Source organism: Mesorhizobium sp. LMG17149 (assembly GCF_024518695.1).
GTDB lineage: Bacteria > Pseudomonadota > Alphaproteobacteria > Rhizobiales > Rhizobiaceae > Mesorhizobium.
Genome location: NZ_JANIFL010000002.1, coordinates 220503 through 276608, shown reverse-complemented (window position 1 = coordinate 276608; position 56106 = coordinate 220503). Strand labels below are relative to the sequence as shown.

56 protein-coding genes and 1 tRNA gene (2 of these 57 running past the window's edge) are annotated in these 56106 nt (G+C 61.8%); 33 read left to right on the top strand and 24 right to left on the bottom strand.

Translation table 11 applies throughout. The features are described from left to right. Positions 1 to 967: the 3' portion of a DMT family transporter gene (locus tag NP945_RS04675; RefSeq protein ID WP_256745692.1), read on the top strand. Its footprint begins 11 nt before the window's first position; 967 of the gene's 978 nt are visible here — the last part of the coding sequence; its start codon lies off the left edge, out of view; its stop codon occupies positions 965 to 967. Here NP945_RS04675 and NP945_RS04670 read toward each other — a convergent pair whose 3' ends face one another. The 3 genes from NP945_RS04670 to NP945_RS04660 form a co-directional block, all read right to left on the bottom strand. Beyond that, positions 968 to 1780 (bottom strand): helix-turn-helix domain-containing protein, encoded by an 813-nt coding sequence (locus tag NP945_RS04670; protein WP_127270977.1) that lies wholly within the window; start codon positions 1778 to 1780, stop codon positions 968 to 970. A gap of 143 nt (positions 1781 to 1923) precedes the next feature. Beyond that, positions 1924 to 2793, bottom strand: coding sequence for a uracil-DNA glycosylase family protein (locus tag NP945_RS04665; RefSeq protein WP_256745691.1), 870 nt, complete (start codon positions 2791 to 2793; stop codon positions 1924 to 1926). 210 nt (positions 2794 to 3003) lie between these two features. After that, complete coding sequence (locus NP945_RS04660) at positions 3004 to 3648, bottom strand: hypothetical protein (protein WP_256745690.1); 645 nt, start codon at positions 3646 to 3648, stop codon at positions 3004 to 3006. 10 nt (positions 3649 to 3658) lie between these two features. Between NP945_RS04660 and NP945_RS04655 the strand changes: the two genes are divergently transcribed. The 3 genes from NP945_RS04655 (at position 3659) to NP945_RS04645 (ending at position 6275) form a co-directional block, all read left to right on the top strand. Next, positions 3659 to 3805, top strand: coding sequence for a hypothetical protein (locus NP945_RS04655; protein ID WP_155930595.1), 147 nt, complete (start codon positions 3659 to 3661; stop codon positions 3803 to 3805). 63 nt (positions 3806 to 3868) lie between these two features. Beyond that, positions 3869 to 5548 carry an electron transfer flavoprotein-ubiquinone oxidoreductase gene (locus tag NP945_RS04650; RefSeq protein WP_256745689.1) on the top strand — a complete coding sequence of 560 codons (1680 nt, stop codon included), beginning with the start codon at positions 3869 to 3871 and terminating at the stop codon, positions 5546 to 5548. A gap of 127 nt (positions 5549 to 5675) precedes the next feature. Next, entirely contained in the window at positions 5676 to 6275 is a 600-nt protein-coding gene (locus tag NP945_RS04645; protein ID WP_256745688.1) for a DUF922 domain-containing protein, read from the top strand. A gap of 4 nt (positions 6276 to 6279) precedes the next feature. On the opposite strand, the gene NP945_RS04640 is transcribed toward NP945_RS04645, so the two are convergent. From NP945_RS04640 to NP945_RS04620, 5 genes are all read right to left on the bottom strand, one after another. Next, positions 6280 to 7326 (bottom strand): endonuclease/exonuclease/phosphatase family protein, encoded by a 1047-nt coding sequence (locus NP945_RS04640; RefSeq protein WP_256745687.1) that lies wholly within the window; start codon positions 7324 to 7326, stop codon positions 6280 to 6282. A gap of 70 nt (positions 7327 to 7396) precedes the next feature. Continuing rightward, positions 7397 to 8860 carry an AMP nucleosidase gene (locus tag NP945_RS04635; RefSeq protein ID WP_245486076.1) on the bottom strand — a complete coding sequence of 488 codons (1464 nt, stop codon included), beginning with the start codon at positions 8858 to 8860 and terminating at the stop codon, positions 7397 to 7399. A gap of 116 nt (positions 8861 to 8976) precedes the next feature. Continuing rightward, positions 8977 to 9171: a hypothetical protein gene (locus NP945_RS04630; protein ID WP_127270986.1), complete on the bottom strand. Its 195-nt coding sequence runs from the start codon at positions 9169 to 9171 to the stop codon at positions 8977 to 8979. Positions 9172 to 9209: 38 nt separating this feature from the next. Then, the gene (locus tag NP945_RS04625) at positions 9210 to 9368 is read right to left on the bottom strand and encodes a hypothetical protein (RefSeq protein ID WP_023812838.1); all 159 of its coding nucleotides are present in this window, start codon (positions 9366 to 9368) and stop codon (positions 9210 to 9212) included. Positions 9369 to 9591: 223 nt separating this feature from the next. Then, positions 9592 to 9933: a DUF2147 domain-containing protein gene (locus NP945_RS04620; RefSeq protein WP_127270988.1), complete on the bottom strand. Its 342-nt coding sequence runs from the start codon at positions 9931 to 9933 to the stop codon at positions 9592 to 9594. A gap of 448 nt (positions 9934 to 10381) precedes the next feature. On the opposite strand from NP945_RS04620, the gene NP945_RS04615 reads away from it, so the two are divergent. From NP945_RS04615 to NP945_RS04605, 3 genes are all read left to right on the top strand, one after another. Then, a complete protein-coding gene (locus tag NP945_RS04615; RefSeq protein ID WP_013532614.1) occupies positions 10382 to 10648 on the top strand; it encodes a sel1 repeat family protein in 267 nt (88 codons plus the stop codon). Continuing rightward, complete coding sequence (locus NP945_RS04610; protein ID WP_256745686.1) at positions 10630 to 10965, top strand: hypothetical protein; 336 nt, start codon at positions 10630 to 10632, stop codon at positions 10963 to 10965. The genes NP945_RS04615 and NP945_RS04610 overlap by 19 nt, the downstream gene beginning before the upstream one ends. 75 nt (positions 10966 to 11040) lie before the next feature. Continuing rightward, entirely contained in the window at positions 11041 to 12162 is a 1122-nt protein-coding gene (locus NP945_RS04605; RefSeq protein WP_127270990.1) for an ABC transporter substrate-binding protein, read from the top strand. An 89-nt stretch (positions 12163 to 12251) separates the two neighbouring features. On the opposite strand, the gene NP945_RS04600 is transcribed toward NP945_RS04605, so the two are convergent. The 7 genes from NP945_RS04600 to NP945_RS04570 form a co-directional block, all read right to left on the bottom strand. After that, positions 12252 to 14234, bottom strand: a complete 1983-nt coding sequence (locus NP945_RS04600; protein ID WP_256745685.1) for an acetyl/propionyl/methylcrotonyl-CoA carboxylase subunit alpha — start codon at positions 14232 to 14234, stop codon at positions 12252 to 12254. A 286-nt stretch (positions 14235 to 14520) separates the two neighbouring features. Then, positions 14521 to 14889, bottom strand: coding sequence for a hypothetical protein (locus NP945_RS04595; protein WP_256745684.1), 369 nt, complete (start codon positions 14887 to 14889; stop codon positions 14521 to 14523). A gap of 195 nt (positions 14890 to 15084) precedes the next feature. After that, positions 15085 to 16692: a carboxyl transferase domain-containing protein gene (locus NP945_RS04590; protein ID WP_256745683.1), complete on the bottom strand. Its 1608-nt coding sequence runs from the start codon at positions 16690 to 16692 to the stop codon at positions 15085 to 15087. 9 nt (positions 16693 to 16701) lie between these two features. Next, on the bottom strand, positions 16702 to 17529 hold the full coding sequence (locus tag NP945_RS04585; RefSeq protein ID WP_256745682.1) for a DUF1444 family protein: 828 nt from the start codon (positions 17527 to 17529) through the stop codon (positions 16702 to 16704). Between the two features lie 160 nt (positions 17530 to 17689). After that, positions 17690 to 18853 (bottom strand): isovaleryl-CoA dehydrogenase, encoded by a 1164-nt coding sequence (locus NP945_RS04580; protein ID WP_256745681.1) that lies wholly within the window; start codon positions 18851 to 18853, stop codon positions 17690 to 17692. A gap of 66 nt (positions 18854 to 18919) precedes the next feature. Then, positions 18920 to 19570, bottom strand: a complete 651-nt coding sequence (locus tag NP945_RS04575; protein ID WP_256745680.1) for a TetR/AcrR family transcriptional regulator — start codon at positions 19568 to 19570, stop codon at positions 18920 to 18922. Positions 19571 to 19628: 58 nt separating this feature from the next. Next, on the bottom strand, positions 19629 to 19913 hold the full coding sequence (locus NP945_RS04570; protein WP_256745679.1) for an acylphosphatase: 285 nt from the start codon (positions 19911 to 19913) through the stop codon (positions 19629 to 19631). Positions 19914 to 20072: 159 nt separating this feature from the next. Here NP945_RS04570 and NP945_RS04565 point away from each other — a divergent pair, with 159 nt between their 5' ends. Next, positions 20073 to 21065, top strand: coding sequence for a helix-turn-helix domain-containing GNAT family N-acetyltransferase (locus NP945_RS04565; protein ID WP_256745678.1), 993 nt, complete (start codon positions 20073 to 20075; stop codon positions 21063 to 21065). A 34-nt stretch (positions 21066 to 21099) separates the two neighbouring features. Here the strand turns inward: NP945_RS04565 and NP945_RS04560 are convergent, their stop codons facing one another. Further along, entirely contained in the window at positions 21100 to 22212 is a 1113-nt protein-coding gene (locus tag NP945_RS04560) for a pyridoxal phosphate-dependent aminotransferase (RefSeq protein ID WP_256745677.1), read from the bottom strand. A 118-nt stretch (positions 22213 to 22330) separates the two neighbouring features. On the opposite strand from NP945_RS04560, the gene NP945_RS04555 reads away from it, so the two are divergent. Beyond that, positions 22331 to 23998 (top strand): tetratricopeptide repeat-containing sulfotransferase family protein, encoded by a 1668-nt coding sequence (locus tag NP945_RS04555; RefSeq protein WP_256745676.1) that lies wholly within the window; start codon positions 22331 to 22333, stop codon positions 23996 to 23998. 383 nt (positions 23999 to 24381) lie between these two features. Here NP945_RS04555 and NP945_RS04550 read toward each other — a convergent pair whose 3' ends face one another. The 3 genes from NP945_RS04550 to NP945_RS04540 form a co-directional block, all read right to left on the bottom strand. Then, positions 24382 to 25527 (bottom strand): porin, encoded by a 1146-nt coding sequence (locus NP945_RS04550; RefSeq protein ID WP_256745675.1) that lies wholly within the window; start codon positions 25525 to 25527, stop codon positions 24382 to 24384. Between the two features lie 245 nt (positions 25528 to 25772). After that, complete coding sequence (locus NP945_RS04545) at positions 25773 to 25874, bottom strand: GIY-YIG nuclease family protein (RefSeq protein ID WP_256745674.1); 102 nt, start codon at positions 25872 to 25874, stop codon at positions 25773 to 25775. Positions 25875 to 25967: 93 nt separating this feature from the next. Then, positions 25968 to 26058, bottom strand: a tRNA-Ser gene (locus NP945_RS04540). Positions 26059 to 26508: 450 nt separating this feature from the next. Between NP945_RS04540 and NP945_RS04535 the strand changes: the two genes are divergently transcribed. Further along, entirely contained in the window at positions 26509 to 27642 is a 1134-nt protein-coding gene (locus tag NP945_RS04535) for a porin (protein WP_128309236.1), read from the top strand. Between the two features lie 238 nt (positions 27643 to 27880). Beyond that, positions 27881 to 28975 carry a site-specific integrase gene (locus NP945_RS04530; RefSeq protein WP_256745673.1) on the top strand — a complete coding sequence of 365 codons (1095 nt, stop codon included), beginning with the start codon at positions 27881 to 27883 and terminating at the stop codon, positions 28973 to 28975. A gap of 60 nt (positions 28976 to 29035) precedes the next feature. Here NP945_RS04530 and NP945_RS04525 read toward each other — a convergent pair whose 3' ends face one another. Beyond that, on the bottom strand, positions 29036 to 29935 hold the full coding sequence (locus NP945_RS04525) for an alpha/beta fold hydrolase (protein ID WP_256745672.1): 900 nt from the start codon (positions 29933 to 29935) through the stop codon (positions 29036 to 29038). A gap of 110 nt (positions 29936 to 30045) precedes the next feature. Beyond that, a complete protein-coding gene (locus NP945_RS04520) occupies positions 30046 to 32097 on the bottom strand; it encodes a lytic transglycosylase domain-containing protein (protein ID WP_256745671.1) in 2052 nt (683 codons plus the stop codon). Between the two features lie 247 nt (positions 32098 to 32344). On the opposite strand from NP945_RS04520, the gene dapA reads away from it, so the two are divergent. The 3 genes from dapA to NP945_RS04505 all read left to right on the top strand — a co-directional run bounded on the left by dapA (position 32345) and on the right by NP945_RS04505 (position 34582). Further along, a complete protein-coding gene (dapA, locus tag NP945_RS04515) occupies positions 32345 to 33226 on the top strand; it encodes a 4-hydroxy-tetrahydrodipicolinate synthase (protein ID WP_127267153.1) in 882 nt (293 codons plus the stop codon). A gap of 151 nt (positions 33227 to 33377) precedes the next feature. Further along, positions 33378 to 33857: an SsrA-binding protein SmpB gene (gene smpB, locus NP945_RS04510; RefSeq protein ID WP_256745670.1), complete on the top strand. Its 480-nt coding sequence runs from the start codon at positions 33378 to 33380 to the stop codon at positions 33855 to 33857. Positions 33858 to 33871: 14 nt separating this feature from the next. Next, positions 33872 to 34582, top strand: coding sequence for a glycoside hydrolase family 25 protein (locus NP945_RS04505; RefSeq protein WP_256745669.1), 711 nt, complete (start codon positions 33872 to 33874; stop codon positions 34580 to 34582). A 42-nt stretch (positions 34583 to 34624) separates the two neighbouring features. On the opposite strand, the gene NP945_RS04500 is transcribed toward NP945_RS04505, so the two are convergent. Next, a complete protein-coding gene (locus NP945_RS04500) occupies positions 34625 to 35281 on the bottom strand; it encodes a uracil-DNA glycosylase (RefSeq protein WP_127267155.1) in 657 nt (218 codons plus the stop codon). Between the two features lie 11 nt (positions 35282 to 35292). Next, on the bottom strand, positions 35293 to 35874 hold the full coding sequence (locus tag NP945_RS04495) for an NYN domain-containing protein (protein ID WP_127267156.1): 582 nt from the start codon (positions 35872 to 35874) through the stop codon (positions 35293 to 35295). Between the two features lie 325 nt (positions 35875 to 36199). Here NP945_RS04495 and rpoZ point away from each other — a divergent pair, with 325 nt between their 5' ends. From rpoZ to NP945_RS04400, 19 genes are all read left to right on the top strand, one after another. Further along, a complete protein-coding gene (rpoZ, locus tag NP945_RS04490) occupies positions 36200 to 36601 on the top strand; it encodes a DNA-directed RNA polymerase subunit omega (RefSeq protein WP_013532591.1) in 402 nt (133 codons plus the stop codon). A gap of 113 nt (positions 36602 to 36714) precedes the next feature. Then, positions 36715 to 38943: a bifunctional (p)ppGpp synthetase/guanosine-3',5'-bis(diphosphate) 3'-pyrophosphohydrolase gene (locus NP945_RS04485; protein ID WP_023812864.1), complete on the top strand. Its 2229-nt coding sequence runs from the start codon at positions 36715 to 36717 to the stop codon at positions 38941 to 38943. Between the two features lie 50 nt (positions 38944 to 38993). Next, positions 38994 to 39572 carry an orotate phosphoribosyltransferase gene (pyrE, locus tag NP945_RS04480; protein WP_127267157.1) on the top strand — a complete coding sequence of 193 codons (579 nt, stop codon included), beginning with the start codon at positions 38994 to 38996 and terminating at the stop codon, positions 39570 to 39572. A gap of 50 nt (positions 39573 to 39622) precedes the next feature. Next, positions 39623 to 40024, top strand: a complete 402-nt coding sequence (locus NP945_RS04475; RefSeq protein WP_127322856.1) for a VOC family protein — start codon at positions 39623 to 39625, stop codon at positions 40022 to 40024. Positions 40025 to 40271: 247 nt separating this feature from the next. Beyond that, a complete protein-coding gene (locus NP945_RS04470) occupies positions 40272 to 40871 on the top strand; it encodes a DUF2062 domain-containing protein (protein ID WP_127322859.1) in 600 nt (199 codons plus the stop codon). Continuing rightward, entirely contained in the window at positions 40868 to 41281 is a 414-nt protein-coding gene (gene acpS / locus NP945_RS04465) for a holo-ACP synthase (RefSeq protein ID WP_127267159.1), read from the top strand. The genes NP945_RS04470 and acpS overlap by 4 nt, the downstream gene beginning before the upstream one ends. Positions 41282 to 41359: 78 nt before the next feature. After that, positions 41360 to 42109, top strand: a complete 750-nt coding sequence (gene lepB, locus NP945_RS04460) for a signal peptidase I (protein WP_127267160.1) — start codon at positions 41360 to 41362, stop codon at positions 42107 to 42109. Further along, entirely contained in the window at positions 42109 to 42864 is a 756-nt protein-coding gene (gene rnc / locus NP945_RS04455) for a ribonuclease III (RefSeq protein WP_128289777.1), read from the top strand. Before lepB ends, rnc begins: the two co-directional genes overlap by 1 nt. Beyond that, positions 42861 to 43787, top strand: a complete 927-nt coding sequence (era, locus tag NP945_RS04450) for a GTPase Era (RefSeq protein WP_256745668.1) — start codon at positions 42861 to 42863, stop codon at positions 43785 to 43787. Before rnc ends, era begins: the two co-directional genes overlap by 4 nt. Before the next feature lie 5 nt (positions 43788 to 43792). Continuing rightward, positions 43793 to 44686: an aminoglycoside phosphotransferase family protein gene (locus NP945_RS04445; protein WP_256745667.1), complete on the top strand. Its 894-nt coding sequence runs from the start codon at positions 43793 to 43795 to the stop codon at positions 44684 to 44686. Positions 44687 to 45423: 737 nt separating this feature from the next. Then, on the top strand, positions 45424 to 46560 hold the full coding sequence (locus NP945_RS04440) for a porin (RefSeq protein WP_127321916.1): 1137 nt from the start codon (positions 45424 to 45426) through the stop codon (positions 46558 to 46560). A 132-nt stretch (positions 46561 to 46692) separates the two neighbouring features. Continuing rightward, positions 46693 to 47469, top strand: coding sequence for a DNA repair protein RecO (gene recO, locus NP945_RS04435; protein ID WP_127321915.1), 777 nt, complete (start codon positions 46693 to 46695; stop codon positions 47467 to 47469). After that, positions 47466 to 47984, top strand: a complete 519-nt coding sequence (locus tag NP945_RS04430; protein ID WP_027162667.1) for a PaaI family thioesterase — start codon at positions 47466 to 47468, stop codon at positions 47982 to 47984. Before recO ends, NP945_RS04430 begins: the two co-directional genes overlap by 4 nt. A 112-nt stretch (positions 47985 to 48096) precedes the next feature. Next, a complete protein-coding gene (locus NP945_RS04425; protein ID WP_256745666.1) occupies positions 48097 to 50847 on the top strand; it encodes a DUF2339 domain-containing protein in 2751 nt (916 codons plus the stop codon). A gap of 174 nt (positions 50848 to 51021) precedes the next feature. Next, a complete protein-coding gene (locus tag NP945_RS04420; protein ID WP_127327234.1) occupies positions 51022 to 51540 on the top strand; it encodes an RNA polymerase sigma factor in 519 nt (172 codons plus the stop codon). Next, complete coding sequence (locus NP945_RS04415; RefSeq protein WP_256745665.1) at positions 51537 to 52328, top strand: anti-sigma factor; 792 nt, start codon at positions 51537 to 51539, stop codon at positions 52326 to 52328. Before NP945_RS04420 ends, NP945_RS04415 begins: the two co-directional genes overlap by 4 nt. Before the next feature lie 311 nt (positions 52329 to 52639). After that, positions 52640 to 53743, top strand: a complete 1104-nt coding sequence (locus NP945_RS04410) for a peptidase C39 family protein (protein WP_128363024.1) — start codon at positions 52640 to 52642, stop codon at positions 53741 to 53743. Beyond that, positions 53743 to 55206 carry a RimK family protein gene (locus NP945_RS04405; protein WP_127327236.1) on the top strand — a complete coding sequence of 488 codons (1464 nt, stop codon included), beginning with the start codon at positions 53743 to 53745 and terminating at the stop codon, positions 55204 to 55206. Before NP945_RS04410 ends, NP945_RS04405 begins: the two co-directional genes overlap by 1 nt. A 30-nt stretch (positions 55207 to 55236) precedes the next feature. Then, positions 55237 to 55497, top strand: a complete 261-nt coding sequence (locus NP945_RS04400; protein WP_236383112.1) for a DUF3303 domain-containing protein — start codon at positions 55237 to 55239, stop codon at positions 55495 to 55497. Between the two features lie 18 nt (positions 55498 to 55515). Here the strand turns inward: NP945_RS04400 and NP945_RS04395 are convergent, their stop codons facing one another. After that, positions 55516 to 56106 carry the 3' portion of a LysR substrate-binding domain-containing protein gene (locus tag NP945_RS04395; protein ID WP_256745664.1) on the bottom strand. It continues 321 nt past the right edge of the window, so only the last 591 of its 912 coding nucleotides appear in the window; its start codon lies off the right edge, out of view — the gene reads right to left on this strand; the stop codon is at positions 55516 to 55518.

Genomic DNA, 56106 nt, shown 5'->3' with positions numbered 1-56106 from the left:
CCCCGGCAGCCCCCCGGCCACAGCCAGCGGTGATGCCGGCGGGCACAACACGCTAACCGGCATCATGTTCAAGATCGTGTCGGTGGCGGTCTTCGTCGGCATGCAGACCTGCATCAAAGCCGCAGGCACGGTTCCGGCCGGCCAGATTGTCTTCTTCCGCTCTTTCTTCGCTATCTTCCCGATCATCGCCTTCCTGGCCTTCAGGAAGGAACTCGGCACTGCCTTCACCACCAACCGTCCGTTCAACCACATCGCCCGCGGCCTGGTCGGCGTCTGCGCCATGGGGCTCGGCTTTTTTGCGTTGACCCGGCTGCCGCTGCCGGAAGCGATCACGCTGAATTACGCGCAGCCGCTGCTGGTGGTGGTGTTCAGCTCCATCTTCCTCGGCGAGGCCATCCGTGTCTATCGCTGGAGTGCGGTCGCGGTCGGCCTGGTCGGCGTGCTGATCATCTCCTGGCCGGAACTGACGCTGCTGAGTTCCGACGAGGCGCTCGACGATCAGGAAGTGCTTGGCGTCATCGCCGCTCTTGTCGCCGCGGCGATCTCGGCCGTCGCCATGCTCCTGGTGCGCAATCTCGTGCAAAGCGAGCGCACAGCGACCATCGTGCTGTGGTTTTCGGTGACGGCGAGCGTCATGTCGCTGCTGTCGCTGCCATTCGGCTGGCAGGCGCTGACGCCGCTCCAGGCGGCTCTTCTTGTTGCCGCCGGCTTCTGCGGCGGCCTCGGCCAGATCCTGATGACGGCAGCCTATCGCCATGCCGAAGCCTCGGTTGTGGCGCCGTTCGAATATACGTCGATGATCCTCGGCGTCGTCGTCGGCTATCTCGTCTTCGGCGACGTCGCCACGCTCCATATGCTTGTCGGCGGCCTGATCGTCGTCGCCGCCGGCATTTTCATCATCTGGCGCGAACGCCAGCTTGGCCTGGAGCGCACCCGCACGCGCAAGGCATCTTTGCCTGAAGGGTGATTACGACAGCTCGGCCCGCTCCTTCGCCAACCGCACCAACACCGTTCTCGTCTGCTCATCGGCTGGAAAAAACGATTCGATCGCCAGTTCCGACAGGGTCACGTCGAGCGGCGTGCCGAAGACGGTGATGGTGCTGATGAACGACAGCACCTGGTCGCCGTGCGCAAGCCTGAGCGGGTGCACGATGGGGTTCGGCTCTACCGACACCGGCCGGCTGCCTTTCAAGCCGGACGGATAAGTCCTCAACTCACGCTCGAGTTCGATCAGCACCGCGTCGCCGCTCGCGTCATTCTGGTGTTTCAGGCGCTCGAGCAGATGCGTCCGCCATTCCTGGAGATTGACGATGCGTGGCGCGATGCCGCCGGGATGCAAGCTGAGGCGAAGCACGTTGACCGGCGGCGTCAGCAGCGAAGCCTCGCTGACATCGGCAAGGAAGGGGGCAATGGCGGCATTGGCCGAAACCAGGTTCCAGTGGCGGTCGACGGCGAGTGCCGGGAAAGGCTCGTGGCCTTTGAGGACGATCTCGACCGCCGCCATCGCCGGCGCCATCGTGGTGTCGGTCAATGAGCGCTCGCCGAAGCTCGGCGCAAAGCCGGCGGCGAGCAGCAACTGGTTGCGCTGCCTCAGCGGTATCGACAATTGCTCGGCCAGATGCAGCACCATGTCGCGTGAGGGCGCGGCGCGGCCGCTTTCGACGAAGCTCAGATGCCGCTGCGAGATTTCGGCCTCCATGGCGAGGTCGAGTTGAGACATGCGGCGGCGGGTGCGCCACTCGCGAATGAGGCTGCCGGCGGAGGTTTGGGCTGTTGTCATGAGGGCATGGTTAGACTGGGAGAGGGGGGCATTTCAATTACGTCTGAGGTCATAGTTCTTGCCGGCGTTCGCCTATCCACATTGGAGATTGGCGAAAGCGGAGATGACAGCCAATCTCCCCCTTCGTGGAGGAGACTGGCCAATCACCCAAGTGCGCGCAGCTTCGCCTTGACTTCGAGAAAATCCCGCCACGCCAGCTTCTTGTGCGACGGGGTTCGCAGGAGATAGGCCGGATGCAGCGTCGGCATGGCCGGGATGGCGATGCCGGACGCCGTCGTGTGGGCGCGCCAGTTGCCGCGCAGCCGCAATATGCCTTCCGAGGTGTTGAGCAAGGTCTTGGCTGACGGGCCGCCAAGGTTGATCAGCACCTTCGGATTGACCAGTTCGATCTGCCGCTCGATGAACGGCCGGCAGATCTCGGTTTCGTGCGGCGTCGGCGTGCGATTGCCCGGCGGCCGCCAGGGAATGACATTGGCGATATAGACTGAAGTACGGTCGAGCCCGATCGCCGCCAGCATGCGGTCGAGCAGCCGGCCCGATCGGCCGACGAAGGGCAGGCCCTCGATGTCCTCGTCGCGGCCGGGTGCCTCGCCGACCAGCATCACGGCGGCGTCCGGGTTGCCGTCGGCGAACACCAGGCTCTTGGCGGTGGCCTTGAGATTGCAGCCCTCGAATGCCGCCATGTGCTGGCGAAGCTCGTCCAGCGTCGTTGCTGTCGTCGCCAATTGGCGAGCCAGTGCCGCCTGCGCTTCGTCGGGAACGGTGGCCGACGTTGGGCGCGCAACCGGCGGCGCACTTGATCTGTCACCTGGTTCGGGGCGAGACATATTCGTCGAACGCTGCGGTGCGGCGATATCACCCGAAGACGCCGCCGCGCGCTCCATGGGCTTTGGCGCAACCTCGGCGAATCGGTTCACGGGCTGGTCTTCAAGCGCCTCGTCGACGCCCACGCTGGCATAAAAGGCCAGCAAGTCGGCGATGTCAGGTCTGTTGTTTGGGGAAGCGGCAGTCATGCCGGCACATTCATCCGCGCGAGCACGATTTGCAAGTTTGTGATTGGCGAAAGCGGTGATGACAGCCAATCTCCCTCCTTGAGGGGGAGATGGCCGGCAGGCCAGAGGGGGTCGTCGCGCGTAGAGCGTCAACCTCCTCTGTCGGCGAAGGGGAGTCGCGTCCGGTCGTGCCGCCCCTCGAGGGGGGAGAGCGCGCCCCGCATCCGCGCCTCATCCCGTCGGTATGCGTGGATCCTGCACGAGGTAAAACGTCCAGCGCGGCGTGTAATCAGTCATCAGGAATTCGAACCTGGCGGTTTTCAGCGGGTCGACCTTGCCATTCCTGAACAGCAGCCGGTCATAGGGTTCGAAATCGCGATCGAAATCGGCGAAATTGCTCGACAAGATATTGTCTGGCGTCTTGTTGCGCTGGTCGAAGGAAAGCCCGTCGCCGAACACGCTCGGTCGATTCAGGATCTCCTGCAATTCGAACTGGAATTCGACCCAGGCCTGGCCGCTGTTGTTGAGCACCTCGATGCGCATATACATCATGCCGTTGGCGAATTCGCCGGCCTTGCCGAATGCCTGGATCGGTTTTGTCGTGCGGATCGTCAGCGTCACCGGCGTTGACGAATTCAGCTCTTCGGTGATGACGAAAGGATCGTCCTTCGTTCCGATGCCCGAGGCGCCGGTGATGTGGAAGCCGCCAAGCTCGTCGGAGAAGGAGTAGGCGCCTGCCGCCCAGACCTTCACTTCGTCGGCGGCAGCGTGATGCGGCGCCAGCATCAGAAGGGCCAAAAGGAGCGCCCGGCGGATCCGGCCGGGCGGGAAAAGAAAGCGCGTGGATGAAAAGCCGGCTGGCCCAGGAATGCGCATGGCGTGAAGTATGGCCGATAAGCAAGCCGTCGAACAATTAAAAACGCGCGCCTCGCAGGCAATGCCGGGCGAAAAGCAGTCTTCCAGCCTCGCAATGCGCGACTTTTTGGCCAAAACGGCATTGTCACGTATGCGCCGGTTTCCTGTCGTCAATTGATGCGCTATGCAGCGCGGGAGCCAGCAAGATACCCGAATGGGATAAGCCAGTGCGGAGGGGTTGATGAGCGACATCGAACGCGAAAGCATGGAATTCGACGTGGTTATCGTCGGTGCCGGACCGGCGGGCCTCGCCGCCGCCATCCGCCTCAAGCAGGTCAATCCCGAGCTTTCGGTCGTCGTCCTGGAGAAGGGCGGTGAGGTCGGCGCCCATATCCTCTCCGGCGCCGTTGTCGATCCGATCGGCATCGACCGGCTCTTGCCGGGCTGGCGCGACGAGGACGGCCATCCCTTCAAGACGCGGGTCACATCGGACCATTTCCTGGTCCTTGGTCCTGCCGGCTCGTTTCGCCTGCCCAACATGCTGATGCCGCCGCTGATGAACAATCATGGCAACTACATCGTCTCGCTCGGCAATGTCTGCCGCTGGCTGGCGACCAAGGCCGAAGCGCTCGGTGTCGAGATCTATCCGGGCTTTGCCGCCGCCGGCCTGCTCTACAATGAGCAAGGCGCCGTCACCGGTGTCGTCACCGGCGACATGGGCGTCGAGAAGGACGGAACGCACGGTCCGGGTTTCGCACCCGGCATGGCGCTGATGGGCAAATATGTGCTGATCGGGGAGGGCGCTCGCGGCTCGCTCGCCAAGCAGTTGATCGCCAGATACAAGCTTTCCGATGGCCGCGAACCGGGCAAATACGGCATCGGCCTGAAGGAACTCTGGCAGGTCAAGCCGGAGAACCACCGTCCGGGCCTGGTCCAGCATTCCTTCGGCTGGCCGCTTGACTTGAAGACCGGCGGCGGCTCGTTCCTCTACCATCTCGAGGACAATCAGGTGGCGGTCGGCTTCGTCCTCCACCTCAATTACAAGAACCCCTGGCTGTCGCCCTTCGAGGAATTCCAGCGCTTCAAGACCCATCCGGCGATCAGCGGGACTTTCGACGGCGCCAAGCGCCTCGGCTATGGCGCGCGCGCCATCACCGAGGGCGGCTGGCAGTCAGTGCCGAAACTCTCCTTCCCCGGTGGTGCGCTGATGGGATGTGCGGCGGGCTTCGTCAACGTGCCGCGCATCAAGGGCTCGCACAATGCCGTGCTGTCCGGCATGCTGGCGGCCGAGCATGTCGCAGAGGCGATCGGTGCCGGGCGCGCCAACGACGAACTCGCTTCCTACGAGGAAGCCTGGCGCGCGACCGACATCGGCAAGGATTTGAAGAAGGTGCGCAACGTCAAGCCGCTGTGGTCGCGCTTCGGCACGATCGTCGGTGTCGGCCTCGGCGGCCTCGACATGTGGCTGAACACGCTGTTCGGTGTCTCGCCCTTCGGCACGCTGAAGCATGGCAAGGCCGACTATGCGACGCTCGAGCCTGCCGCCCGGCACAAGAAGATCGCCTATCCGAAGCCCGATGGCGTGCTGACCTTCGACAGGCTGTCCTCGGTGTTCCTGTCCAACACCAATCACGAGGAAAACGAGCCGGTCCACCTGCTTGTCGGCGACATGGAACTGCAGAAGCGGTCCGAGCACGATGTCTTTGCGGGCCCCTCGACGCGTTACTGTCCGGCCGGGGTTTACGAGTGGGTCGACAAGGACGGCAATGCCGCCGCCGATCCCACGGCCAAGGATGTGCGCTTCGTCATCAACGCGCAGAACTGCGTCCACTGCAAGACATGCGACATCAAGGACTCGAACCAGAACATCAACTGGGTGCCGCCGCAAGGCGGAGAAGGCCCGGTCTACCAGGGCATGTAGGCTCGCGCCGGCCACAGCGTGCAAAGCCCCGACGACGGCTCGGGTCTCCCGTGGCATGTGAAACATTAGGACTGTTGAAACTGCCGCGCGCTTATGGTTCCATTCCTTGACGATAAGGAGATGGCCAATGCGCCTGGCGGTTCTGGCATGCCTTGTGGCGATCGCTGCGCTGTTCGGTTTGGCTTCGGCGGCCTCGGCCGGCACCAGGGTGGTGGTCAAGACGCGGACCTACGACATCACCGGGACCACGGGGCTGGCGCTGATGCAGGCTATGGACCGCAAGGGGCCGAAGCACGGCTTCATGACGCACGCCATCGCGTTGACCGGCTACGCAGTGGATTGGGACCTTGACACCAGCCAGGACAATGGCGTTTGCCGCTTGCGGCGCGCCAACGGCACGCTCAATCTCTTCTATACGTTTCCGCGTGTCGCCTCGGCCACCACGCCGACGCTCCGGAAGCGATGGACGCGGTTCTTCGCCGGCGTCCGCGCCCATGAGGAAACCCATGGCCGCATCGCCAGGGAGATGATGCGGGCCACGGAAAGATCGATCTCCGGCCTCAGGATTGCCGACGACCGGTTCTGCTACAAGACACGTCGCGAGGCACAGCGACGTATCAAGGCCACCAATGCCGTATATGAGGCCAAGCAGCTCGCTTTCGATGCGCGCGAGCATCGCGATGGCGGCCATGTCCAGCATCTCGTCATCGCTTTGGTCAGGCCCTGATCCTTCAGCCTGGCGTCTTGCCGGTCTGGCTTATGGCCGCGGTCGCGGTTTCATGTTCATCGAGCGGCTTTTGCTGGTTCAGCCTGAGCGAGAACTCCACCATGACCGGAAGGTGATCCGAGCCGGTGTCCTCCAGCCGTGTCGCGGAATGGATGGTCACGCCGCCCTTGCTGAAAACCTGGTCGATCGGCAGGCCGGCGAAGCGCCGCAGGAAGTCCGGCAGCTTGATGTGGATCCAGGTCGGGCCGGCGGACGGCATCACGGTCAGCCCGCCAAGCGCCGCGACCCGCCGCACGGCGGCACTCCATGGCGCGGCATTGCAGTCGCCCGCCATGATGGCCGTCTCGCCGAGCGCGGAAAGCGGCTCCGTCAACTCGCCGATCTGCCAGTACTGCTCGCGTGGCCACGGCCAACTGAGGTGGATCGCCGCGACATCGACGTCGATGCCGCCGAAGTCGACGGTCGCTGTCGCCATGGCGCCGCGCCTTTCGCAACGCGCCTCGGTGCCCGCGGCAAAGGGCCTCCGCGAGAGCAGCGCGACGCCGAATATCCCGTTGGGATAGGGACAGAGGATCCGGTATGGATAGGCGCTGCTGATATAGCCAAGCTCGGTCGCCCACATCGCCGATACCTCGTCGAGGGTGATCACGTCGGGATTGGTCCGGCCGATCAGCGACAGCACCTTCTTCGGCGTCGGATTGTCGTAGCGCAGGTTCATCTGCAGCAGCTTGTAGATCGCGCGGTCGTCGTTCTTGGCTTCATAGGCGGCCTGAACCGGCCACAGGCGGGAGAAGGACAGCGACCCGGAAGTGGTGGCGAAGGCCGCCACGGCAAAAAGCAGTGCCACGGCCGCCTGCAGGCGAAATGTCGTGGCCAGCAGCGGCAGCGCACAAAGAGCCATCAGCACGGCAAGGTGGACGCGGAAATGCGAGAAGGAATCGAAGGCGGGATGCAGCGTTCCGAAAAACCCGGCCACCAGAGCGATCGAACAGGCCAGCATTGCCAGGAATGCAACCGAAATCAGCAATGTCCCGAGGCTCGCTCTCTCCATGCCGCCTGCTTATCGGCAGAAATGCGGCCCAATCAAGATGAGAAATGCCGCCGCGATGCGTGGCATCGGCCTACTGGAACGCCGTTTCCGAAAAACTTCTGAGCTTGCGCGAATGCAACCGCTCCATCGGCATTTCCGCGAGCTTCTCCATCGCCCTGATGCCGATGGTCAGGTGCTGCGCCACCTGGCGCTTGTAGAATTCGGTCGCCATGCCGGGCAGCTTCAACTCGCCATGCAGCGGTTTGTCCGAAACGCACAGCAGCGTGCCGTAGGGAACACGGAAGCGGAAGCCATTGGCGGCGATGGTCGCCGATTCCATGTCGAGTGCGATGGCGCGAGATTGCGACAGACGCTGGACCGGGCCACGCTGGTCGCGCAGTTCCCAGTTGCGATTGTCGATGGTGGCGACGGTGCCGGTGCGCATGATGCGCTTCAGGTCATAGCCGGTAAGGCCGGTGACTTCGGCGACGGCTTCCTGCAACGCCACCTGGATCTCGGCAAGCGGCGGGATCGGCACCCAGACCGGAAGATCGTCGTCCAGCACATGGTCCTCGCGCACATAGGCATGCGCCAGCACATAGTCGCCAAGCGCCTGGGTGTTGCGCAGGCCGGCGCAGTGGCCGAGCATCACCCAGGCATGCGGCCTCAGCACCGCAATATGGTCGGTGATGGTCTTGGCGTTGGAAGGCCCGACGCCGATATTCACCATGGTGATGCCGCCATGTCCCGATTTCTTCAGGTGATAGGCCGGCATCTGCGGCAGGCGCGGCGGTGCAACGCCTTCGCTGGGCGCGCTTTGCCCGCTCTTGGTGATGACATTGCCCGGCTCGACGAACTCCGTGTATCCGCCGCCGCCATTGGCCATCAGGTCGCGGGCACGGGCGACGAACTCGTCGATGTAGAACTGATAATTGGTGAACAGCACGAAGTTCTGGAACTGCTGCGGCGTGGTTGCCGTATAGTGCGACAGCCGGTGCAGCGAATAATCGATGCGCTGCGCCGTGAAGGGCGCCAGAGGCCTCGGCTCGCCAAAGGCGACTTCGAAGGTGCCGTTGGCGATCTGGTCGTCGGTGCCATCGAGATCCGGCACGTCGAACAGGTCGCGGATCGGCCGCTTGATGCGCTCTGCCGTCGCGCCGTCGACATGGGTGCCTTCAAGGAAGGCGAAATGCAGCGGGATGGGTGTGGTCGATTCCGACACCGTGACCGCAACCCCATGATTGCGCATGATCAGGCGCAACTGCTCGACGAGGTAGCTTTCGAACAGGCCCGGCTGGGTGATGGTGGTGGAAAAATGCCCGGGCGTCGGCATATGGCCATAGGCCTGGCGCGAGTCGATCTGGGTGAACGAGTTGGTGGTGACACCGATCTCCGGATAAAAGGCCCGGTAGCGCTTGCCATTGTCGCCGCCTGCTGCCGCCAGCTCTGCAAAGGAGTCGCGCAGGAATTTGGTGTTGCGGTCGTAAAGCGCCTGCAGTGCCTTGACTGCTTTTTCGGCGCTATCAAAGCTTTGCCGGCCAAAAGGCTCCGGCATGACGACAGATTCGATGGCTTGTGGGTAGATTCGCTTTTCCATGGCTCAATATAGAGACTTGGATCGGCACTTGGGAGGGGTGTCGCGACCGAAGGCGGCCAAAGCGCCGTTTTTCTTCAACCGCGCTGCAGGCTGACCAGGAGCACAAAGCCGACGCCGGACTTCTTCAGGGCTGGTGCGTCGATCGTCGAGCCGGCGTCAGTGCGCATCATCGGCACGGCCAGAACCGGAGCGGCCAGCACCGTCAGGATAAGCGCCGCCCGCGGCAGAAGCCGAAGGGTCTTGAGAGTGTTGGCGGCGATGCGGTTCATGGCGTTCAGCTTTTCTTTCGAGGTCTTGGTTTCTTTGGTCAGTTGCGAAGATGGGTGGGGCAGGCGAGGCGGCAGGTTCTGGAACTGGCTTCGTCCCAGGCGCGGGCCGGACGGCCCGCTTCGGCGACGAGGATGGCGAAGAACATTCCAAACAGGCTCACCAGCAGGCAGACGATGGTGAAGCGGCGAGCAAGCATTGGGTCGGTCTCCTTCAACACGCCGGAGAATGCCCTGATGCAACTGAACCGGCTCTGATGCCGGCGTTCATCTGCCGTTCAAGATGATTGACGGGTTTCGACGGCGCCGGCGTCGGTTTGGATAGCCGCCGGTGGGTATCGAGCATCATCGGCGCAGGATGTGTCGACAAACGAAAACGGGGCCCGTCGAGGCCCCGTCATCATGTCGCAAGGATGCGCTCGATCAGAGCTTGTGCCAGGTCTGGCTCTTGCAGATCAGTCCGCCGAGCACGCAGCCGCTCATCTTGAGAGAGCTGCCCGACAATGTCGCCTTGCCCGAATAGGTCTTGTCGTTTGCCGGATCGGTGATGTTGCCGGCATATTTGTTGTCGCCTGTCGCCTTGAGCGAGCCGATGGTCTTGCCGGCATATTTCCCGGACTTGAGCGTGATGGAAAACGAGCCGCCGCCGGCGATGGCCGCGGTTTCGCCGGCCTGCGTCTTCCAATTGCCTTCGATCGGATCGGCCCATGCCGCACTCGCCACGATCAATGTGGCCGCAAGGGCCAGGCTCAGTTTTCGAAACATGTCTTCCTCCCTGTGGATGTCCGGCCGGATGCTCCGCCTCGCCGGTCTGCCGCTTACGCAAACGTAAGCTAATCCAGCTCCCGGCAAAACAAAAGCGGTGCCGTAGCGGAAGACTTTGGGATTTTGCAGCCGCCTGAAAGCGCCTCCTCGACGATGAAATGAAACGATCGGCGCATCGCCTTTGTTCGCCGTGGTTAGCGAAGTCTTGCCCCCGCGCGAGAAAACTTTCGTCAAATTTGAGGCAAGCAGGCTGAATTGCTGGGTTTGTATCCTTAACGAATTTCGGCGTTTACCTCTTGTTTTAGCTTTGTTTTCCTCAAATTAAGCACGCCATTTAACGACGGATTCAAGCCTGCACGGCATTCTCGAAAGCATCGGAAGAGCAGCCGGCAAGACGAAAGAAGGCAGCTCTCGGGAGCCTGACAGGGCCGGAAAACAGGGGATTGAAATGGCACGTTTTGAAATGCTTGAAGCAGGTTTCGGCGCCATGGGAGCAACTGCCCAGGCCGACATCCTTTTCGAACTGGGCATGATGTATGCGACCGGCCGCGATTGCGAGACCGACGTCGTTGCCGCCCACAAATGGTTCAACATCGCCGCTATCAAGGGCTCGGCCCGCGCCGCCGAGCTGCGCTCGGAACTGTCGGCCGCCATGTCGAAGGTCGAGATCGCCACGGCGCTGCGCGAAGCCCGCGAATGGATGACCATGCACTGAAATCTGCCAATCGCAAACAGATCCATCGAAGACAGGGAAGCTCCGGGATCAAAGCCGCACAGACGGCCAGACCCGGCGAAATTGAAGGCCGCGCAAGACGGTCACGAAGGCAAGGGAAAGAACGCGGCAGGCTGCAAGGCCCAGTCGTGCGCGACACAGGGAAGCTGAGCGGATTTTTAGGCGCGGGGGCGCCTGGAGATTGCTCGACGGGCAAAAAAGCCGCGACCAGCCGGAACAAGGCTGGCGTGGCTTTTTGCGTGGATGACGTCTTGCAGGCCCAATCGAGCGGCGCCAATGCGCCTAGACAGGCCGAATGAAGGATGAAATTGTCCGGCCTCTCTGGAAGAAGCGCGGCCGGGGCGGCCGCGCGTGAGTGGAGGAGTTCTACCATCATGAAAAAATTGAGTATTTTGAACGCGGCCATATTCGGCCTGATGTTGAGCACGCCGGTCGCATTCGCAGACGACATCACCTTTGCGGTGGTCGGCCCGATGACCGGACAGCTCGCCACCATCGGCGATCAGTTCAAGCAGGGCGCACAAGCTGCCGCCGATGCGATCAACGCCGCGGGCGGTGTCGACGGTCGTCAGATCAAGCTGAGCATCGAAGACGACCAATGCGATCCCAAGCAGGCCGTGTCGGTTGCCAACCGCGTCGTCGCCGATGGCGTCAAGTTCATCGACGGCCATGCCTGCTCGGGTTCCAGCATTCCGGCATCAGCTGTCTATGCCGAAGCCGGCGCCTTGATGATGAGCCCGGCCTCGTCAAACCCGGTGCTGACCGATGCGGCAGCCAAGGCCGGCTGGCCGACGATCATGCGCCTTTATACGCGAGACGATGCGCAGGGCGCCTTCATCGGCCCATGGATCGCCAAGAAGTTTGCCGGCAAGAATGTCGTCGTCCTGCATGACAAGAGCGCCTACGGACAGGGCGTGGCTGACGCCGTCAGGGCAACGATGAATGCCGGCGGCCTCAAGGAGGTCTATTATGACGGCATCAACGCTGGCGAGAAGGACTATTCGGCTCTCGTCACCAAGCTCAAGGATCTGAAGGCCGACGTTGTTTATTTCGGCGGCTATCATCCTGAAGCCGGCCTGATCCTGCGTCAGTCGGCGGAACAGAACCTGAAGTTCCAGCTGATCATGCCGGACTCCATCGCCTCGCCCGAATTCTGGCAGGTTGCCGGCCCGGCCGGCGAGGGCACCATGTTCGTCTTCCCGTCGGATCCACAGGCAAAGCCGGAAGCCAAGGCAGCCGTCGAGAAGATCAAGGCCGGCGGCTTCGTGCCGGAGGGCTTCACGCTGTTCTCTTACGCCACCATCCAGGCTTTCGCCGAAGGCATCAAGCGTGCCGGCAGCGACGACCCGGCCAAGGTTGCCGAAGCGTTGAAGAACGGTACGCCGATCAGCACCGTTGTCGGTGATGTCACCTTCGACGAGAAGGGCGACCTCAAGAATGCCAGCTACGACATCAACCAGTGGCATGACGGCAAATACGCGCCGATCGCGCAGTAATCGCCACCCTGGCGACTGGATGGCATAGAGAAATGGCCGGGTTCATCCCGGCCATTTTTTTGCTTCCCCTGTCGTGGCCTTCCGAACCGTCAGCTCACTGCTGTGGTCGCGGCGTTGTGCTCCTCGACGAACCGCACCAGCACCGTTCCGTCGGTGACCTGTGCGCCCTCTGTGGCGATCTCGGCGATCACGCCGTCATGCGGCGCGGCGATGGTGTGCTCCATCTTCATCGCCTCGAGGATCAGCAGCGGCTGGCCCTTGATCACCGTATCGCCTTTTCCCACGCGCACCAGCTTGACCAATCCCGGCATCGGCGCACGCAGGCTGCCGGTGCTTGCCGCCGCCTCATCGGCCCGTGCCAACGGGTCCGGCACGGCGAAGGTGTAGCCAACGGCGCCTTCGAACACGGTGATATGGCCTGGCCAGCGGGCGAGGCGTGGCGTGGCGCGAAAATCATGCGAATTGGTGTCGCCATAGGGCTTGTCCAGCGCGACCTGGAATCGTCCGTCCGCCCGCACCGAAACCTTCGCCGCGATATCGTCTTCGCCGAACCTCAGCCATGTGCGTCGCGCCACGCTGTGGAAATGGGCATAGCCGACAAGCGACGACCACGGATCGTCGGATGACGGGGTTGCGCCGGCACCGGAGGCCGCAAGAGCGGCGGCAGCAATGGTTTCGTCGCTCGGCGGCGGGACGGTCGCCAAGGTTTCTTGGTGTCTGCCAATCAGGCTGGTGTCGACATCGCCTGCAGCAAAATCCGGATCGGCGGCCAGAGCGGCAAGAAAGGCGGTGTTGACGGTCGAGCCGGCGATCTCGGTCCGGGATAGCGCCGCGCCAAGCGCTTCCAGAGCCCCCTGACGGTCCGTGGCGTGGACGACCAGCTTGGCAATCATCGGGTCGTAATAGGGCGAGATGGCGTCACCCGCCCGCACGCCTGTCTCTATGCGCATCGTGGCGCCTTCGGAGGCCGCGTCTGGAAATTTCAGATGGTGCAGCGTGCCCGTTGCCGGCAGAAAACCTTTCGTCGCGTCCTCGGCATAAATGCGCGCCTCGAAGGCATGGCCGACGAGCGCGATCTCGCTTTGCGTCTTCGGCAGCTTTTCGCCGCTGGCGACCCGCAACTGCCACTCGACCAGATCGGTGCCGGTCACCATTTCGGTGACCGGATGTTCGACCTGCAGGCGGGTGTTCATCTCCATGAACCAGAAGCGGTCGGCTTTCAGGCCCTGCGAGGCATCGACGATGAACTCGATGGTGCCGGCGCCTGAATAATTGATCGCCTTGGCGGCCTTCACCGCCGCATCCGTCATCGCCTTGCGCAAAGCCTCGGTCATGCCGGGCGCGGGCGATTCCTCGATCACTTTCTGGTGGCGGCGCTGCGCCGAGCAGTCGCGTTCATAAAGGTGCACTGCATTGCCGAAATTGTCGCCGAACACCTGCACCTCGATATGGCGCGGCTTGTCGACATATTTTTCGACCAGCACGCGGTCGTCGCCGAAAGCGGCTTTCGCCTCGCGCCGCGCGCTGGACAGCGCCTCGGAAAACTCATCGGGATGCTCGACCCGGCGCATACCCTTGCCGCCGCCGCCGGCGCGCGCCTTGATCAGCACCGGGTAGCCGATCTCGCGTGCCTTGGAGGCAAGCAGCACGATTTCCTGTGCCTCGCCATGGTAGCCCGGCACGACCGGCACGCCGGCCTTTTCCATGAGCCGCTTGGCGGCGTCCTTCAGCCCCATGGCCCGGATCGAGGCCGCCGACGGGCCGATGAAAATCAGCCCCGCCGCCGCCACCTGGTCGACGAAATCGGGATTTTCCGACAGGAAGCCGTAGCCGGGATGAATGGCTTGTGCGCCCGTTGCCAGGGCCGCGGCGATGACCTTGTCACCGCGCAGATAGCTTTCTCCGACGGGCGAGGGGCCGATATGCATCGCCTCGTCGGCCATCTCGACATGCAGGGATCTCGCATCGGCATCCGAATAGACGGCGACAGTGCGCACACCCATCTTGCGCGCCGTCCGGATGACACGGCAAGCGATCTCACCGCGATTGGCGATCAGGATCTTGGCGAACATGGAGCCTCCGCATGTAAGGTTCGAAGTCCATGGGAAGCAGGGCGCTTGAACACCCCCCTCTGTCCTGCCGGACATCTCCCCCGCAAGGGGGGAGATTGGCAGCTTTGCCCTCGCTGCGAACTTTCAGTGTTGGAATTTGGCGAAAGCGATAGCGACCATCGATCTCCCCCCACGTGGGGGAGATGTCCGGCAGGGCAGAGGGGGGTACTGTCCCGTGAGCCATTCCAGCCCTCGGCGTAGAGCACTCCCTTACCAAGGGAGTGCTCTACCTTGCGGTCGGTAGTATCTATTTCGATGACGAAATTGCGCAGCCGCCACTCGCGGTCTTGAGCTTCCACCGTGTCAAGCCGGCTTGGCAATTGCGCAGCGCCGTCTCTTCCGCCGCCTTCTGGGACGGCGCGTTGAGCTTCGTCCCGCAGACAATGTAGAGGTCGACGACACGCGAATAAAAGGTTGTAGCGTAGGCCGAATGACCGCTCGCCGCGACATAACCCTTGTAGGCAACGTTGCATTCGCCCGAACCCAAGGTCGGCGGAAAACGCACGTCTCCCTTGCGTCCTGCGAGCGATTCCGCCGAGCCGGCGTCGGTCGCTGTTAATATTAGAAATGCAGAAAGTATCGAAGCAGCCGTTCCCTGGCAATATTTCAGTTTCATTTCCAGCCTGTCCCCATTGCCCCATGCTGGATAAGCAGTAGCGAATATTTTGCCTCACCGCCAGTTCACTGTTTGAGAATCGAAGCCGCCTATGCTGATGAATCGATTGGTCCATACAGTTCAGCCTTTTCGCACGGCAGCAACGGCCTGCCGCTATAGTTCCGCCGTTTGTCCGTCGAAGTTGACCGTCCATTCTCACATCCGAAACACGCCGAAGCGCGTCTCCTCGATTTCGGCGTTGAGCGCAGCGGACAGGCTGAGTGCCAGCACGTCGCGGGTCTTCGCAGGGTCGATGATGCCGTCGTCCCAGAGGCGTGCGGACGAATAGAGCGGATGGCCCTCATGCTCGTATTTCATCAGGATCGGCTTCTTGAATTTCGCCTCCTCCTCGGCGCTCCATTCCCCGCCCTTGCGCTCGATGCCTTCGCGCTTGACCATGGCAAGCACCGTTGCCGCCTGCTCGCCGCCCATCACCGAGATGCGGGCGTTCGGCCATATCCACAGGAAGCGCGGCGAATAGGCGCGGCCGCACATGCCGTAATTGCCGGCGCCGAACGAACCGCCGATGATGATCGTCACCTTTGGCACGCGGGCGGTAGCGACCGCCATCACCAGCTTGGCGCCGTCCTTGGCGATGCCGCCCGCCTCGTATTTTCTGCCGACCATGAAGCCGGTAATGTTCTGCAGGAACACAAGCGGGATCTTACGCTGGCAGCATAGCTCGATGAAGTGCGCGCCCTTCACAGCGCTTTCGGAAAACAGCACGCCGTTGTTGGCGATGATGCCGACCGGCATGCCATGCAGATGGGCAAAGCCGGTGATCAGCGTGGTGCCGTAGTTCTGCTTGAACTCGTCGAATTCGGAACCGTCGACGATGCGCGCGATCACCTCGCGGACGTCATAGGGCTGGCGCAGGTCGGTAGGCACGATGCCGTACAGTTCATCCGCGGGATGAAGCGGCGGAATCGATTTCTGTAAGTTCAGACTTACAGTCTTGTTCCGATTCAGGTTTTTGACGATGCGTCGGCAAATGGCGAGCGCATGGTCGTCGTCGAGTGCATAGTGGTCGGCAACACCGGAAAGCCGCGTGTGCACATCGGCGCCGCCGAGATCCTCGGCGCTGACGTCTTCACCAGTGGCCGCCTTCACCAGCGGCGGACCGCCGAGGAAGATGGTCGCCTGGTTGCGCACCATGATCGTCTCGTCGGACATCGCCGGCACATACGCTCCGCCCGCCGTGCAGGAACCCATGACGCAGGCGATCTGCGGAATGCCTGATGCCGACATATTGGCCTGGTTGTAGAAAATGCGGCCGAAATGCTCCCGGTCGGGAAACACCTCGTCCTGGTTGGGCAGGTTGGCACCGCCGCTGTCGACGAGGTAGATGCAAGGCAGATTGTTCTGCTGCGCGATCTCCTGCGCCCGCAAATGCTTCTTCACTGTCAGCGGATAATACGTGCCGCCCTTCACCGTGGCATCGTTGACGACGACCATGACCTCGGTGCCTTCGACGCGGCCGATGCCGGCGATCATGCCGGCCGAAGAGATCTCCTCGCCATACATCGACCATGCCGCGAACTGGCCGATCTCGAGGAAGGGCGAGCCGGTGTCGAGCAATTGCGCCAGGCGCTCCCGCGGCAACAGCTTGCCGCGCGAAACATGCCGCTCGCGCGCTTCATCCGAGCCGCCGCGCTCGACGGCCGCCGCCTTCTCCGCAATGTCGGCGACCAGCGCCCGCATGCGCTCGGCATTGGCACGGAAGGCTTCGGAGGAGGGGGATATCTGGGTTTGCAATGGAGCCATGTCCAACCCCTACATCTGCGCCAGGAGTTTGCCGTTGCGGCGTTCGAAAATCTTGTCGGACAGCAGATTGAAACCGTCCTTGAACGTAACGTCTATCATCTGCCTGGCCGCGCTTTGGGCTTGCGGATTGCCTGCATCGAAGACGAACAACTGGTCTCGGCGTGGCAGGGCGAACAAAACATCGCCAGGAAACTGTGGTTTGATTGACAACCAGAAATCGTCAACAAGTATAAGGCTTGTGGACAACATAGTATTGCCGTCGACATAATACAGGCACGCTAACGCGGCTTCTCCGTCGGAAACAATTCTAGGAAGCCATTTCTTTACGTTGTCCAGCGCAACGACCCGCAAATCCGAAAGCGCCCGACCTGGGAAGTCTTTTGGTGCCACGGGTGACACCGAATCCGGAAGGTCGACCATATAGACAACCGAGATCTCACCAACCAGCGGTTCATACAACAAATCCAAACCCATCGATTTGAGGTGCTCGACATATTGCTGGGTCCGGATCACCGCGATGAGATTTTCTTCGCTCGCCTTGGTCGGTCGCGTTTCGGTGAGGCTTCGGACAAGTCTGTCTATAGCCGCATCAGCGTCCTCGTCGGGGTATGAGTTTAAGTAGCCGAACACGTTTGTGACGTCGGGCGTCACTTCCACGCCGCCGATTTTTGCACTGATCTTTGCGGGATCCGATGGGTCTACGATAGCGCTATCGACACCCGGCTGCCGTTTGAGTGCGGCGATTACGAGCCCTCTGAATTCCGCAATGTCAGAGAAGCGCCGCTTCTGCGCCTTGGCTTGTCCGAGAAAGCCCGCAATTGAGGAAAACAAAGCCATCGCAAATATTCCCCGCCTTGTGATTGGATGCGCCAATGAGAGGATCATCTATGGCCCTGCTTATCTCTCAATACTCGCAAAACTACAGCCTCCCACGAGATGGGTGTTTGACGTGTCAAGCAATCCGCAGTCCGGCACACTTGCATTCCCTTGCTAGGCATCACATCCCCTCGGCCATGATCTCGCGGCCGATCAGCCAGCGGCGGATTTCGCTTGTGCCGGCGCCGATCTCGTAGAGCTTGGCGTCGCGCAACAGGCGGCCGGTCGGATAGTCGTTGATATAGCCGTTGCCGCCAAGCAGCTGGATGGCGTCCAGCGCCATCAGCGTCGCCTTCTCGGCGGCAAACAGCACGCAGCCGGCGGCGTCCTTGCGTGTCGTCTGGCCGCGGTCGCAGGCGGCGGCAACGGCATAGACATAGGCGCGCGCGGCATTCATCACCGTGTACATGTCGGCCAGCTTGCCTTGCACCAGCTGGAACTCGCCGATCGCCTGGCCGAACTGCTTGCGCTCATGCGCATAGGGGATCGTCACGTCGAGGCAGGCCGCCATCAGGCCGATCGGGCCGCCCGCAAGCACGGTGCGTTCATAGTCAAGGCCCGACATCAGCACCTCGACGCCGCGCCCCTCCTCATGCAACACGTTTTCGAACGGCACTTCGACATCCGAAAAAACCAGTTCGCCGGTGTTGGAGCCGCGCATGCCGAGCTTGTCGAGCTTTTGCGCCACGGAAAACCCGGCCATCGCTTTCTCGACGATGAAGGCGGTGATGCCGCGCGATTTCAGGTCCGGGTCGGTCTTGGCGTAGACGACCAGGGTCTCGGCGTCAGGCCCGTTGGTGATCCACATCTTGGTGCCGTTGAGCACGTAGCGGTCGTTGCGCTTTTCGGCACGCAGCTTGAGCGAGACGACGTCCGAGCCGGCGCCGGGTTCCGACATCGCCAGCGCGCCGACCCGCTCGCCCGAGCACAGTGGCGGCAGGAATTTTCCCTTCTGCGCTGGCGTTCCCCAGCGGTTGATCTGGTTGACGCAGAGATTGGAATGAGCACCATAGGAGAGGCCGACCGAGGCCGAAGCGCGCGAGATTTCCTCGACGGCGATCACATGCGCGAGATAGCCCATGCCGCTGCCGCCGAAATCGGGATCGGCCGTGATGCCGAGCAGGCCGAGCGCACCGAGTTCACCCCACAGATGCGCCGGAAATTCGTTCGAGCGATCGATGTCGGCGGCGATCGGAGCGATCCGGTCCTGGGCGAAGCGCCGCACCAAGTCGCGCAGCGCCTCGATCTCCTCGTCATGCCCGAAGCTGAGCGTGTTCGTGTACATTTTTCTCCTCCCTGCGCATGACCCCGAAAATCGGCTTTGATTTTCGGAAAGGGATCATGCGCGAAATCAAAATGCTGCAGCGTCCTTTGCGCGCCCGAAGGGGCGCGCGGCGCTGTAGGCGTCGATCTTCGCGCCGACGAGCCGCATTGTCATTGAAAGATATGTCGCGGTCACTTCGGCGATCGACAGGCGTTCGCCCGGCCGAAACCAGACGATGACGCCAGTCATCATCTGGATCAGGGCCATGGCGGTCAGCCCGGTGTCGTCGATGCTGAAGGTGCCCGTCTCGGCGCCATCGCGTAAAATAGTGCGCAGTTCCTTTTCGTAGGCAGTGCGCATGCGCAGGATCTGCGTCAGCCGTTCGGGCGACAGGCTGCGCAATTCCATGTTCGACACATGCGTGGCGTGCCGTCGCTCGATATGAAAGGCGATGTGATTGCGCACATAGGCCGAGAGCAGTTGCGCCGAATCTGCGTTCGCCGGGCGGGCTGCCTCCCATGCTGTGGCCAGACCCTCCATGTGCTCGCGCATCAGCGTGAACAGAAGCTCTTCCTTGGTTGGAAAATAGCGGTAGAGCGCGGCCGCCTGGACGCCGACCTCGGCGGCAAGCTGGCGCATCGACATTGCTTCGTAGCCAAACCGCGCGATGAGGTTGACCGCCGCCCCACGGATGGTCGCTTCGGTCTTTTCGCCATCGGATCCGGTCGTGCGCGCCATGTCAGCTCCTCTGTGGAGCGATAATAAAACGAACGTTCGATTAATTCAAGCGGCGCGCTCAGGCAATGATCCTGAACCCGACAAGAACGTGTTGTGTTGCTAAGTCCTCGACGTCGACCCTGGAAACCGAAGCCCCGACCGGCCCTTTCCAGAGGCGCTCGATCATTGTCGAGACCGCCTCATCGAGCCCAGCGATCTGGGCCGTTACAGACCCATCCGCCTCATTGCGGACCCAGCCCGCAAGGCCAAGGCTCGTGGCCTGATCCCGAGCCCAGGCCCTGAAGCCGACGCCTTGCACATTGCCGTAGACCCGCGTCAGCACTACCCTGCGACGATCAGCCATGAATCTCTCCAAGCCTGTCCCGTTTTGAATCTGGCGCGTGGCGTGAGGAATGCAACCGGGAACTGTGCGCGGGCGCAATGGCTGTCCTCTCGGGCTCGAAATTTAATTGACTCCGTCCACTAATTTTGGAAAATACGGCTGCCTCAGGAGTGGCCGCGGATGTTGGACGAACGCAACGCATTGGTGGCCGATGTCAGGCGCTTCAATCGCTTCTACACGCGCACCGTCGGCCTTCTCGACGAGACGCTGACACAAAGTGCATTCACTTTGACCGAGGCGCGCGTGCTGTTCGAACTAGGTCACCGCAGCAACCCGGCTTCCGCCGAAATCGCGGGCGAGCGAGGTTTCCTGGCTGGGGCTTTTCGGCTGGAGAATGGCCCGGCCGCCTCCGAAATATCAAGACAGTTGCGTGTCGATGCCGCCTATCTGACGCGAATCCTGCGCAAGTTCGCGGGCCAGGGGCTAACCGAGGCCAGAACGGACCCGGCTGACCGGCGCCGAAGGGTCCTCTCGCTGACCTCACGAGGCGAGGCAGCGCTTGCCAGACTGCAAGCGGCGGCCGATCGGGACACGGCGCGGCTGATCGAAAGCGTCCCCGACGACAGGTTGCATGAACTGCGCAGCGCCTTGCGCAAGGCGGGGGAATTGCTGGGCGATCCCACCCGTGACAGCAGCGAGGTGACGTTGCGGCCGCATCGCGTCGGCGATGTCGGCTGGGTCGTGCAGCGCCAGGCCCAACTCTATGCCGAGGAATATGGCTGGACGATCGAGTTCGAGGCCATGCTCGCCGAGATCGGCGCCGATTTCATTCGCAATTTCGTGCCCGGCCGCGATTTCTGCTGGATCGCAGAGCGCGGTGGTGAGCCGGTCGGCGCGGTGTTCCTGGTTCATCAGGACGACGAAATGGCCAAGCTGAGAATGCTGCATGTCGAGGCGTCGGCGCGCGGCCTCGGCATCGGCAAACGACTGGTCGCGGAATGCGTGAACCAGGCCCGGGCTTGCGGCTACACCAAGCTGGTGCTGTGGACCAACGACATCCTCGTCGCGGCGCGCGCAATTTACGAACGCGCCGGCTTCAGGCTGGTCTCGCAGGAGCACCACCACAGCTTCGGCAAGGATCTGACCGGCCAGACCTGGGAAATGGATTTTTAGGCTGCTTTGCAGCTGGTTTGCCTGCAGACGGAACCTAATTTCCCCGCGCTGTTGCCAGCGCGCCAGGCAACTCCTCGGCAAGAATGTCGAGCTCGTGATCGAGGCCGACGCTGATGCGGATGCAGCGGTCGAGCCGTGGCACCATCGGCTTGCGGATGAAGACGTCGCGTGACAGCAGACCTTGCAGAACTTTCAGCGCGAAAGCGCCATCGCCGCCGCAATCGATGGTGACGAAGTTGGTCGCCGACGCCAGCGGCTTCAGGCCATTTGCCTCGGCAATGCCGGCGATGCGTCGGCGACCGGCCGAGACCCGCGCCACCACGCTTTGCAGATAGTCCTGATCGGCGAGCGCCTCGACGCCGGCGATCTGCGCCATGCGGCTGACACCATAATGGTTGCGGATCTTCTCGAAGTCGCGGATCACCTGGGCCTCGGCGATCGCATAGCCGCAGCGTATGCCCGCCAGCCCGTAAGCCTTCGAGAAGGTGCGCATGCGGATGACGTTTGGCCTGGAGATATCGATCGGCGGCATCGCCGAGGCCGGCCCGAGTTCGCCATAGGCCTCGTCGAGCACCAGCATGGTGGTTTGCGGCAGCGCCTCGATGAAGCGGATGATCTCGCTCGCCTCCCACCAGCTACCCATTGGATTGTCGGGGTTGGAGAGATAGACCAGCGGGGCCTTGTCCCTACGCACCGCCGCCAGCAGGCCATCCAGGCTTTCCCGGTCGTTCTCGTAAGGGACTGTCACCAGCCGCCCGCCGACACCGGCAATGTGGAAGTTGAATGTCGGGTAAGCGCCGAGCGAGGTAACCACCGCGTCACCAGGCGCGACATACATGCGTGCCACCAGGCTGAGCAGGCCATCTATGCCTTCGCCGACAACGACGTTCTCGGCCTTTACGCCGTGATGCGCGGCGACCGCCACCTTCAGATCGTGATTGTCGGGATCGCAATACATCCACATGTCGCCGGCGATCTCGGCCATCCGAGCGGTGACGCGCGGCGAGGGACCAAAGCTGCTCTCATTGGCGCCGATGCGGGCGCGAAAAGCGCGGCCACGCTCGCGCTCCTGCGCTTCGGGGCCGACAAACGGCACCGTCGAGGGAAGCGCTGCGATGAGCGGCATGAGGGGAGGGCGCTGGTGCATGGTGGAAGCTCGCTTGAAAGGGCCTTCTTGCTAGCGTGGCCGACTTGGCCGTGCAAGCACCCGGCGGTCCGCAATCGTAACGCTGGATTCCTGCGTATCTTTTTGCTAGCGAGACGCAATGAACAATCGTCTGCCGCCTGCCTGGTCCAAGCACCTGAAGGTCCAAACCGGACCGAAACCCAAATTCCCGCAACCGAATCTTCCGAAAGCGAATTCGCTTTCGCGTGCGCAGGCCGACGAGGCGTTGCTGCAGCAGGCATATCAGTTTCAACAAGCCAAACGGCTCGGCGAAGCTCAGGACTTATGCCTGCAAGTTCTGGCGCGCACGCCCAACCATCCACTCGCCCTATATATTTTGGGAACTGTTTGCCTGGGCTACGACGATGAGGCGGCCTTGCGATATTTCGCACGCGCGGTCGGCGAGGAGCCAAAAAACCCCTACTACCACCTTGGGCTGGCTTCGGCCTATGTGAAGGTCAGTGAATATTCGCCAGCAATCAGACATATGCAATACGCCTTGGAGTTGCAGCCAGATCTTATCGAAGCACTTTGTGCATTGGGGGACGCTTATATCGACTTTGACAAACCTGAGATGGCTTTGCCGCTTTATGAGAAGGCACTAAAAATAAACCGGGATCATCCAAAGGTGCGGATCGGACTGGCTCGCGCGCTCACCAGCGTGGGACGGATGGTTGAAGCTGCCGCCTATCTTCAGGAGGCAATCGAACGTCGTATCAAGGTGCCGGCGGCGTACAATGACCTCGTGCAGACACAAAAATTCACCGAAGAGCCTAAGGAGCTCAAAGCCATTCTTGGCGAACTTGGAAATCCGAAGCTTGAACCGGATGGTGCCGAGAACCTTCATCTGGCGGCCGGCAAGGTGCTGAATGATCTCAAACGCTATAAGGATGCATTCGACCATTTCAACAAGTCGAAACAGGCATCAGGCCGCAACTTCGATATCGACCAATACCGTCGCTGGATAGACTCACTGATTGCGACCTTCACGCCTGAGATGCTGGCTGCCAAGGCCGATTACGGAAATCCTTCGGAAATTCCCGTGTTCGTGGTCGGCATGCCTCGCTCAGGCACAACTCTTACGGAACAGATCTGCGCCAGTCATCCTGATGTACATGGCGCGGGCGAACTAATGAAGCTTAGGCGGGTGGCGAATGCGATTGAACTCAGAAGGTCGTCCGCCGGAGATTTGAACTCGGCGATCGCGTCGATCACAAAAGGCTTGTCCCGAACATTGGCCGAGGAGCATTTGTCCTATCTGAAGGAGCGGGCGCCCGCGGCACTTAGGATCGTGGATAAGATGCCGCATAATTTTGAACTGATCGGTTTGATTGGCCTTCTCTTCCCCAACGCAAAGATCATCCATTGCCGCCGTGACGCCATCGACAATTGCGTCTCTTGCTATGTCTTGAAATTCGGCGAGGGGCACAGTTACAACACCGATCTGAAGACACTCGGTCTTTACTATCGCGAATATGACCGTCTGATGCAGCATTGGAACGAGGTTTTCCCGGGCCTGATCTTCGAAAACCAGTACGAAACGCTGGTCGAAGATCAGGAGGCGCAGTCACGCCGCCTCATAGATTACCTTGGGCTGCCTTGGGATGACGCCTGCCTGCGTTTTTTCGACAGGGATGGTTCGGTCAACACGCCCAGCCGCTGGCAGGTTCGCCAACCCATCTACAAATCGTCTGTCAAGCGCTGGAAGAATTATGAAGGCGAGATCCAGCCTCTAATCGATGCTTTGGGCGACTTGGCGGAAACGTAATTCAAACGGGGCTGGCGTGCCTCTCATGCACGTCACCCCGATTTTAGTTGGCACTGCTGAGCTGAAGAAGCGTACGGATGCGCGTGATTCCGCACCCGACGATCCCAAACGCAATCGCCGGTTGGCTGATTATTTTCTGCTGGTCGGCGCTCGAAGCGCTTGGCGCGAAATCTCAGGCGCTGCCGGACTGGCTAATAGCCCTGGTTGCCGGAGCTGTCAGGGCTCCGCCTCGTCGGCTGGCTACCGTTGGCCCCTAACATTCAAGAAGTGCAGAGGCTCCGCTGCTGGCAGCACAGGTGCATTTTGACGAGTCCCTTGGAAATCCGGCATGAAAAAACCCGGCGGTTGCCCGCCGGGTTTCGATTTGGACAAGTCGAAATATATTAGAACGAGCGCTGGAAGCGGAGGAGACCGCCGATGCTGTTCTTCTTGTCGGCCGGTGTGAACGATGGGTTGATATAGTTGACATCGCCAAATCGGCCTGCATGGAGGTAGTCGACTTCGGCCGTGACGGTGAAGCCCGGAACAACGTCATAAGCGATGTTCGCTGCAACACCGACGTTCTTCCAATCGTCAGCGGACACCTGGGCGTTGAACGAGGTTTTTTCGTTGAACTTGTAGGTACCACCGCCCCACACTGCCCAATTGCCACCCCACATCTTGTAGAAGCCGCGACCATTGGCGTCGACATGATTGCCGAGGTTGTCGTTGAGGTTATCGTCCGAGCCGTAGCCGCCCATGATGAACAGCGAGAGTTCGTTGGAGACGTTCACATCCAGGCGAACCTTGCCGGCCACTTCCTCATAGTTGCTGTCATAAGCGACCACACCGGTGATGGCGCCCCAGCCCTGCGTGTACTTCACACCACCGACGACATGCGGAACATAGCTGTCGATCGTGTCATTGGCGTTACCTTCTTCCAGCGAGACCACTGCCGAGAAGCCGTTGCCGGCATCGAAGTAGTACTGGACGACGTTGGTGTCGAAATCGCCGTAGGGAACCAGCGTATCCTGGATGACGTTGCCGGCGTAGCCGACGAACGTGTCGAAGGCCGATTCGTCCTTACCGACGCGCAGGCCACCGAGCTGGATCCAGGCGAAGTTCAGCGAGACGTCCCGGTTATGGGCGGCGTTGACGTCCTCGAAAGCGTTGTCGTCGCCGAAGTTGAAGCGGGTCTCGGTGTAGGTCTTCAACGTGCCGAGTTCGGTTTCCTGGCCTGTCCAGGTCTTCAGCGTGAAGCGGGTATTCTTCATCCAGGTATTGTGGTCATCACCATCCTGGTGATCCGCGGCTTTTGCACCATCGAACGAACCGAGGTCGCCACCGCCGATGTCGTAACGGATATAGCCGCCGATGCGCAGGCAGGTTTCGGTGCCGGGGATGTAGAAGTAGCCAGCGCCGTAGACGTCGCAAATCTTGACGTATTCAGCGGGTTCCGGCTCGGCGACGACGACGGCGTCGGCGGCGCGCGCACCGGAAACTGCGATCAGGGCCGCAGCGGAGCCGAGGAGAAGGCTCTTGATGTTCATTTTCTGACCTCCAGTCAGAATCGAGAGCGGAGGTCGGCAAAAACCAGCTATCAGGTCTTTTTTTCTTTCTATTTCAGGCGATAGGTAAAAAGGCCTTCAGCGGGGCTCTGTCCGCCAAAACCGTTTACTGGCGAAAGCCTTGCCCGATCCGGCCTTGAAATATCGCTCGAGTTGCCGTGCGTTGGCCTCGGTTTCGACCGCGATATAGGTCTTCAGGGCTACAGGCGGATAGGCCCTGGTCGAAGTCACAAAGCCTGTTGATGCGATTCGAACCGGCGTCGAAGGTCGTTTGTCGACCCGACATAGACATCGCCATTATGAAGCTGCAGGAAATACACGTACCACATGGTCCCCTACGCTACTTCGTAGCTTCGGGCGACACTCCCACGTCCGAATGCGGTTCCGGGTGGCCTGCCACCCGAAGCCCGCAGGGCGTAGGGTGGCGGAGAGGATGGGATTCGAACCCACGAGAAGCTTTTGACCTCTACTCCCTTAGCAGGGGAGCGCCTTCGACCACTCGGCCACCTCTCCGTTGCGCCGGTGGATAAAGAAAAGCGCCGGCACAATCAACAAGCCCGCATCATTATATGGAAAAATAAGATGCACTGAACCGTGGCCTTCCATGGATGAGGCGGTCCTGCGGTTGTTTCCTGGCTAGCGACTCGGGAACTCGCCATGATTCCGACGGCCGTTCGCCGGATTCGGCGGCAAACAAGGGGTTGCGGCGGGCCTGATGGTTAACGAGAGCTTTCTGAGTGAGGCCAAATCGTGTCATTTGTGCAACAACGCCGGGGGATAGCAGCCAGGCAGCCCTTTCGCCGGTACGATCGTGGTTGAACGCCGCCGCCTCATGGGTAATGTCGATTTCGAAGGAGCGGCGCGGTGCGCATCTTTTTCGGTAGTGGGGATGGGGCAGGGAACGCTGTCCTTCAGCAAAGAATACCCAGACCCGTTTTTTAACTTTTGACTGGAGGTCAGAAAATGAACATCAAGAGCCTTCTCCTCGGCTCCGCTGCGGCCCTGATCGCAGTTTCCGGTGCGCGCGCCGCCGACGCCGTCGTCGTCGCCGAGCCGGAACCCGCTGAATACGTCAAGATTTGCGACGTCTACGGCGCTGGCTACTTCTACATCCCCGGCACCGAAACCTGCCTGCGCATCGGCGGCTATGTCCGTTATGACATTGGCGCTGGCGATGTCGGCTCGTTCGATGGTGCCTGGGCCCGGGACAAAGAAGACGGTGAAGTCAACGATACCTGGCAGAAGAACGCCCGCTTCACGCTGAAGACCTGGACAGGCCAGGAAACCGAACTCGGCACGTTGAAGACCTACACCGAGACCCGCTTCAATTTCGGCAACACGAGATTTAGCGACGGCAGCTACTCTGGCAACGCCTACAATAAGGGCGTCTCGCTGAACTTCGCCTGGATCCAGCTCGGTGGTCTCCGTGTCGGTAAAGACGAATCGGCCTTCGATACGTTCATCGGCTATGCCGGCAACGTCATCCAGGATACGCTGGTTCCCTACGGCGGCTTCGACACCAACGTCGTCCAGTACTACTTCGATGCCGGCAACGGTTTCTCGGCCGTCGTCTCGCTTGAAGAAGGTTACGGCCCGTACTCGATCGACAGCTACGTTCCGCATGTCGTCGGCGGCGTGAAGTGGACGCAGGGCTGGGGCGCCATCAGCGGCGTCGTCGCTTATGACAGCGCTTACGAAGAAGTCGCTGGCAAGGTTCGCTTGGACGTCAACGTTTCGAACGAACTGTCGCTGTGGATCATGGGCGGCTACGGCACCGACGATAACTACAACGACGGGTCTTATGCTATTCCTGCTGCTGGCCGCGGCATGTACAAGCTCTGGGGCGGCAACTGGGCAGTCTGGGGCGGTGGCACCTACAAGTTCAACGAGAAGACCTCGTTCAACGCCCAGGTGTCGTATGATGAAGACGAAAACCTCGGCATCGCGGCGAACATCGCTTACGATGTGGTTCCAGGCTTCACGATCACGGCCGAAGTCGACTACCTCAATGCCGGCAGCTACCCTGCGTCCAACTGGACCAGCGCCGACAAGGAAAGCAACATCGGCGGTATCCTCCGCTTCCAGCGCTCGTTCTAAGGGCTGGTTCCTTACAGGTGAAATCCAGCCCGGGCGCACAACGCCCGGGCTGTTTTTGTTTTCGCGACTGGATCAAGGCAAACAGAAGGATGGGGGTAACGGTAGCTGAATAAATCCGTGGAATGGTTTCGTGGGATCCGCTGATGGGCGGATGAAATCACAACCGCGTGATTAAATTCTCTTGAAAGGACGCTTCCAAGCGGGTAGGGCTGACCTATCCCACTCGGGGGTGTGGCAAATGATGACGAACGAAGCGATTCAAGAGGGCGAGTCCTCTGATCATTTTTCGATGTTTTCTTCTCAAAGTCCGAAGATTCTATACACCTACAACAAGATTAGAGAAGTAAAGTCGCATCGGGTCGGAGATCTTTTTTCAGCATATCGGGACATATTGTGGGACGACGGGCGGCATAAGTATAATGTCAGCTCGTTCATCGGCGAAATAGACGAAATTCTCCTTGGGGAGCGTTTCAGCGCCTTTGACCAAAGTACCCTGGACAACCTTATCGGCACCTTGCGCCAGCGCGGCAACAGCAACGCAACCATCAATCGAAAGATGGCTGCCCTCAGCAAACTGCTGCGCAAGGCTCACAAGATGGGAGATATCCACAGCCTGCCCGAGTTCCGCCGCCAGAAGGAGCGGGCGGGTCGGATTCGCTTCCTCGAAAGGGACGAAGAGGCGCGCCTGTTCGCCGCCATCAAGAGCCGCAGCGAGGATGCCTACAGGCTTTCCGTCTTCCTGGTCGACACCGGATGCCGTCTCGGCGAGGCGCTCGGGCTGATCTGGAACGATATCCAGGAGCATCGCGTCAGTTTCTGGATCACCAAATCCGGCCGCAGCCGCACCATTCCGATGACCGAGCGGGTCAAGGAGGTCATCAAGCTGCCTCCCACTGAGGGTCGCCGGCCCAAAGGACCGTTCACAAAGCTTAGCCAGGCACAGTTTCGTGCCATCTGGAACGACGCGAAGGCCGAAGTCGGACTTGGCGCAGACGACCAGGTGGTGCCGCACATACTGCGCCATACCTGCGCCTCGCGCCTTGTCCAGGGCGGCATCGACATCCGGCGCGTGCAGATGTGGCTCGGCCACCAGACGTTGTCGATGACCATGCGCTACGCGCATCTGGCCACCAACGATCTCGATGGCTGTGTCATCGTGCTGGAAACACCTCGATCGACTCAGCCGGGCGGCAATCGCGCTGAAGGCTCCGTGTTTTCTTCGCCTATGACGACGCCTTCGTCGCCGACGGCAGGGCGGAAAAAGAAGGACGAGGCAGCCGCCGCCGCAAAGGAGTCGCCGAAAGCGGCTCGGAGAAGTTCAAAAGCCAAGTAGGCTGAAGAAGTCTGCCTATACTTTTGTGGCTATTCCCGTGACCTTGTTTGGTCATGGGATTTACTTCAGGATATTCTTCCGCTCGGCTTGATCGAGAAAAGCGGCTATGTCGCCCGGTAGACTGCCGGTCTCTAGGAATGGCGCGTGGCCCTGGCCCTCGACAGTGATCGTCTCCATCATGGAATGGCGCTCTCTCATCTGCTTCAGCGTATCTATGGACAGCAATCTCGAATTGGCACCACGTATGGCGAGCAACGGGATGGCGGCCAACGCCTCGAATTGAGGCCATAGATCAGGCAGCTTCTGCGTCAGATCGAGACCGGCAACGGTATCCACCAGCTTCGGATCGAAATCCGGCATCAGCCCATCATCCGTTTCGCGGTAGAGAGCCCATACCATGCGATCCCAATCGGCGCCGGCAAGGGCGGGGAAGTCTTCGCCATGCACGCTGCGCTGGGCGGCAATTGCCTTTGGGCGGGTTTTCGGTGCCGGGTCGCGCTCGAGATAAGACTGGATATGGGCAAGTCCGGCCGTCTCGATCACCGGTCCGATGTCGTTGAAAACAATGGCTTTCAGGACGGATGACCGCATCATCCAGAGCACATGGATAATCAATCCCCCGCGCGAGGTGCCGATGAAGGCCGCTTCCTCGATGTTCAGCGCCGTCAGCCCGGCCAGGATGTCGCCAGCCTCCACGCCGACATTGTAGTTTTTGACGTCGGGATCATAGGTTGACTGCCCGCGCCCACGGTAGTCGAAGGCGATGACCTTGCGCGGAGTTGCCGCATGCGTCGACAGATAGAGCGCCAGCTCGTGAAAATCCCTGGCGTTGCGGGTCAGGCCAGGCAGGCAGACAACCGGCCAGGGTCCGCTATTGGCCTCACCGTAGATGCGAGCATGGAGCTTCAGCCCATCCGGTGCGCTGTAGAAGAAGTCGGAGAATCTTTGCTCGCTTGCCATCGGAATGTTCGATCTCGCTGTACCGATCTGGACAGCTACAGGCGAGGGCAGGGATGGTCAAATGAAAGGCTCTTTTGCCTTCTCCCACAAGGGGAGAAGGACAGAAAGCCTCAACTCCGCCCGTTCACCAGATCCCCGACAATGTCGTATTTGCCCGAAATACGCATCTTGTAGACCTCGTAATTCTCCATCACGCGCTGAACGTAACTCCTTGTTTCCGTATAGGGAATCCGCTCGATCCAGTCGACGACCGCGTCGATGTCCTTGCCGCGCGGGTCGCCATATCTGGCCACCCACTGGCTGGCTCGGTTGGGGCCGGCGTTGTAGCCGGCGAAGGTCAGCACGTAGGAGCCGTTGAAGCGATCGAGCTGTTCGCCGAGGAAGGCTGAGCCAAGCGTCGCATTGTAGCCGGCATCGGTGGTCAGCCGTGTTTGCGAAAACTGCAGCCCGGCCTTCTTCGCCAGTTGCCTTGCGGTTCCCGGCATCAGCTGCAGCAGCCCGCGCGCGCCGGCGCTGGACACGGCGCCGATGTTGAATTCGCTTTCCTGACGGGCGATCGCATAGGCCAGCGCCTTGCCCGAGCCGGAAATGTCGGCCGAATCGGGAATGACGCCGAGCGGATGCGACAATGCGCCGACATCGATGCCACGCGCCCCGGCGATCTTGCCGATTTTCAGCGCCATGAAATGGTTCCCTTGCTTTTCCGCAAGGACAGCCAGCAGCGCCAGTTCGCCCGGACTGGTCAACTGCCCGGCAAGGTCGCGATAGAGCGTCTCGGCATAGCGGTCGTAGCCCGCCTCCTGCAGCCGCTTGATGGCGCTGACGGCCTCGCGGCCGGCAAAATTCTGCCGGTCGGCTGCACTTGGCGAGGGGTAGGCGATGTTCAGCGCCTGCCGGCCCACGCGTTCGGCGGCAAGCTGGCCGTAGAATGTCGTGCCATAGGCAGCGGCGCGCGCAAAATAGTCCTTTGCATTGCCCGGACCACCGACTTCCGCGGCACGGCCGAGCCAGTAATAGGCGCGCGACAGCGTCATCGGCCCCTGGGCGAGGTCCGCGATGCGAGCGAAATGACTGGCCGCGGTTTTTGGGTCGTTCAGGCCGCGCAGCGCATACCAGCCAGCATGGAATTCGGCGTCTGCCGCATTGGCGGCACTTTCGGCGGCGTGTGTGGCGACGATCTTGTACGCGGTCTTCATGTCGCCCTGGTCTACCAGTTCGCGCGACAGCACCCGGCGCTCGACCCACCAGGCATCCGGATCGACGAGAGCGTCGCGATCGGTCGGCGTCTGCATCACAATGGCGGCGGCCCCGGCAAAATCCTCCTGCTTGCGCAGATATTCGGCCTGCGCGAAGAAGTAGCCGGCCGAACGTTGCATTGTCGGCACGGCTTTCAGCAGCTTGGGCGCGTTCTTGTCGCCTTTGTCGGCCGCCGCCCAGGCCTCGGCGAGTTGCTGGGCGCCGGCCAGGCCGGCGACGCGCAAGGCGGAATTCGCGCGGTCGGCATAGAACATGCGCTCCATGCGAAAACGGTGGTCGGTGGCCGGGATCAAGCTGCCGAATTCCTTGATCAGCGCCGCCTCGTCCCTGGCCTCCAGGATCGCGGTGCGCCAGAAGGGCGACAGCACCGAACGTGCCGCCTTGATATTGCCTGACGCCACATAGGCGCGGGCAAGAACCATCACGCCTTCGAATGTCTGCGGCTGGCTGCCGTCGAACGCCCTGATAACGATGTCGGGGGCAGGGTTCTCGCGATAGAGTGCGCGCTCGCTGTTCCTGCGCAGGGCGACGGTCCCTGGCCAGTTGGGCAGCGTCTTGGCCGCAGCAGTGATATCGCCGCTCGGAACCTTGTCGCCGCCATAAAGCGCGATCGCCCAGGCAAGGATATGCTGGTCGAGCGACTGAGCGGGAAGGCCATCGCGCACACCACGAGCGCGGGGACTATCGCCCGCCGCCAACGCATCCAGCCCGCTTTTCAGGGGGGCGACGTCGGGCAAGGGCGCCTGTCGCGTCCTATCCTGCAGGTCAGGCAGCGCAATTGCCGCGCCTGGCATCGGAATGGCTGAGGTGACCCGTACGTCCACGCTACCGCTGATCGCCATGCCCGGCATCAGCGCGAGCGTGGCGCCAAGCAGCGCGAAAAGGTGAGGCCGACCGCCCGGCATGATCCTTAAGTCTTTCCTTGTCCTGGCATTCCACAGGCTGGCGAAGATGCCTCGAAGCCTAAACTTAGGTCGTGAAGAGCCCGTAAACAAAGGGTTAGCGAGGCTGTTCGAATTGCGCTTGCTGGCACCATGGCAATGCTTGCCGCGCAACCATGTCGAGACTATGGTGCGCCGCTTCGCTTTCGGTTAGAAGGCGCGACCACAAACACCGACACAAAACACCAGAAGTGCCAAGGAGTTGGACGACATGCTGAGAGGCTCGCTTACTGCGCTCGTGACACCGTTCGAAAAGAGCGGGCGTTTCGACGAGAAAGCCTTTCGCGCGTTCGTCGAATGGCAACTCTCAGAGGGCACGACGGGCCTGGTGCCGGTCGGCACCACCGGCGAGTCGCCGACGCTGTCGCATGACGAGCACCGCCAGGTCGTCAAGGTGTGTATCGAGGTGGCCAAGGGCCGCGTTCCGGTCGTCGCCGGCGCCGGCTCCAACAACACCGAGGAAGCAGTCGGCCTCGTGCAGTATGCCGAGAAGGCCGGCGCCGATGCCGCCCTCGTCGTCACGCCCTACTACAACAGGCCGACACAGCGCGGTCTTTACGAGCATTTCGCGGCGGTCGCCAAGGCGACCAAGCTGCCGATCATCATCTACAATATCCCGCCGCGCTCGGTCATCGACATGATGCCGGAGACGATGGGCCGGCTCGCGCACGACTTCAAGAATATTGTCGGCGTCAAGGATGCCACCGGCAAGGTCGAACGGGTCTCCGAGCAGCGCGCCACGTGCGGCAAGGATTTCATCCAGCTTTCGGGCGAGGACGCTTCGGCGCTCGGCTTCAACGCCCATGGCGGCGTCGGCTGTATTTCGGTGACGTCGAACGTCGCGCCGCGGCTCTGCGCCGAATTCCAGGAGGCAACGCTTGCCGGCGACAGCGTCAGGGCGCTGGATCTGCAGGATCGCCTGCTGCCGCTGCACAAGGCGATCTTCATCGAGCCTGGCGTTTCCGGCGCCAAATATGCGCTGTCGAAGCTAGGCAAGGTCGAAAACGTGCTGCGCTCGCCGCTGGTGACGATCGAACAGTCGACTGCCGACAAGATCGATGCGGCTATGAAGCACGCCGGCTTGATTAATTAGCGAGCCCGTTTGGAAACTCTACTCCTGCGGCCATCTGAAGGCGTCACCTGCGCTTCCGGTGCTCACGTACTATATGTACGCTCCGCTCCGGTTCTCGATGACACCATCATCTGACTCGCAGGAGCGAGTTTCGAAACGGACTCTAAGCATCATGAACCAGGTCAGAAAAGCCGATCCCAACAACAAGACCGTTTCGGAAAACCGCAAGGCGCGGTTTTCCTATGAGGTGCTTGACACGGTCGAGGCCGGTCTGGTGCTGACCGGCACCGAGGTCAAGTCGCTGCGCCAGGGCCAGGCCAACATCCAGGACAGCTATGCCTCGGTCGAAGGTGGCGAGATCTGGCTGATCAATTCCTATCTGCCGGAATATCTGCAGGCCAACCGCTTCAACCATGAGCCGCGGCGGCGCCGCAAGCTGCTGCTCAACAAGCGCGAGATGGCGAAACTGGCACAGAGTGTCGACCGCGAAGGCATGACACTGGTGCCGCTGAAAATCTATTTCAACGACCAGGGCCGCGCCAAGCTGCTGCTCGCTGTCGGCCGCGGCAAGAAGCTGCACGACAAGCGCGAATCCGAGAAGCAGCGCGATTGGTCGCGCGAGAAGGGCCGGCTGTTAAAAGAGCGTGGGTAGGCGGGGCCATTCGCTTGAAGAACCGGATTGTTCTCTTTGGTTTGGCCAGCCTGGTCTTGTTGTGTTTCCTCGCAGCAGGCGGCTATCTCTATTTCAGGTCATTCTCGCCGGATCGCGATAAATATCCGGTCAGGGGCATCGACGTCTCCCATCATCAGGGCCAGATCGATTGGCGGCGCGTAGCCGCCGACGATGTCGCCTTTGCCGTCATCAAGGCGACCGAAGGCGGCGATCATGTCGATGATGCTTTCGCACGGAATCTGGAAGAGGCCCGGGCCGCCGGTCTCGCCGTCGGCGCCTATCACTTTTTCACCTTTTGCCGGCCGGGTGCGGACCAGGCGAAGAATTTCATCTCGGTGGTGCCGCACGATCAGCCCCTGCTGCCACCCGTGGTCGATATCGAATTCGGCGGCAACTGCCCGCAGCGGCCGACGCCCGAACAATTGAACGCCGAACTGGCCGCGTTCCTCGCTCCAGTCGAGGCGGCGTTCGGCAAGCCGGCGGTGGTCTATCTGACCGACGACGCAGCGGAAGCGTATGCAGGGCGCATTGCTGCCCGTCCGCTCTGGCTCCGCTCATTGCTCCTGGAGCCGGATCGCAACGACTGGGTCTACTGGCAGTACCACAACAGGGGTCGCGTTGACGGCATCAATGGCGATGTCGACCTGAATGTGCTGCAGGGTGGGCCAGCCATGTTGGATGCGCTGAATGCACTGCCGCACTGAGTTGATGTCTGCGGACACCAACTCTAATTACTGCAAAAACATTTATGTCCGCAAGAATTCCGCTATCTGGCTGAAAACGCTAACGAACATCGCTTCGGTCAGCACGCCGGTGTTGGTGTTGTAGCGTGAGCAGTGATAGCTCGAAAACAGCGTGACGCCACCGGCCGGCAGCTGCCCGCCATGCTTGAACGGGTAGGCGGCGACGCGCCCGCCCAGCGCCCGCACCGTCGACTGATGCGCGATCGATCCCAGTGCCAGCACGGCGCGCAAATTAGGGAACCGGGCGATCGTCGGCACCAGGAATGTCCGGCAGGTGGCAATCTCCGCGCCCACCGGCTTGTTCTCAGGCGGCACGCAGCGCACGGCATTGGTGATCGCCGTGCCGACAAGCTCCAATCCGTCGTCGGGTCTGGCCTTGAATTCGCCGCGTGCAAAACCGTGCGAAATCAGGGTCGAGTAGAGCAGGTCGCCGGCATAGTCGCCGGTGAACGGGCGGCCCGTTCGGTTGGCACCGCGAAGGCCGGGCGCCAGCCCGACGATCAGCAGTTGGACCGTCGCGTCACCTTCCGAGGGCAGGAAAGTCGGCACCGGCGCATTGAACCAGGATGGTTCGCGCTGCCGCCACTCGGCGATGAAGTCGTGCAGCCGCGGGCAGAGCGGGCAGTCGCGACTAGGCTCTGAGGCGCAAAGGGCGGTCAAGGCGACCGGCCTCAGTAATCATCCTCGTCGACTTCGGCCGGCTCGGGCCTGCGCACCGGCCGCTCGGACGGATCGCGGCCAACGTCGTTCTTCAAGGTCGTCAGGTCGATGAAATGGTCGGCCTGGCGGCGCAGATCGTCGGAGATCATCGGCGGCTGCGAGGCCATGGTCGAGACGATGGACACCTTGCGGCCGCGCCGCTGCAGCGCCTCGACCAGCGTGCGGAAATCGCCGTCGCCGGAAAAGATGACATAGTGGTCGACGACATCGGCGAGCTCCAGCGCATCGACCGTGAGCTCGATGTCCATATTGCCCTTGATCTTGCGGCGGCCGGTCGAGTCGGTGAATTCCTTGGCCGGCTTGGTGACCACCTTGAATCCGTTATAGTCGAGCCAGTCGATCAGCGGACGGATCGAGGAGTATTCCTGATCCTCGACCAGCGCCGTGTAATAATAGGCGCGCAGAAGATAGCCACGTTTCTGGAAGCTCGACAGGAGCTTGCGATAGTCGATGTCGAAGCCGAGCGCGCGCGACGTCGCATAGAGATTGGCGCCGTCGATGAATAGGGCGATTTTTTCACGAGGGTCGAACATGGAAAATATTCCTTCTCGAAATAAACGGCCGTCTAAACGAAATGCGATAGCGACGTTCGGTCAGGCTCATAATAAACCGGCTGACCTCTACGCATCCGAGATAGCGCCAGATTCACGGCAATCCAAGGGCGCGTGCGGCACTGCAAGCAATTGTGATCGGGACACCGAACACATAGGCACAGCCAGTTTTGCCGAATCGGGTGTTTGAACGAAGGATTGGGCGCCCTGCAGCCCGGCCATTGCCATGATGCTTGTATTTTGGCGGCGTTCGGGTTATGGACCGCGCCTGTTTTCCATCAAATCCATCGCATGAAAGGGGCAATCCATGGCCCGCGTAACCGTTGAAGATTGCATCGACAAGGTCGACAACCGCTTCGAACTGGTGCTGCTTGCCGGCCACCGTGCCCGGCAGATCAGCCAGGGCGCGCCGATCACCGTGCCGCGTGACAACGACAAGAACCCGGTCGTGGCGCTGCGCGAGATCGCCGATGAGACGCTGTCGCCCGACGACCTCAAGGAAGATCTGATCCATTCGCTGCAGAAGCATGTCGAGGTCGACGAGCCCGAGGCCGACGGCGAGGCGATTGCCGATCAGACCGGCACCGCCGTTGCTGCCACCGACGCCGATGACGCCGAGGAGAACATCACCTTCGACCGCATGACCGAGGAAGATCTCCTGGCCGGCATCGAGGGTCTGGTGCCACCGGAAAAAAGCGACGACTACTAAGAGCCTGGATCAAGCATCCGGCACTTCCGTCCTGGCAGTTTCGTGGCTATCTATGACATGCGCCGTACAGCAGTGCGGCGCATGATTCATTTCACCGCTGCGAGATCCCGCCCATGATGCGTCAGTATGAGCTTGTCGAGCGCGTCCAGCGCTACAAGCCTGACGTCAACGAGGCGTTGCTCAACAAGGCCTATGTCTATGCCATGCAGAAGCATGGCCACCAGAAGCGCGCTTCCGGCGACCCGTATTTCTCGCACCCGCTCGAAGTCGCCGCCATCCTCACCGAGATGCATATGGACGAGGCGACGATCGCGGTCGCCCTGCTGCACGACACGATCGAGGACACGACCGCCACACGGGCCGAGATCGACGATCTGTTCGGCCCCGAAATGGGCAAGCTGGTCGAGGGCCTGACCAAGCTGAAGAAGCTCGATCTCGTCTCGAAGAAGGCCGAGCAGGCGGAAAACCTGAGAAAGCTTCTGCTGGCGATTTCAGAAGATGTCCGCGTGCTGCTGGTCAAGCTCGCCGACCGCCTGCACAATATGCGCACCCTCGACCACATGCCGGAGGCCAAGCGCCTGCGCATCGCCGAGGAGACGATGGATATCTACGCGCCGCTGGCCGGCCGCATGGGCATGCAAGGCATGCGCGAGGAGCTGGAAGAGATCGCCTTCCGCTTCATCAATCCGGAAGCCTATCGCGCCGTCACCGCACGGCTTGCCGAAATCTTCGAGCGCAACAAGGGCGTGCTGACGGACATCGAAAAGGCGCTGTCCACGCTGTTCGAGAAGCATGCGATCAACGCCGGCGTGAAGAGCCGGCAGAAGAAGCCGTGGTCGGTGTTCCGCAAGATGGAGGCCAAGGCGCTGTCCTTCGAGCAGCTCTCGGATATTTTCGGCTTCCGCGTCGTCGTCGACACGGTCGAGGATTGTTACAGGGCGCTTGGCGCCATCCACACCGCGTGGTCGATGGTGCCCGGCCGCTTCAAGGACTACATCTCGACGCCGAAGCAGAACGATTATCGGTCGATCCACACCACCATCGTCGGCCCGTCGCGCCAGCGTGTCGAGCTGCAAATCCGCACCCGAGAGATGAACAAGATCGCCGAATACGGCGTCGCTGCCCATTCGATCTACAAGGACACCGGCGGCAAGACGAATGGCGCCGCCCACGCGATTTCGAAGGAAACCAACGCCTACGCCTGGCTGCGGCGCACCATCGAGCAGCTTGCCGAGGGCGACAATCCCGAGGATTTCCTCGAAAATACCAAGCTGGAGCTGTTCCAGGACCAGGTGTTCTGCTTCACCCCGAAAGGCATGTTGATTGCGCTGCCGCGCGGCGCGACGCCGATCGATTTCGCCTACGCGGTGCACACCGATGTCGGCGACACCTGCGTCGGTGCCAAGGTCAACGGCCGCATCATGCCGCTGATGACGGAGCTGAAGAACGGCGATGAGGTCGAGATCATCCGCTCCAAGGCGCAGGTGCCGCCGGCGGCATGGGAATCGGTCGTCGTCACCGGCAAGGCGCGCTCGGCCATCCGCCGTGCCACCAAGAACGCCATCCGCAAGCAATATTCGGGTCTCGGCATCCGCATCCTGGAACGCGCCTTCGAGCGTGCCGGCAAGACCTTCACCAAGGAGAGCCTGAAGCAGGTGCTGCACAGGCTGGCGCGCAAGGACATCGAGGATGTGCTGGCCTCCGTCGGGCGCGGCGAGCTCGCCTCCACCGACGTCATGAAGGCGGTATTCCCCGACTACAAGGATGAGCGCGTCACTACGGCCGTCCCCAAGCCGCGCGAGGAGGGCTGGTCGAAGATCCGCAATGCCGCCGGCATGTTGTTCCAGATTCCGGGTCGTGCCGCGCGCAAGGACAAGGACCAGCCACGCGATGGCGCCGTGCCGATTCGCGGCGTGCGCGGCGATCTGCCGGTGCGTTTCGCGCCGGAAGGGGCAGTGCCTGGCGATCGCATCGTCGGCATCGTCCAGCCGGGCACCGGCATCACCATCTATCCGATCCAGTCGCCGGCGCTGCAGGCGTTCGATGACCAGCCCGAGCGCTGGATCGACGTGCGCTGGGACATCGATGAGCGCACCAAGGAACGCTTTCCGGCGCGTGTCTCGGTCACCGCCATCAACGCGCCGGGGTCACTCGCCGATATAGCGCAGGTGGTTGCCTCGAACGACGCCAATATCCATACGCTGTCGATGGTGCGCACTGCGCCCGACTTCACCGAAATGCTGATCGATCTCGAAGTCTGGGATCTCAAGCACCTCAACCGGCTGCTGTCGCAGCTCAAGGACAATTCGAGCGTCAGCGACGCAAGACGCGTCAATGGCTAGATCATGCTCCGGTTTCGGACAAAGTCATGGTCAATCAAAAAGAGGCAGAAATGAACACCGATGAAGTGCTGGGCATTTTCCGCGAGGCGGGTGCTGTTCTGGAAGGGCATTTCATTTTGACCTCGGGCCTGCGCAGTCCGGTCTTCCTGCAGAAGGCGCGCGTGTTCATGCATGCCGACAAGACCGAGCTACTGTGCAAGGCGCTGGCGGAGAAAATCCGCGCAGGCGTGCCCGGCAAGATCGACTATGTCGTCGGCCCGGCGATCGGCGGGCTGATCCCAGCCTACGAGACCTCGCGCCATCTCCGCGTGCCGGCGATCTGGGTCGAGCGGGAAGGCGGCGAGTTCCGCTTGCGCCGCTTCGAGATCGCCAGGGGTTCGCGTGTCGTCATCGTCGAGGACATCGTCACCACTGGCCTGTCAATCCGAGAGACCATCGAGTGCCTGCGCGATCTTGGCGCCGAGGTAGTGGCCGCGGCCTGCATCATCGACCGTTCGGCTGGCAAGACCGATGTCGGTGTGCCGCTCATCGCGCTGGCCGAGTATGAGGTCCCGGCCTATCCGGCCGACCGGCTGCCGCCGGAGCTTGCCGCCATCCCGGCGATCAAGCCCGGCAGCCGCAACATCTGACGGGGCATTTTTTTCGCCCAACAGTGTGCGGCGGTTTTGGGGAAAGCGACATGCGTGAAGACAAATTGGAAATGATCACCGGCATCGATCATTTCGTGCTGACGGTCGCTTCGCTGGAAGTGACCTGTGAGTTTTACCAGCGCGTGCTGGGTTTTGAGCGCATCGACGCGGCGGATCGGCCGACGGCGCTGGCTTTCGGTATCCATAAGATCAATGTGCATGAGGTCGGCCGCACTTTCGAGCCGAAGGCGAAGTCGCCGGCTCCGGGCTCGAGCGATTTCTGCCTGGTCACGGACGGGCCACTGGATGAGGTCCGTGCCCGGCTCGCGGCCAATGGTGTGGCGGTGGAACTCGGTCCGGTTGAACGTATCGGGGCCCGCGGTCCGATGATGTCGGTCTATTTCCGCGACCCGGACGGCAATCTGGTCGAGGTCAGCGAATACCTGCCGTAGCGCTGGTGCTCTTCGAAAAAGCGACTGCCAGTTTTCCTTAAATTCGCCGCGATTGTCCAATGTTCGAAGCAAGAACCACCCCGAGGGGCGGCGACGAGTGCGCATCGGACAGACGGTGCTTGGTTGTTCTTCTGTCAGCGCGTCGTTATATCATGCTTGCGATTGCCATTGGGTGATCGTCAAGCGCAAGATGTGGCTGCCACGCCCGGCTAAGGTGCCGTTGCGGGAGCCGTGGAACGGGAACAGAGTGCTTTTTCGACGCCGCAAGCCTGATGGCCTTTACGAGCGGGTGCGTACCTACCTTTGGCCGCGCCGCTCATTTTCGCGCTCGCTTCAGTATTTTTCCAAGCGCATCCTGCGGCTGAAGGCCACACCGCATGCGGTGGCGGCCGGCGTTGCAGCCGGGGTCTTCGCTTCATTCTTTCCCGTCGGTTTCCATTTCATCATCGCTGCCCTCCTGTGCTGGGTGATCGCCGGCAATCTGGTGGCGGCCGCTCTCGGCGCGGTTTTTTTCGGCAACCCCCTGACCTTCCCGTTGCTATGGGGGGCGTCGTGGGAAACGGGCAAGCTCATCCTGCATGACCGCTTGCCGACGCATGGGCCGCCGGCACATCTGGGCGAGATGTTGCACAACCTCTCCTTCGCGCAATTGTGGAAACCGGTCCTTGAACCGATGCTGATAGGCGCGGTTCCGCTCGGGCTCGCCTTCGGGCTGCTGTTCTACGCCCTCACGCGCTGGGGCATGAACGCTTTCCGCGAACAGCGGCGCAAACGTCTGGCCGAGCGCGCAAGCCGGCATGCGCAATCGTCCCATCCCGGCGCAAGCATCGGTTCCACCGCGCGATGATCATCGGCATCGGCAGCGACCTGATCGACATCAGACGCATCGAGAAATCGCTGGAGCGTCACGGCCAGCGCTTCATCCAGAGAATCTACACCGAGGTCGAACAGGCGCGTTCGGACAATCGAGGCGCCCGCGCGGCCTCTTATGCCAAACGCTTCGCCGCCAAGGAGGCCTGCGCCAAGGCGCTGGGCACCGGTATGGCGCAGGGGGTGTTCTGGCGCGACATGGGTGTCGTCAACCTGCCCAGTGGCGCGCCGACCATGGCTCTGACGGGAGGAGCGCAGGCCAGGCTGGACAAGATCCTGCCAAACGGCCATCGGGCGGCAATCCACCTCACCATCACGGATGATTTCCCGCTCGCTCAAGCCTTTGTGATCATCGAGGCGCTGCCCGTCGAAGAAGCGCCACATTGATTGCCTCTGACGACCGGCATTGACGTTGCCCAGCGCGCGCCGAGACTCTATACCATCCAACGCACAATCGAGGACGACATGAGCGTGGCTGAAAAATCCGAGAAGAAATCCGGCGGGCTTGGCGAGACCGTCAGCGTCATCGTCCAGGCGCTTTTGCTCGCCCTGGTCATCCGCACGCTGCTGTTCCAGCCTTTTTCGATCCCGTCGGGATCAATGCGGCCGACGCTTCTTGAAGGCGACTATCTGTTCGTCACCAAATGGTCCTATGGCTATTCGCGGTACTCGCTGCCTTTCGGCCCCGACATCTTTTCGGGCCGCATCTGGGGCGCCGAGCCGAAGCGTGGCGACGTGGCGGTGTTCAAGTTCCCGCCTGATCCGTCCGTCGACTACATCAAGCGCGTTGTCGGCCTGCCGGGTGACAAGATCCAGGTCAAGGACGGCCAGCTGTTCATCAACGGCGTCGGCGTGCCGCGCGTGAAAACAGGCCAGATCGACAATCCCGACATCACCGAGGAATCGCGCCCGATCGATGTCTATCGTGAGACCTTGCCCAACGGCGTCAGCTACGACACGCTCGACCTGAATTCGAACTCGATCGGCGACAACACCCGCGAATTCGATGTGCCGCCCGGCCACTATTTCATGATGGGCGACAACCGGGACAATTCCGCCGACAGCCGTTTCACCGTCGGCTACGTTCCCGCGGAAAATCTGGTTGGCCGCGCCAATCTTGTTTTCTTCTCGATCGCTGGCAAGGCGAGCCCTCTCGAAATCTGGAAATGGCCGTCGCTGATGCGCGCTTCGCGCCTGTTCCACTTCGTCAATTGATGGCTTTGAAGCGTCCGACAGGCGAAACTCTGGCCGGTTTGGTAAAAGCCAAGACCGGCCACGTCTTTAAGGATATCCGCTTGCTCGAGACCGCCTTGACGCATTCCAGTGCGGTCAAGGCCGCCACCAACAACCAGCGTCTTGAATTTCTTGGCGACCGCGTGCTCGGGCTTGTCGTCGCCGATATGCTTTTCGAAAAATTTCCCGATGCGCCGGAAGGTGAAATCGCGCCGCGTTTCAATGCGCTGGTCGATGCGCGGACATGCTCCGAGATCGGCATCGAAATGCAGCTGGAGGATCTGGTCCGCGCCGATTCTGCCTTGAAGATGCGGTCGCGTGGCTCGGGCGGAAACTATCTGGCGGATGCGGTCGAAGCCCTGATCGCGGCGGTTTACGTTGACGGTGGCATCGAGGCCGCGCGGCGGTTTGTCCTGCGCTACTGGGAACCGCGCTCGAATACGGTGATCACAAAGCCGCTCAATCCGAAATCCGATCTGCAGGAATGGATTGCCAAGACCAGCGATGCACGCCCCGAATACGTGATCGAAAAACGCGAAGGCCCGGACCACCAGCCCGTCTTCACCGTGTCCTTGCAGGTCCGCGGTTTTGCGCCGATAAGCGGCACTGGCGGCTCCCGCAGGGTTGCCGAAGAAGCGGCGGCTTCGGCATTTCTTGTGCGCGAAGGCGTCTGGGCCACCACATCGGCCCAAAAATCGGAGGGCGCGCGACCCTCCAGTGAAGGGAGTGCGGCATGACCGCTACCGAAGAGCCGGCGACCGCAGCCGCCGCCACGCATTCCGGTTTTGTCGCGCTGATCGGCGCGCCCAATGCGGGCAAGTCGACGCTGGTCAACCAATTGGTGGGCGCCAAGGTGTCGATCGTCACCCACAAGGTGCAGACGACCCGCGCCATCGTGCGCGGCATCGCCACGCATGACAATGCGCAGATCGTTTTTGTCGACACGCCCGGCATCTTCAAGCCGAAGCGGAGGCTCGACACGGCGATGGTGACCACCGCCTGGGGCGGGGCCAAGGACGCCGACATCGTGCTGCTTTTGATCGATGCCGAACGCGGCATCAGGGGCGACGCCGACGCCATCCTCGAACGGCTGAAGGATGTGCGCCAGCCGATGGTGCTGATCCTCAACAAGGTCGACCGCGTCAAGCACGAAGCGCTGCTCGCTCTGTCGGCGGCAGCGAACGAAAGGGTGCCGTTCAAGCGCACCTTCATGGTGTCGGCGCTGACCGGTTCCGGCTGCAAGGACGTGCTCGATTATCTGGCCGAGGCTCTGCCGGTCGGCCCCTGGTACTATCCGGAAGACCAGATCTCGGACCTGCCGATGTGCCAGCTCGCGGCCGAGATCACGCGCGAGAAGCTGTATCTAAGGCTGCATCAGGAACTGCCCTATTCCTCGCATATCGAGACCGAGAAATGGGAAGAGAAGCCGGATGGCTCGGTGCGCATCGACCAGACCATCTATGTCGAGCGCGACAGCCAGAAGAAGATCGTTCTTGGCCACAAGGGCGAGACAATCCGCGCCATCGGCCAGGCGGCACGCATGGAGATAGCGGGCATCCTCGAACAGAAGGTGCACCTGTTCCTGTTCGTCAAGGTGCGCGAGAACTGGGGCGACGACCCTGAGCGCTATCGCGAGATGGGGCTCGAGTTTCCGCGCTAGGCTCGATGGTCAGCAAGCCGAACATCGACATAGCGCTTGTCAGCCGATTGATCGCCACGCAGTTTCCCCGTTGGAAGAAGCTTGCGGTCAGGCCCGTCGAGTTTGGCGGCTGGGACAACAGAACCTTTCATCTCGGCGACGAGATGACCGTGCGGCTGCCAAGCGCCGCGGCCTATTCCCTGCAGGTGGAAAAGGAGCATCGCTGGCTGCCGAGGCTCGCACCTCTGTTGCCGCTGCCGATCCCGGTGCCGCTGGCGATGGGAGTTCCGGCCGAAAGCTATCCCTGGCACTGGTCCGTTTACCGCTGGATCGAAGGCGAGACGGCAGAGCGCGAGCGTATCGCCAGCTTGCCGCGATTCGCGACCGACCTGGCCGCGTTCCTGTTCGCCTTGCAAAGGATCGATGCCACTGGCGGACCGGCGCCGGGACAACACAACTTCTTTCGCGGCGGAGCACTCAGCGTCTACGATGGCGAAACCCGGCAAGCGATTGAAGCCCTCGACGGCAAGATCGATACGGTCGCAGCCCGCGCGGTGTGGGAGGCAGCACTTGCCGCGCCATGGCACGGTGCGCCGGTCTGGTTCCACGGCGACGTCAGTTGGGGAAACCTGCTGGTCAGGCAAGGCCGGTTGGGCGCGGTGATCGACTTCGGAACCTCCGGCGTTGGCGATCCCGCCTGCGATCTGGCGATTGCCTGGACATTGTTTGAAGGCAAAAGCCGGGAGGCGTTTCGCGCCGGCCTTCCAGCCGATGAGGCGATGTGGGCGCGTGGTCGTGGCTGGACGCTTTGGAAGGCGCTGATCACGGTAGCTGGACAGATCGGCGTCAACCCTGTCGAGGTTGAAAAATCCCGTCATGTGATCGATGAGGTGCTTGCCGATCACGCGCGGCGGGGGTGAGGCGCCAAACGTTCAAGGCGCTCTCGCCCACCAGATCCTGATCCTGTCGCCGATCCATCCGCCCCCGTATGGCGCGACCAGGGACATTCTGGCCGAGGCGATGCTTTCCCGGACCTATGCGTGCCCACCCGCCTGATCGAGGCGGAGGGGAGCGCATCGCCTGCGTCGTTCAGGTCGACTGAGAGGGCGTCACGGAGGAATCGTTTTTCAACGGCTGGCTGCTGTCACAATCGGCGACACGACGGCACTCCAGGAAGTTTCGACCGCCTTGGAGGGAGCAGACACCCTTGGAAGCGTCATCCCGCTTTTCGCCTCGGTATCAGAGCGGGATTTGCAGATGGGCGTTATCTAGCAACAGAAGGGGAGGCGGCAAGAATCGAATAAATTTCGACGGAATTGAGGTATATTTTGCGTATTATGCGGCCATTTTGGAAATATACACGTTATCAGTATAGTTAGACGCGAAAGTATCCGTATATATATTTAATAAATGACATTGTGCCATTTGTGCCGCTCGTCGGATTATCAAGTGTTATTTGTGCAACACGGCATTAATCTGTTTGGGGAATTGTCATTATTCCGGAAATCGTCATTGAAGGCAGATGATCGATGGGTATGTTCGCCGCTGAAAAGGGCGAGCGGTGTGAGCCTTTTTCGTTGTGGGGGTGAGGCGGGAAAACATTGCCGCCAGCCACAAATCCGAAGCCATTTATAACTATGACTGGAGAGGTCAGAAAATGAACATCAAGAGCCTCCTTCTCGGCTCAGCCGCGGCCCTGATCGCGGTCAGCGGCGCGCGCGCCGCCGACGCTGTCGTCGTCGCCGAACCGGAACCGGCCGAATACGTCAAGATCTGCGACGTCTACGGCGCCGGTTACTTCTACATTCCGGGCACCGAGACCTGCCTGCGCATCGGCGGCTACCTCCGCTACGACATGGGCGTCGGCGATTCCGGCGCGCTGGATGGCGCCAATAACGTTGCCGATCACATGGACGGCGATAGGAACGACACCTACTACAAGAACATGCGCTTCACGCTGAGGACTTATACCGGCCAGGAAACCGAGCTCGGCACATTGAAGACCTTCACCGAGACCCGCTTCCAGTTCGGCAACTCTTCCGGCGACTATACCGGTGACGGCACCGGCTGGCAGGCCGGCAACAAGGCCACCACCCTCAACTTCGCCTGGATCCAGCTCGGTGGCCTGCGCGTCGGTAAGGATGAAACGGTATACGACCAGTTCATCGGCTATGCCGGCAACGTCATCCAGGACACGCTCATCCCGTATGGTGTCAAGGATACCAATCTCATCAGCTACTACTTCGACGCAGGCAGCGGCTTCACGGGCGTGGTCTCGCTCGAAGAAGGCACCGGCGTCAACACGATCGACAGCTATGTTCCGCATGTCGTCGGCGGTTTGAAGTACAAGGGCGACTGGGGTGCGATCACCGGCGTCGTGGCCTATGACAGCAATTATGAGGAAGTGTCCGGCAAGGTCCGTTTGGACGTCAACGTCAGCAAGGAACTGACGCTGTTCGTCATGGGCGGCTACGGCACCAACGACAACATCAACGACTTCGGCACAGGCCGTACCCAATACAAGCCATGGGGCGGAAACTGGGCGATCTGGGGCGGCGGCACCTACAAGTTCAACGACAAGACCTCGTTCAACGCCCAGGTCTCCTATGACGACTGGAAGAACCTCGGCGTCGCGGCCAACGTGGCCTATACCATTGTGCCCGGCTTTACGATCACGACTGAAGTCGATTACCTCAATGCAGGAAAATTCGACGACTTGGACTTCAACAACTGGACGAAGGCCGACAAGAAGAGCAGCGTCGGCGGCATCGTTCGCTTCCAGCGCAATTTCTAACGGATCGACTGACCTCACCAGCCCGCCCGCAGCACATCGCTGCGGGCGGTTTTTTATGCATTGGCATGAGAGTTACCCGGGGGCCAAGCCCATACCTTGATTTCGCCACCCGATCGGTGAAAAGCTCCTGAAATGGAATGGCGCGACGAGGGAATCATTCTCGGCACCCGCAAGCATGGCGAAACCAGCGCCATTCTCGAGGTGTTGACGCGAGCGCATGGCCGTCATCTCGGCCTTGTTCGCGGCGGCCGTTCGCGCAAGCAGCAGCCCGTGCTCCAGCCCGGCAACCGTGTCGACCTGTTGTGGCGTGCGCGGCTTGATGAACATCTCGGCACGTTCCAGGCCGAGGCGATCGAGATGAACGCGGCCCGGTTGATGGACAGTGCCGTCGCCGTCTACGGATTGCAGACCATGGCCGCGCATCTGCGCCTGCTGCCCGAGCGCGACGCGCATGAAGGTCTCTACGAAACGCTTGCCGTGATGATCGTCCATCTCGACGACGCCGACGTTGCCGGCGAACTGGTGGCGCGCTTCGAGCTTCTGGTGCTGGACGAACTCGGCTTCGGCCTCGATCTCAGCCAATGCGCCGCCACCGGCACGCGACAGGACCTGGCCTATGTCTCACCGAAGTCGGGACGTGCGGTATCGCGCGAAGCCGGTTTGCCGTGGCGCGACAAGATGCTGGCTCTGCCGGCCTTCCTGCAGCGCGGCTCCGGCCTGCGCGCCGATGCGGCTGATGTCGACGACGCCTTCCGGCTCACCGGCTTCTTCTTCAACCGCCACGTCTATGAGCCGCGCGGCATCGAGCCGCCGGACGCTCGTACCGGCTTCCTCGCCGCCTTGCGCAAACATCACGCGCGCGGCAAGGCCATAGCTGGCGAAGACGCAGCCAGAGAAATCATCACATGAGCGAGGTCGAACTTTATCCTGGCCGGGTCTCACCGCTCGGCCTCGGCACCATTCCGCACGCCGACATCCTGAAATACACCGGTTTGGAATTGCTGCAGCGCATCGTCGACGGCAAGTATCCGGCGCCGCCGATTTCCTTCCAGCTGAATTTCACTCTCACCGAAGTCTCGGAAGGGCGCGCTGTCTTTCGTGGCATGCCGAGCGAGCGCCATCTCAATCCGCTGGGCAGCGTGCATGGCGGCTGGGCGGCGACGCTGCTCGATTCGGCACTGGCCTGTGCCGTGCAGACGCTGCTCGAAAAGGGCGAGGCCTATACCACGGCGGAGTTCAAGGTGAATTTGACGCGTCCCATCACGCCGAAGACCGGCGAGGTGGTGTGCGAGGGCAGGGTTGTTCACAAGGGCCGCACGTTGGCGGTGTCGGAAGCGACGCTGAAGGATGCCGGCGGCAAGCTGCTGGCTTTCGGCACCGAAACATGCTCGATCTTTCCGGCCGCCAATCTGGCGGCGCGTTGACTGGCGGCGCATTGAGTTTTCCGAGCTTGGATTTTCTGGCCGTCTGGCCGCCGCATTTGAATGTCAGTAAGACGAATGTCAGTGAAAACTGGCCTGGTTTGGGGGAACCGCCATGTTTGAAAGCCTGATCGGCCTTGTCGCCATCATCGCCTTGTTCGTCATCATTTCGCGCCAGCAGAGCCGCATCGGCCTTGTCGAGCGCGAGCTTGGCGCACTGCGCAGCCTTGTGCTCTCGGGAGCCGTGCCGCCTGCGGCCAGGCCGTCCGAACAGGCGGTGGCCGACAACGCGCCCGCCGATATGGCTCCGGACACAGCGGCCGCGGCCGATATCGTTCCGCCGGAGGTAAGCGCAGCGGTCACAGCCCCGGCGCCAGCCACGGACACGGAAGACTCGACCGGCGAGATCGTCTCCGGGCCGTGGACCGCTCCAGAACCGGCACCGACGGCAGTGGAACCTGCGGAGCTTCCCGCAGCGGCGAAAGCCGCCCGCCAATCCGACGTCGAAACCGCGCTCGGAACCCGCTGGGCGGTCTGGGTTGGCGGCATCGCACTGGCGCTGGGCGGCCTGTTCCTGATCCGCTACACCATCGAAGCCGGCATTTTCGGTCCCGGCGTGCGGCTGGCCATGGCCGGCGTGCTCGGCCTGGTGCTGGTCGCCGGCGGCGAGTTCATCCGGCGCACCGGCTTCAAGGTGCCGGTGCAAGGGGCCGCCGGCGCTTATATTCCAGCGATCCTGACTGCTGCCGGTGCCTTCATCCTGTTCGGCACCGTCTATGCCGCGCATGGCATTTACGGCTTCATCGGCCCGGCACTCGCCTTCACGCTGCTCGGCGTCATCGGTGTGGCGACGATCGCGGCAGCTCTTGTCCATGGCCAGGCGCTGGCCGGCATCGGCCTTGTCGGCGCCATGGTGACGCCGGTGCTGGTCGCCTCGCAGGCACCCAATCCCTGGGCGCTTTTCGGCTATCTCGCGATCGTGCTTGCCGCCACCGGCGCCATCGCCCGCATGCGCGATTGGAAATTACTGATGGCGGCCGCCTTTTTCGGCGCCGGTGTCTGGACCATCCTCTATATGACCGATGCGCCAGGGGCGAACCTCTCTGCCATCCTGTTCATCGACGCCGTCACGCTGGCCGTGCTCGCCCTTGTCTGGCTCGCTCGCCGTGACGACGAACCTGGACCAGCCAGGGCTTTCGACTGGCCGTCCATCGTGCCTGGCCTGTTCGTCGCATTCTCGGCGCTGGGCCTGTCGGTCGACCCGGCCTTCGCTGCCGCCGGCTACGCCTTGCCGGGCGCGGTGGTGATCGCCGCGATGGTGGGGGTCGCGCTTTATCGTCCGCTGGCGCTGCCGCTCCTCTATGCCGCGGGACTGGTCACGGTGCTGATCTATCTCGGCATCATCCCGCCAACCTCGATCGCTTCCGATTTTTCCAGCGGCGCCTTGGGCGTCGACGGACTGCCGGTGGCCACGTCCAACGCGCTGACCTTGCGCATCGGCATCGTACTCGGCCTGGTCTTCATCGGCGCCGGCTTCTGGGCCGCGCGCCGGTTCGCCGCCGGCACGCAGATCCGCGCGGCCTCATGGGCAGCGTGGGGCGTCATTGTCCCGCTGGTCATCCTGCTGGCACTCTGGTTCACCTTCGGCAATCTCGACCGTGACCTTGTCTACGCTGCCGCAGCGGCACTGCTGGTCGTCATTTTCGCCGCCGGCGGCGAGTGGATCGCGCGGGCCGAGGAGCCGCCGCTCAAGGGCGGTGTCGCGGTGTCGTTTGCCCTGGGCGGCGCGGCCATCGCCGGGCTCCTGCTCATGCATATGGCTTTCGATTCCGGCTGGACCACCATCCTGCTCGGTGCGGCGGCCATCGTGCCGGCGCTGACTACGCGCTGGCGCGCCTATCCGGTGCTCGGCTGGATTTCGGTCGGCGCGGTGATCGCGGTGCTTGGCCGCGTCGCTTTCGACCCGACCATCGTCGGTGCCGGGTTCCTGTCGACGACGCCGGTGTTCAACTGGCTGCTGCCAGGCTACGGCGTGCCGGCACTGGCCTTCGGCTTTGCCGCCTGGCAGCTTGCGCGCACCACGAATGGCCGGCCGCGCCTTGCCATGGAGGCGGCTGCGGCGCTGTTTGCGCTGCTCACGCTCGCTATGCTGGTGCGCCACGCCATGCACGGCGGCGTCATCGACACGGGTGCCATGACGCTCGCCGAACAGTCGATCTACACCCTGATCGCCATCGGCGCCGGCGCCATCCTGGTCGCCATCGACATGCGCTCGCCAAGCTCGGTGCTGCGCTATGGTTCGATGGCCGCCGGTGTGGCCTCGGTCGCCTTCATCGTTGTCAGGCACTTCGTCGTGCTGAATCCGCTGTTGTCAGACGAATCGACAGGCCGGATCCCGGTGTTCAACCTGTTGTTCCTCGCCTATCTCCTGCCTGCGGTCGCCGCCGGGGGACTGGCGCTCTACGCCAGGGACAAGCGGCCAAAATGGTATGCGCAGATGCTGGCCGTGGTGGCTGCCGTGCTTGCCTTCGCCTATGCCACGCTGTCGGTGAGGCGCCTGTTCAAGGGCGAGTTCATCGGCTTGTGGAGCGGCCTCGGCCAGTTGGAAACCTATACCTACTCGGCGCTTTGGCTGGTGATTGGCGTTGCGCTCCTCACAGCCGGTGTCTGGTTGAAATCGCAGGTGCTGCGCGTCGCCTCGGCCGCGCTGATCGCGATCGCCGTGCTGAAGGTCTTCATCTTCGACATGTCGGAGCTGGAAGGTGTGCTGAGGGCGTTGTCGTTCATCGGCCTTGGCGCCGTGCTGATCGGCATCGGCCTGTTTTATCAGCGGCTTTTGACGCGGGCGGCGCGGGAAAACGGATAAAGGCAAGCAAGAACAATAAGATTTCACCCCGACCGGGAATAAATCGGCACTAGCCAGCGTTATTGCATTGCTTGGGTGACCGGGGCGGGAGACCGCTTCGCGCTGGCCGCTTGCGCCGTGCCCGGAAGGCGCGTTCAATTGGGATCAATAAGGGCGACCTCGAAACCAGCGGTCATGGACGAAAAGAAGGCAGCAATCCTTGGCGAAATACCGCGCCTGCGCCGCTACGCACGCTCGCTTTTGCGCGACCGCGACGCTGCCGACGACCTTGTCCAGGATTGCCTCGAGCGGGCGCTTGTGCGGCTCGACAACTGGCAGACGGGAGAAAGCCCCCGGAGGTGGCTGTTTACGATCATGCATCATTTGTTCATCGACCAGATGCGCAAGGTGAACCGCCGCGGCGAGGCGGCGATGCTGCCGCTGGAGGCGGGCGAGGCCGTTGCCCAGCCGGCCGAGCAGATGGAGAGCATTGCCTCGCGCGAGATCGTCGACGCATTGCAGGCGATCAGCCCCGACCGTCGCGCAGCCCTTGTCATGGTTGCCATCGAAGGTTTTTCCTATGCCGAAGCCGCCAACATTCTGGGCGTGCCTGCGGGCACGCTGATGTCGCGCATTGCGCGCGGGCGTGAGGAATTGCGCGGGTTGCTGGACGACACAGCGCGCCGCCGCGCGATAAGGATCGTCGAGAAATGATCCGCCGCGACTTTTCCGAACGTGACATCCATATGGCGCTCGATGGCGAGCTGCCCGGCGATGAGCGCGCGGCCTACGATGCCTGGCTCGACGCCAATCCCGAGATGAAGGCCAGGAGCGCCCGTTTCACCGCCGACCGGGCGGCGCTGCGTGCCGCCTTCGCCGACGTGCTGGACGAAGCCGTGCCTGGGCACTTGCGCAAGGTCGTGCTTGGCGAGGTGCCGGTCAAGGCAGCTGTGTCACGCTCACGCTGGTGGCTTGCCGCTGCTGCCGCCGTGCTTCTGGCCGTAGGCGGACTTGGTGGCTATTTTGCCGGCATCGATGGCATCGGCCAGGAGGACCCGGCCGAAGATCGGCTGGCCGAGCAGGCAATCGCGGCTCATGTCATCTATGCCGCCGAAAAGCGGCATGCCGTCGAGGTGCCGGCCAGCGACAAGGACCATCTGCAGACATGGCTGTCCAACCGGATAGGGCTGAATCTGGTGGCGCCGGACCTGACCGCCGACGGATTCCAGCTGGTCGGCGGCCGGCTGTTGCCGGCAGGCGAGAGCAAGGCCGCCATGCTGCTTTACGAGGACGGCAATGGGCAGCGTATATCGCTGTTTGTCACCACGGAATCGACGGAGAATGCCAAGGGCACCTACGCCGCCGCGCAAGATGGACCCGAGGCCGTCTACTGGCTGGACAAGGGCTATGGCTGCGCCGTGGTCGGCTCCTTGCCGCGCGAGCGGCTGGCCGAGGTCGCCAGGAGCGCCTACACGCAACTTCTGAACGGGCTGGCAAGCTGAACGGCATTGCTTTTGCCGGTGCCGTCGATCCGCGAATGCCGATCCGGCCGAAGGGCCCTTTCACACCCGTCGAGTCGGCGTCGGATTTGTCACAATTCGGCCCTAATCGAGGTGCGATAGCGCTTGATGAATGCCGTCGCATCGCCCCGAAAATCGGAAGCGGTTTTTGGAAACACGAGGCGAAGATTCAAGGTGGTGGAGCGGACTTTGTGCGCCCAGGTGGACGCCGGTTTTCCCAACGCCCTGGTCGGCGTCAAGGACGTGTTCGAGTAGGGCCATTTCCACCACCAATCGAGGTTTTCTGAAGCCGCATGCCTGCCGAGATCCGCACGGCCCGCGCGTCTGACGTCGATGATCTCGCCGCCATTGAGAAAGCTGTTTTCTCAAGCGACCGTATTTCCCGCCGCTCCTTTCGCCTGTTCATCGAGCGTGAAACCGCCGAGACGCTGGTCGCTGAAGTCGATGGCCGCCTGGCCGGCTACGCGATCGTGCTGTTTCGCAAGGGCAGCGGCGTGGCGCGCCTCTACTCGATTGCGACCAGTCCGTTTTTCGGCGGGCTGGGTGTCGGCCGCATGCTGCTCGGATCCGCCGAAGATGCCGCCTTCGAGCACGACCGCATGATGCTGCGTCTCGAAGTTCGCGAGGACAACAGCCGCGCGATCCGTATCTACGAACAGGCCGGGTATCGCAAGATCGGCCGCGAGCCCGGCTACTATGAGGATGGCGAAACGGCACTTCGCTACGAAAAGACCTTGCGTGGCGACATTCCGATCGCCACCAAGGTGCCGTTCTACCCGCAGACCTGCGAATTCACCTGCGGCCCGTGCTGCCTGATGATGGCGATGGCCAATTTCGATCGCGGCTTCGTGCCGGATCCGGTCATGGAAATCCGCCTGTGGCGTGAAGCGACGACCGTCTTCATGATGTCGGGTCCCGGTGGTTGCGAGCCATTCGGCCTCGCTGTGTCGGGCTACGAAAGCGGGCTCGCGGTGGAGATCTACGTTTCCTTCTATGGCGCGTTGTTCCTGCAATCGGTACGCAGTGAGGACAAGCGCAGGGTGATGGAACTGGCCCAGGTCGACTTTCGCCGACGCGCGGAACTTTACGGCATCCCGGTGAATTACCGTGCATTCACAATCGACGATATCCGCGCTGCGATCGCTGGGGGAAAGCTGGTGCTGGTGCTGATCAGCGGCTTCCTGATGTTCGGCAAGAAGGTGCCGCACTGGGTGCTGGCGATCGGCGATGACGGCGACCATATCCTGATCCACGACCCTTGGGTCGAGGATGAAAGGCAGGAGACCATCCTTGATGCAGCCAACATTCCCGTGCCTTACGGCATCTTCATGAACATGGCGCAGTTCGGTCGCGATGGATTGCGTGCCGCCATCACTCTGGGAAAGCGTGACAGATAATGACCTGGGTCATCCTTACCGGCAGGCAGAGCGATCTCGACCAGGTGGCGACACCGCACAAGATCATCACCAATCGCGACTATCTCGCGCACCCGTCACTGTTTCGCGGCCAGCGGCCGAAGGTCATCAACCTGTCGAACAATTACGGCTACCAGAGCCGCGGCTACTATGCGTCGCTGCTGGCAAGCTCGCGCGGCCACAAGGTGATCCCGACGGTCGAAACGATGATCGACCTGTCGGAGCGCAAGCTCTATGAACACGCGCTGCCGGAACTGGAGCTGGCGCTCAACAAATGCCGCAAGGATCTCGCCGGCGTTTTTCCGCAAAAGGTCTGCATCTTCTTCGGCATCGGCCCGTCGAAAATCTGGGACCGCTTCGCCAAACTTCTGTTCGACTGGTTCCGCGCGCCGGCGCTCGAAGTCCACATCAAGGACAGCGCCGAATGGGCCTCGATCCGCAAGATCGGTTTCCATCCGCTGGCGCGGATGACCGAGGACGAGGAAAAAAGCTTCATCCAGTGCCTGGAGACCTACACCAACCGCGAATGGCGCGACACCAAGGGCCGCACGCCGGCGCGCTACACCTTCGCCACGCTGGTCGACCCGCATGAGGAATTGCCGCCATCGGAGATATCGTCGCTGCGCTATTGGGCCAAGATCGCCGAGAAGATGGGTGTCGAAATCGAGCCGATCACCAAGCGGGACCTCGCCAAGCTCGCCAATTACGACGCGCTGTTCATTCGCGAGACCACCTCGATCTCCAACCACACCTATCGTTTCGCCCGCCGCGCCCAGCAGGAAGGCATGCCGGTTATCGACGATCCACTGTCGATGATCCGCTGCACCAACAAGGTCTATCTCAACGAGCTGATGGCCTACAACAAGGTGCCGGTGCCGCCGACGGTGATGATCGCCGGCACCTCGGATCTCGAACTGGCAGCGCAGACGCTGGGCTTTCCGCTGGTGCTGAAAATCCCGGATTCGTCGTTCTCGCGCGGCGTCAAGAAATGCGCCAATTTCGAGGAACTGAAGACGCTTGCTACCGAATGGCTGGAGGATTCCGACCTTCTGATCGCGCAAAAATTCATTCCGACCGAGTATGACTGGCGCGTTGGTGTGCTCGGCGGCCAGCCGCTGTTTGCCGTGCATTATCTGATGGCCAAGAAGCACTGGCAGATCGTCAACCACAAGGCCAACGGCAAGCCCGACCAGGGCGGCATCAAGACCTTCACGCTGAAGGAGACGCCGGCGCATGTCGTCGAGACGGCTGTAAAGGCGGCGCGCTGCATCGGCGACGGGCTCTACGGCGTCGACCTCAAGGAGACCAAGGACGGCGTCTTCGTCATCGAGGTCAACGACAATCCCAACCTCGACCATGGCTGGGAGGATTCCGGCGAGAAGGACGAGGTCTGGGTGCGGCTGACGCAGTGGTTCTTGGAGCGGCTGGACCGGCCGGGGCGGTAATTTGATCGGGGGTAGAACATGCAGTTTATCGTGATCGAGGATTTCACCGGCTGCGATCGCAAGGAGATCTATCGCCGCTTTCGCGACCGCGGCCGCCTGAAACCGGACGAGCTTCTCGTGCACCACAGCTGGATCGCGGCGGACATGAGCCGCTGCTTCCTGCTGGTGGAGACCGATGACGTCACGCTGCTGCAGCGTTGGGTCATCGAATGGGCGGATCTGGTGGAGTTCGAGATCATCCCTGTGGCGACAAACAAGGACATGGCTGAGGCCTTGAGCGGGCACCTCTGATCATCGCCGCACGCTACGTCAACGCAGTGCCGGCGAGTTCACTGCGCGTCGGCATTCGTCGATCAGCCACTGGCGAAACGCCGCCACGACGTCGCGCCTGGCGCTGCGCTCGGGGATCGTCAGGCAATAGGGCTGGCGTAGCTCCAGTGCCTGGGCGAGGGGCCTGACAAGCCGGCCGTCTTCCAGCGCCTCGGCACAGTAGATTCCTTGCGCCAGCGCCACGCCCAATCCCGAAATCGCAAGGTCGAGCGCTGCGCGCGATGAGTTGGCCGAGAGGCCGCGCTGCGCTGCCCGGCCGGGCTCGATGCCGGCCGCCTCGAACCAGTTGTGCCAGGACGGAAAGGACGCACCAGTCGGTCCCCAGCCCGTGTGGATAAGCGGCAGGCTGGCGAGGCCTTCGGGTTTGATCGTGTCCGCCAGCCCGGGTGCACACACGGGATAGACCGCGTCCTGGACGATGTCCTCGGTCGGGTGCTCGCGATAATGCGGCCCATAGGAGAGCCTGATGTCGATCAGCTCACGGTCGAACGGCACCGGGTCGTCGTCGCCTCTGAGCGATATGTCGACGGCGCCATGGCTTGCGACAAAACCAGCGAGACGCTGTGAAAG

Bases quoted from the DNA above. Each gene is read 5' to 3' on its own strand.
- NP945_RS04430 (WP_027162667.1), top strand. From the start codon at position 47,466: ATGAGCGAGGTCGAACTTTATCCTGGCCGGGTCTCACCGCTCGGCCTC.
- NP945_RS04575 (WP_256745680.1), bottom strand. From the start codon at position 19,570: ATGGCGCGCACGACCGGATCCGATGGCGAAAAGACCGAAGCGACCATC.
- NP945_RS04605 (WP_127270990.1), top strand. From the start codon at position 11,041: ATGAAAAAATTGAGTATTTTGAACGCGGCCATATTCGGCCTGATGTTG.
- NP945_RS04570 (WP_256745679.1), bottom strand. From the start codon at position 19,913: ATGGCTGATCGTCGCAGGGTAGTGCTGACGCGGGTCTACGGCAATGTG.
- NP945_RS04640 (WP_256745687.1), bottom strand. From the start codon at position 7,326: ATGGAGAGAGCGAGCCTCGGGACATTGCTGATTTCGGTTGCATTCCTG.
- NP945_RS04625 (WP_023812838.1), bottom strand. From the start codon at position 9,368: ATGCTTGCTCGCCGCTTCACCATCGTCTGCCTGCTGGTGAGCCTGTTT.
- NP945_RS04420 (WP_127327234.1), top strand. From the start codon at position 51,022: ATGGACGAAAAGAAGGCAGCAATCCTTGGCGAAATACCGCGCCTGCGC.
- NP945_RS04615 (WP_013532614.1), top strand. From the start codon at position 10,382: ATGGCACGTTTTGAAATGCTTGAAGCAGGTTTCGGCGCCATGGGAGCA.
- dapA (WP_127267153.1), top strand. From the start codon at position 32,345: ATGCTGAGAGGCTCGCTTACTGCGCTCGTGACACCGTTCGAAAAGAGC.
- smpB (WP_256745670.1), top strand. From the start codon at position 33,378: ATGAACCAGGTCAGAAAAGCCGATCCCAACAACAAGACCGTTTCGGAA.
- NP945_RS04555 (WP_256745676.1), top strand. From the start codon at position 22,331: ATGAACAATCGTCTGCCGCCTGCCTGGTCCAAGCACCTGAAGGTCCAA.
- NP945_RS04660 (WP_256745690.1), bottom strand. From the start codon at position 3,648: ATGCGCATTCCTGGGCCAGCCGGCTTTTCATCCACGCGCTTTCTTTTC.
- NP945_RS04630 (WP_127270986.1), bottom strand. From the start codon at position 9,171: ATGAACCGCATCGCCGCCAACACTCTCAAGACCCTTCGGCTTCTGCCG.
- NP945_RS04635 (WP_245486076.1), bottom strand. From the start codon at position 8,860: ATGCCGGAGCCTTTTGGCCGGCAAAGCTTTGATAGCGCCGAAAAAGCA.
- rnc (WP_128289777.1), top strand. From the start codon at position 42,109: ATGGCTTTGAAGCGTCCGACAGGCGAAACTCTGGCCGGTTTGGTAAAA.
- NP945_RS04580 (WP_256745681.1), bottom strand. From the start codon at position 18,853: ATGTACACGAACACGCTCAGCTTCGGGCATGACGAGGAGATCGAGGCG.
- NP945_RS04665 (WP_256745691.1), bottom strand. From the start codon at position 2,793: ATGACTGCCGCTTCCCCAAACAACAGACCTGACATCGCCGACTTGCTG.
- NP945_RS04545 (WP_256745674.1), bottom strand. From the start codon at position 25,874: ATGTGGTACGTGTATTTCCTGCAGCTTCATAATGGCGATGTCTATGTC.
- NP945_RS04415 (WP_256745665.1), top strand. From the start codon at position 51,537: ATGATCCGCCGCGACTTTTCCGAACGTGACATCCATATGGCGCTCGAT.
- NP945_RS04595 (WP_256745684.1), bottom strand. From the start codon at position 14,889: ATGAAACTGAAATATTGCCAGGGAACGGCTGCTTCGATACTTTCTGCA.
- NP945_RS04425 (WP_256745666.1), top strand. From the start codon at position 48,097: ATGTTTGAAAGCCTGATCGGCCTTGTCGCCATCATCGCCTTGTTCGTC.
- NP945_RS04585 (WP_256745682.1), bottom strand. From the start codon at position 17,529: ATGGCTTTGTTTTCCTCAATTGCGGGCTTTCTCGGACAAGCCAAGGCG.
- NP945_RS04655 (WP_155930595.1), top strand. From the start codon at position 3,659: ATGGCCGATAAGCAAGCCGTCGAACAATTAAAAACGCGCGCCTCGCAG.
- NP945_RS04520 (WP_256745671.1), bottom strand. From the start codon at position 32,097: ATGCCGGGCGGTCGGCCTCACCTTTTCGCGCTGCTTGGCGCCACGCTC.
- NP945_RS04530 (WP_256745673.1), top strand. From the start codon at position 27,881: ATGATGACGAACGAAGCGATTCAAGAGGGCGAGTCCTCTGATCATTTT.
- NP945_RS04485 (WP_023812864.1), top strand. From the start codon at position 36,715: ATGATGCGTCAGTATGAGCTTGTCGAGCGCGTCCAGCGCTACAAGCCT.
- NP945_RS04560 (WP_256745677.1), bottom strand. From the start codon at position 22,212: ATGCACCAGCGCCCTCCCCTCATGCCGCTCATCGCAGCGCTTCCCTCG.
- NP945_RS04440 (WP_127321916.1), top strand. From the start codon at position 45,424: ATGAACATCAAGAGCCTCCTTCTCGGCTCAGCCGCGGCCCTGATCGCG.
- NP945_RS04405 (WP_127327236.1), top strand. From the start codon at position 53,743: ATGACCTGGGTCATCCTTACCGGCAGGCAGAGCGATCTCGACCAGGTG.
- lepB (WP_127267160.1), top strand. From the start codon at position 41,360: ATGAGCGTGGCTGAAAAATCCGAGAAGAAATCCGGCGGGCTTGGCGAG.
- NP945_RS04565 (WP_256745678.1), top strand. From the start codon at position 20,073: ATGTTGGACGAACGCAACGCATTGGTGGCCGATGTCAGGCGCTTCAAT.
- recO (WP_127321915.1), top strand. From the start codon at position 46,693: ATGGAATGGCGCGACGAGGGAATCATTCTCGGCACCCGCAAGCATGGC.
- NP945_RS04475 (WP_127322856.1), top strand. From the start codon at position 39,623: ATGCGTGAAGACAAATTGGAAATGATCACCGGCATCGATCATTTCGTG.
- NP945_RS04590 (WP_256745683.1), bottom strand. From the start codon at position 16,692: ATGGCTCCATTGCAAACCCAGATATCCCCCTCCTCCGAAGCCTTCCGT.
- NP945_RS04670 (WP_127270977.1), bottom strand. From the start codon at position 1,780: ATGACAACAGCCCAAACCTCCGCCGGCAGCCTCATTCGCGAGTGGCGC.
- NP945_RS04535 (WP_128309236.1), top strand. From the start codon at position 26,509: ATGAACATCAAGAGCCTTCTCCTCGGCTCCGCTGCGGCCCTGATCGCA.
- acpS (WP_127267159.1), top strand. From the start codon at position 40,868: ATGATCATCGGCATCGGCAGCGACCTGATCGACATCAGACGCATCGAG.
- NP945_RS04495 (WP_127267156.1), bottom strand. From the start codon at position 35,874: ATGTTCGACCCTCGTGAAAAAATCGCCCTATTCATCGACGGCGCCAAT.
- NP945_RS04550 (WP_256745675.1), bottom strand. From the start codon at position 25,527: ATGAACATCAAGAGCCTTCTCCTCGGCTCCGCTGCGGCCCTGATCGCA.
- NP945_RS04645 (WP_256745688.1), top strand. From the start codon at position 5,676: ATGCGCCTGGCGGTTCTGGCATGCCTTGTGGCGATCGCTGCGCTGTTC.
- NP945_RS04650 (WP_256745689.1), top strand. From the start codon at position 3,869: ATGAGCGACATCGAACGCGAAAGCATGGAATTCGACGTGGTTATCGTC.
- NP945_RS04410 (WP_128363024.1), top strand. From the start codon at position 52,640: ATGCCTGCCGAGATCCGCACGGCCCGCGCGTCTGACGTCGATGATCTC.
- NP945_RS04445 (WP_256745667.1), top strand. From the start codon at position 43,793: ATGGTCAGCAAGCCGAACATCGACATAGCGCTTGTCAGCCGATTGATC.
- NP945_RS04620 (WP_127270988.1), bottom strand. From the start codon at position 9,933: ATGTTTCGAAAACTGAGCCTGGCCCTTGCGGCCACATTGATCGTGGCG.
- NP945_RS04525 (WP_256745672.1), bottom strand. From the start codon at position 29,935: ATGGCAAGCGAGCAAAGATTCTCCGACTTCTTCTACAGCGCACCGGAT.
- NP945_RS04610 (WP_256745686.1), top strand. From the start codon at position 10,630: ATGGATGACCATGCACTGAAATCTGCCAATCGCAAACAGATCCATCGA.
- NP945_RS04600 (WP_256745685.1), bottom strand. From the start codon at position 14,234: ATGTTCGCCAAGATCCTGATCGCCAATCGCGGTGAGATCGCTTGCCGT.
- era (WP_256745668.1), top strand. From the start codon at position 42,861: ATGACCGCTACCGAAGAGCCGGCGACCGCAGCCGCCGCCACGCATTCC.
- pyrE (WP_127267157.1), top strand. From the start codon at position 38,994: ATGAACACCGATGAAGTGCTGGGCATTTTCCGCGAGGCGGGTGCTGTT.
- rpoZ (WP_013532591.1), top strand. From the start codon at position 36,200: ATGGCCCGCGTAACCGTTGAAGATTGCATCGACAAGGTCGACAACCGC.